The organism is Citreicoccus inhibens (assembly GCF_019039035.1).
Taxonomy (GTDB): Bacteria; Myxococcota; Myxococcia; order Myxococcales; family Myxococcaceae; genus Citreicoccus; species Citreicoccus inhibens.
The window spans coordinates 1-56,487 of sequence record NZ_JAHNZT010000017.1; the positions used below are offsets into that span (position 1 = coordinate 1).

At 70.2% G+C, this 56,487-nt stretch carries 47 protein-coding genes and 1 pseudogene (1 of these 48 only partly in view); 18 read left to right on the plus strand and 30 right to left on the minus strand.

All coding sequences use genetic code 11. The annotated features are described in order from the left end of the window. From KRR26_RS20090 to KRR26_RS20100, 3 genes are all read left to right on the plus strand, one after another. A partial coding sequence (locus KRR26_RS20090) for a TonB-dependent receptor domain-containing protein (RefSeq protein WP_217080582.1) occupies positions 1 to 2,517 on the plus strand: 2,517 nt, incomplete at its 5' end. A 420-nt stretch (positions 2,518 to 2,937) separates the two neighbouring features. After that, a complete protein-coding gene (locus KRR26_RS20095; RefSeq protein WP_199723775.1) occupies positions 2,938 to 4,833 on the plus strand; it encodes a sensor histidine kinase in 1,896 nt (631 codons plus the stop codon). A 205-nt stretch (positions 4,834 to 5,038) separates the two neighbouring features. Continuing rightward, positions 5,039 to 6,031 carry a hypothetical protein gene (locus KRR26_RS20100; protein WP_120206187.1) on the plus strand — a complete coding sequence of 331 codons (993 nt, stop codon included), beginning with the start codon at positions 5,039 to 5,041 and terminating at the stop codon, positions 6,029 to 6,031. 106 nt (positions 6,032 to 6,137) lie between these two features. Here the strand turns inward: KRR26_RS20100 and KRR26_RS20105 are convergent, their stop codons facing one another. Continuing rightward, entirely contained in the window at positions 6,138 to 7,100 is a 963-nt protein-coding gene (locus KRR26_RS20105; RefSeq protein ID WP_120206186.1) for an AraC family transcriptional regulator, read from the minus strand. A 120-nt stretch (positions 7,101 to 7,220) separates the two neighbouring features. Between KRR26_RS20105 and KRR26_RS20110 the strand changes: the two genes are divergently transcribed. Next, positions 7,221 to 8,213 carry a quinone oxidoreductase family protein gene (locus KRR26_RS20110; RefSeq protein ID WP_120206185.1) on the plus strand — a complete coding sequence of 331 codons (993 nt, stop codon included), beginning with the start codon at positions 7,221 to 7,223 and terminating at the stop codon, positions 8,211 to 8,213. A 168-nt stretch (positions 8,214 to 8,381) separates the two neighbouring features. Here KRR26_RS20110 and KRR26_RS20115 read toward each other — a convergent pair whose 3' ends face one another. The 4 genes from KRR26_RS20115 to KRR26_RS20130 are packed head-to-tail and all read right to left on the minus strand — an operon-like array spanning position 8,382 to position 11,918. Further along, positions 8,382 to 8,939 (minus strand): response regulator transcription factor, encoded by a 558-nt coding sequence (locus tag KRR26_RS20115; protein WP_120206184.1) that lies wholly within the window; start codon positions 8,937 to 8,939, stop codon positions 8,382 to 8,384. Next, positions 8,936 to 10,282 carry an ATP-binding protein gene (locus KRR26_RS20120; RefSeq protein ID WP_217080583.1) on the minus strand — a complete coding sequence of 449 codons (1,347 nt, stop codon included), beginning with the start codon at positions 10,280 to 10,282 and terminating at the stop codon, positions 8,936 to 8,938. Before KRR26_RS20120 ends, KRR26_RS20115 begins: the two co-directional genes overlap by 4 nt. After that, the gene (locus tag KRR26_RS20125) at positions 10,279 to 11,010 is read right to left on the minus strand and encodes a hypothetical protein (protein WP_120206182.1); all 732 of its coding nucleotides are present in this window, start codon (positions 11,008 to 11,010) and stop codon (positions 10,279 to 10,281) included. Before KRR26_RS20125 ends, KRR26_RS20120 begins: the two co-directional genes overlap by 4 nt. A gap of 11 nt (positions 11,011 to 11,021) precedes the next feature. Next, positions 11,022 to 11,918: a transporter gene (locus KRR26_RS20130; RefSeq protein ID WP_321202767.1), complete on the minus strand. Its 897-nt coding sequence runs from the start codon at positions 11,916 to 11,918 to the stop codon at positions 11,022 to 11,024. A gap of 221 nt (positions 11,919 to 12,139) precedes the next feature. On the opposite strand from KRR26_RS20130, the gene KRR26_RS20135 reads away from it, so the two are divergent. Then, positions 12,140 to 12,574, plus strand: coding sequence for a DoxX family protein (locus tag KRR26_RS20135; protein WP_120206181.1), 435 nt, complete (start codon positions 12,140 to 12,142; stop codon positions 12,572 to 12,574). A 9-nt stretch (positions 12,575 to 12,583) separates the two neighbouring features. On the opposite strand, the gene KRR26_RS20140 is transcribed toward KRR26_RS20135, so the two are convergent. The 4 genes from KRR26_RS20140 to KRR26_RS20155 form a co-directional block, all read right to left on the minus strand. Further along, entirely contained in the window at positions 12,584 to 13,495 is a 912-nt protein-coding gene (locus KRR26_RS20140; protein WP_120206180.1) for a metallophosphoesterase, read from the minus strand. Between the two features lie 233 nt (positions 13,496 to 13,728). Then, positions 13,729 to 15,186 (minus strand): hypothetical protein, encoded by a 1,458-nt coding sequence (locus KRR26_RS20145; protein ID WP_120206179.1) that lies wholly within the window; start codon positions 15,184 to 15,186, stop codon positions 13,729 to 13,731. Between the two features lie 153 nt (positions 15,187 to 15,339). Continuing rightward, complete coding sequence (locus KRR26_RS20150) at positions 15,340 to 15,813, minus strand: hypothetical protein (RefSeq protein WP_120206178.1); 474 nt, start codon at positions 15,811 to 15,813, stop codon at positions 15,340 to 15,342. Positions 15,814 to 15,944: 131 nt separating this feature from the next. Continuing rightward, the gene (locus KRR26_RS20155) at positions 15,945 to 16,394 is read right to left on the minus strand and encodes a Fur family transcriptional regulator (protein WP_120206177.1); all 450 of its coding nucleotides are present in this window, start codon (positions 16,392 to 16,394) and stop codon (positions 15,945 to 15,947) included. A 411-nt stretch (positions 16,395 to 16,805) separates the two neighbouring features. Between KRR26_RS20155 and KRR26_RS20160 the strand changes: the two genes are divergently transcribed. Beyond that, positions 16,806 to 17,969 (plus strand): PilZ domain-containing protein, encoded by a 1,164-nt coding sequence (locus KRR26_RS20160; protein ID WP_120206176.1) that lies wholly within the window; start codon positions 16,806 to 16,808, stop codon positions 17,967 to 17,969. A 17-nt stretch (positions 17,970 to 17,986) separates the two neighbouring features. Continuing rightward, positions 17,987 to 18,358, plus strand: a complete 372-nt coding sequence (locus KRR26_RS20165) for a response regulator (RefSeq protein ID WP_199723774.1) — start codon at positions 17,987 to 17,989, stop codon at positions 18,356 to 18,358. 24 nt (positions 18,359 to 18,382) lie between these two features. On the opposite strand, the gene KRR26_RS20170 is transcribed toward KRR26_RS20165, so the two are convergent. The 5 genes from KRR26_RS20170 to KRR26_RS20190 form a co-directional block, all read right to left on the minus strand. Beyond that, the gene (locus tag KRR26_RS20170; protein ID WP_217080584.1) at positions 18,383 to 19,879 is read right to left on the minus strand and encodes a sensor histidine kinase; all 1,497 of its coding nucleotides are present in this window, start codon (positions 19,877 to 19,879) and stop codon (positions 18,383 to 18,385) included. Positions 19,880 to 20,144: 265 nt separating this feature from the next. Continuing rightward, a complete protein-coding gene (locus KRR26_RS20175) occupies positions 20,145 to 20,600 on the minus strand; it encodes a response regulator (protein ID WP_120206173.1) in 456 nt (151 codons plus the stop codon). 57 nt (positions 20,601 to 20,657) lie between these two features. Next, positions 20,658 to 22,049: a sigma-54-dependent transcriptional regulator gene (locus KRR26_RS20180; protein ID WP_217080585.1), complete on the minus strand. Its 1,392-nt coding sequence runs from the start codon at positions 22,047 to 22,049 to the stop codon at positions 20,658 to 20,660. Then, entirely contained in the window at positions 22,031 to 23,509 is a 1,479-nt protein-coding gene (locus KRR26_RS20185) for a sensor histidine kinase (RefSeq protein WP_217080586.1), read from the minus strand. Before KRR26_RS20185 ends, KRR26_RS20180 begins: the two co-directional genes overlap by 19 nt. A 99-nt stretch (positions 23,510 to 23,608) precedes the next feature. Next, a complete protein-coding gene (locus tag KRR26_RS20190; RefSeq protein WP_120206170.1) occupies positions 23,609 to 23,818 on the minus strand; it encodes a hypothetical protein in 210 nt (69 codons plus the stop codon). Positions 23,819 to 24,076: 258 nt separating this feature from the next. Between KRR26_RS20190 and KRR26_RS20195 the strand changes: the two genes are divergently transcribed. Next, positions 24,077 to 24,490, plus strand: coding sequence for a response regulator (locus KRR26_RS20195; protein WP_120206169.1), 414 nt, complete (start codon positions 24,077 to 24,079; stop codon positions 24,488 to 24,490). Between the two features lie 5 nt (positions 24,491 to 24,495). Here KRR26_RS20195 and KRR26_RS20200 read toward each other — a convergent pair whose 3' ends face one another. The 9 genes from KRR26_RS20200 to KRR26_RS20240 all read right to left on the minus strand — a co-directional run bounded on the left by KRR26_RS20200 (position 24,496) and on the right by KRR26_RS20240 (position 37,425). Further along, positions 24,496 to 26,280 carry a monovalent cation:proton antiporter-2 (CPA2) family protein gene (locus tag KRR26_RS20200; protein ID WP_120206168.1) on the minus strand — a complete coding sequence of 595 codons (1,785 nt, stop codon included), beginning with the start codon at positions 26,278 to 26,280 and terminating at the stop codon, positions 24,496 to 24,498. Between the two features lie 86 nt (positions 26,281 to 26,366). Continuing rightward, positions 26,367 to 28,073, minus strand: coding sequence for an ATP-binding protein (locus KRR26_RS20205; RefSeq protein WP_199723786.1), 1,707 nt, complete (start codon positions 28,071 to 28,073; stop codon positions 26,367 to 26,369). Between the two features lie 119 nt (positions 28,074 to 28,192). After that, positions 28,193 to 29,227, minus strand: a complete 1,035-nt coding sequence (gene cheB, locus KRR26_RS20210) for a chemotaxis-specific protein-glutamate methyltransferase CheB (protein ID WP_120206166.1) — start codon at positions 29,225 to 29,227, stop codon at positions 28,193 to 28,195. Continuing rightward, the gene (locus tag KRR26_RS20215) at positions 29,224 to 31,416 is read right to left on the minus strand and encodes a hybrid sensor histidine kinase/response regulator (protein ID WP_217080587.1); all 2,193 of its coding nucleotides are present in this window, start codon (positions 31,414 to 31,416) and stop codon (positions 29,224 to 29,226) included. The genes cheB and KRR26_RS20215 overlap by 4 nt, the downstream gene beginning before the upstream one ends. 2 nt (positions 31,417 to 31,418) lie before the next feature. Next, the gene (locus KRR26_RS20220; protein ID WP_120206164.1) at positions 31,419 to 33,062 is read right to left on the minus strand and encodes a methyl-accepting chemotaxis protein; all 1,644 of its coding nucleotides are present in this window, start codon (positions 33,060 to 33,062) and stop codon (positions 31,419 to 31,421) included. After that, a complete protein-coding gene (locus KRR26_RS20225; protein ID WP_217080588.1) occupies positions 33,059 to 33,670 on the minus strand; it encodes a chemotaxis protein CheW in 612 nt (203 codons plus the stop codon). Before KRR26_RS20225 ends, KRR26_RS20220 begins: the two co-directional genes overlap by 4 nt. After that, positions 33,667 to 35,142: a CheR family methyltransferase gene (locus KRR26_RS20230; RefSeq protein WP_217080589.1), complete on the minus strand. Its 1,476-nt coding sequence runs from the start codon at positions 35,140 to 35,142 to the stop codon at positions 33,667 to 33,669. Before KRR26_RS20230 ends, KRR26_RS20225 begins: the two co-directional genes overlap by 4 nt. After that, the gene (locus tag KRR26_RS20235) at positions 35,139 to 35,624 is read right to left on the minus strand and encodes a chemotaxis protein CheW (protein ID WP_217080590.1); all 486 of its coding nucleotides are present in this window, start codon (positions 35,622 to 35,624) and stop codon (positions 35,139 to 35,141) included. The genes KRR26_RS20230 and KRR26_RS20235 overlap by 4 nt, the downstream gene beginning before the upstream one ends. Positions 35,625 to 35,700: 76 nt before the next feature. After that, positions 35,701 to 37,425, minus strand: coding sequence for a CHASE domain-containing sensor histidine kinase (locus KRR26_RS20240; protein WP_328707176.1), 1,725 nt, complete (start codon positions 37,423 to 37,425; stop codon positions 35,701 to 35,703). A 137-nt stretch (positions 37,426 to 37,562) separates the two neighbouring features. Here KRR26_RS20240 and KRR26_RS20245 point away from each other — a divergent pair, with 137 nt between their 5' ends. From KRR26_RS20245 to KRR26_RS20265, 5 genes and pseudogenes are all read left to right on the plus strand, one after another. After that, positions 37,563 to 39,170, plus strand: coding sequence for a phytoene desaturase family protein (locus KRR26_RS20245; protein WP_217080591.1), 1,608 nt, complete (start codon positions 37,563 to 37,565; stop codon positions 39,168 to 39,170). A 760-nt stretch (positions 39,171 to 39,930) separates the two neighbouring features. Further along, positions 39,931 to 41,125, plus strand: a protein-coding gene (locus KRR26_RS20250) for an IS3 family transposase (protein ID WP_217080592.1) whose coding sequence is annotated in 2 segments (ribosomal slippage) — positions 39,931 to 40,223 and positions 40,222 to 41,125 — 1,197 coding nt in all. Because the reading frame shifts where the segments join, the coding sequence is not laid out codon by codon here. A 166-nt stretch (positions 41,126 to 41,291) separates the two neighbouring features. Next, positions 41,292 to 41,438: pseudogene (locus tag KRR26_RS20255) on the plus strand (IS5/IS1182 family transposase); the annotation flags it as partial. A gap of 144 nt (positions 41,439 to 41,582) precedes the next feature. Continuing rightward, entirely contained in the window at positions 41,583 to 41,813 is a 231-nt protein-coding gene (locus KRR26_RS20260; RefSeq protein WP_147423095.1) for a hypothetical protein, read from the plus strand. 14 nt (positions 41,814 to 41,827) lie between these two features. Continuing rightward, a complete protein-coding gene (locus KRR26_RS20265; RefSeq protein ID WP_120210576.1) occupies positions 41,828 to 42,028 on the plus strand; it encodes a hypothetical protein in 201 nt (66 codons plus the stop codon). A 2,070-nt stretch (positions 42,029 to 44,098) separates the two neighbouring features. Here KRR26_RS20265 and KRR26_RS20270 read toward each other — a convergent pair. Then, entirely contained in the window at positions 44,099 to 45,331 is a 1,233-nt protein-coding gene (locus KRR26_RS20270) for an IS701 family transposase (protein ID WP_217080593.1), read from the minus strand. Between the two features lie 166 nt (positions 45,332 to 45,497). Beyond that, positions 45,498 to 47,282 (minus strand): methyl-accepting chemotaxis protein, encoded by a 1,785-nt coding sequence (locus tag KRR26_RS20275; protein ID WP_120210575.1) that lies wholly within the window; start codon positions 47,280 to 47,282, stop codon positions 45,498 to 45,500. Between the two features lie 202 nt (positions 47,283 to 47,484). Here KRR26_RS20275 and KRR26_RS20280 point away from each other — a divergent pair, with 202 nt between their 5' ends. Next, complete coding sequence (locus KRR26_RS20280) at positions 47,485 to 47,676, plus strand: CsbD family protein (RefSeq protein ID WP_217080594.1); 192 nt, start codon at positions 47,485 to 47,487, stop codon at positions 47,674 to 47,676. 60 nt (positions 47,677 to 47,736) lie between these two features. Here KRR26_RS20280 and KRR26_RS20285 read toward each other — a convergent pair whose 3' ends face one another. Beyond that, complete coding sequence (locus tag KRR26_RS20285; protein WP_199723962.1) at positions 47,737 to 47,898, minus strand: hypothetical protein; 162 nt, start codon at positions 47,896 to 47,898, stop codon at positions 47,737 to 47,739. Between the two features lie 385 nt (positions 47,899 to 48,283). On the opposite strand from KRR26_RS20285, the gene KRR26_RS20290 reads away from it, so the two are divergent. Together KRR26_RS20290 and KRR26_RS20295 are read left to right on the plus strand one after the other, a co-directional pair. Continuing rightward, positions 48,284 to 49,267: a universal stress protein gene (locus KRR26_RS20290; RefSeq protein WP_120210573.1), complete on the plus strand. Its 984-nt coding sequence runs from the start codon at positions 48,284 to 48,286 to the stop codon at positions 49,265 to 49,267. 95 nt (positions 49,268 to 49,362) lie between these two features. Beyond that, a complete protein-coding gene (locus tag KRR26_RS20295; RefSeq protein ID WP_217080634.1) occupies positions 49,363 to 51,168 on the plus strand; it encodes an ABC transporter ATP-binding protein in 1,806 nt (601 codons plus the stop codon). On the opposite strand, the gene KRR26_RS20300 is transcribed toward KRR26_RS20295, so the two are convergent. Then, positions 51,156 to 51,524, minus strand: coding sequence for a thioredoxin family protein (locus KRR26_RS20300; protein ID WP_217080595.1), 369 nt, complete (start codon positions 51,522 to 51,524; stop codon positions 51,156 to 51,158). The genes KRR26_RS20295 and KRR26_RS20300 overlap by 13 nt on opposite strands. A gap of 265 nt (positions 51,525 to 51,789) precedes the next feature. Between KRR26_RS20300 and KRR26_RS20305 the strand changes: the two genes are divergently transcribed. Both KRR26_RS20305 and KRR26_RS20310 read left to right on the plus strand, forming a co-directional pair. Beyond that, complete coding sequence (locus tag KRR26_RS20305) at positions 51,790 to 53,625, plus strand: SMI1/KNR4 family protein (RefSeq protein WP_217080596.1); 1,836 nt, start codon at positions 51,790 to 51,792, stop codon at positions 53,623 to 53,625. Positions 53,626 to 53,873: 248 nt separating this feature from the next. Continuing rightward, complete coding sequence (locus KRR26_RS20310) at positions 53,874 to 54,392, plus strand: DUF6484 domain-containing protein (RefSeq protein ID WP_120210570.1); 519 nt, start codon at positions 53,874 to 53,876, stop codon at positions 54,390 to 54,392. A 42-nt stretch (positions 54,393 to 54,434) separates the two neighbouring features. Here the strand turns inward: KRR26_RS20310 and KRR26_RS20315 are convergent, their stop codons facing one another. The 3 genes in view from KRR26_RS20315 to KRR26_RS20325 are tightly spaced (at most 20 nt apart) and all read right to left on the minus strand, a layout consistent with a single transcriptional unit that may run on beyond the window. Continuing rightward, a complete protein-coding gene (locus KRR26_RS20315; RefSeq protein WP_120210569.1) occupies positions 54,435 to 55,217 on the minus strand; it encodes an immunity 49 family protein in 783 nt (260 codons plus the stop codon). Beyond that, the gene (locus KRR26_RS20320) at positions 55,214 to 55,807 is read right to left on the minus strand and encodes an imm11 family protein (protein WP_120210568.1); all 594 of its coding nucleotides are present in this window, start codon (positions 55,805 to 55,807) and stop codon (positions 55,214 to 55,216) included. Before KRR26_RS20320 ends, KRR26_RS20315 begins: the two co-directional genes overlap by 4 nt. Positions 55,808 to 55,827: 20 nt before the next feature. After that, positions 55,828 to 56,487 carry the 3' portion of an AHH domain-containing protein gene (locus tag KRR26_RS20325; RefSeq protein ID WP_120210567.1) on the minus strand. The gene runs 183 nt beyond the window's last position, so 660 of the gene's 843 nt are visible here — the last part of the coding sequence; its start codon lies off the right edge, out of view; it ends in the stop codon at positions 55,828 to 55,830.

Consider the following 56,487-nt stretch of genomic DNA (forward strand, 5'->3'; position numbering starts at 1 on the left):
AATGATGTGGGTGAGGTGGATTTGGTGATGTTTGTTATTGGGGTGCATCCGCTGTTGGACGAGGCCGCGCTGCACGCCGCGCCGCGCCTGCGCTTCGCTCCCGCCACGATGGATGGCCAACCCGTGGCCGTGCGTCTGTTCTTCGAGTACCGCTTCGAGGCCCCGGTGGTCGCCGTGGCGGATGCGGGGGAGGGCGAGGGACCCATCACCCTCCGGGGCTGGGTGCGCGCCAAAGGCAACCGCCGTCCACTCGTGGGCGCGACGCTGCTGTCCGATGCCGCGCCGGACCATCCGGTGCAGACGGACGCGGCGGGTCACTTCGAGGCGCGCTTTCCCCCAGGAGGGCAGGCCCTGCGGGTGACGGCGCCCGGCTACAAGCCCGGCGTCTTCCGCGAGGCGCTGCGCGCCGCCGAGTCGGTGGAGGTGGTGTATGGCTTGGAGCCGCTCGTCATCAATCCCTATGAGACGGTGGTGCGCGGGGACCGCGAGCGCACCGAGGTGAGCCGCGTGACGCTGCACGACGCGGAGCTGCGCGAGGTGCCCGGGACGATGGGTGACCCGTTCCGTGTCGTCATGCTGCTGCCCGGCGTGGGCAGCATGCTCTCCGGCGTGGCCTACCCGGTGGTGCGCGGCAGTCAGCCGGCGTCCACGGGCTACTTCTTGGATGGGATTCGCGTCCCCATCCTCTTTCACCTGTTCCTCGGGCCGGCGGTCATCCACCCGGACTTCATCGACGCCATCGACTTCTATGCGGGCTCGCCGCCGCCGCAATACGGCCGGCTGATGGGGGGCGCCATCGACGGGCGCCTCAGTCGTCCCCATGACGACCGCGTGCATGGCAGCGCCTACGCGGACCTCATCAACGCGGGCTTCTTCCTGGAGACGCCGCTCCCCTCCTCGCGCACCAATGTCAGCCTCGCGGGCCGGTATTCCTACACACCGTGGCTCATCGCGCTGGCGGCCAATCAGTTCCAGACGCCGCCCGCGCCGGGGCGGCAGAACCCCAAGGTGGTGCTCGACTTCTGGGACTATCAGGCGCGCGTGGAGCAGGAGGTGGGACGGGGCAAGCTGCGCCTGTTTGCCTTTGGCTCCTCGGACACCTTTGGGACGAAGGCGATGGACTCCTTCGGGGAGACCGCGCTCCAGTCCATTGTCTTCCACCGCGTGGACTTGAGGGACCGCACCCCCCTGGGGGCGGGCGAGCTGGAGGTGGGAGGCACCTGGGGCGTGGACCGCTTCTCCGTCATCGCCCAGCAGCCGGACAGCAGCGGCGAGGTGCACATCCAGCAGACGAACTGGGCGGCCCGCGCGGGCTACCACGTGCGGCTGGCGCCCGAGGTGGACCTGCGCGTGGGGTCCGACGTGGAGAACAAGCGCGCCGTGGTGGAGGTGCTGGGCGCGAACGCGCGGTCCGAGGACCCGGAGGCGCCGCAAGGCGAGCGCGTCAGCGAGCCCGTGGCGCTGGCCACCTTCGCGGGGGCCTTCGCGGAGGTCGTCTGGACCCCTTCTCCCTCCTGGACGGTGGTGCCCGGGCTGAGGTTGGACCACTACCACCTGTCTCCCGGCTTCGATAACACCGCGCTGGAGCCGCGCCTCACCGTGCGCCACGCCCTGACGGACACGCTGACCCTCAAGGGCGCCGCGGGCGTGTTCCATCAGCCGCCCACCACCCTCATCAGCCTGCCCGTGGTGGACGTGGGCAGCCTCATCTTGGGATTGCAGCAGGGCGTGCAGCTCTCCCTGGGCGCGGAGTGGGCGCTCTGGAACCACCTGGAGCTGGGATTGGATGTCTATTTCAACCCGCTGCTGCGCACGGTGGAGCTGACGCCCTTCTCGGACGAGGAGCTGGGCAGCGTCAACTCCCTCTCTCGCCGCGCCTCCCAGTTGGGAGATGACGTGGACCTCGATCGCAACCACCTGGACATCCCGGACTTCGAGAGTCACGGCCGGGCGTATGGCCTGGAGTTGCTCGTGCGATATCCGCTGGGCAACAACTGGTTCGGGTGGCTGTCGTACAGCCTCCAGCGCTCCACGCGCTCCACGCGCTTCTACCGCCATGATGATGCGGGCAACGTGGTGGGCGATGCGCGGCAGCAGCTCCCGTTCGCCTTCGACCAGACGCACGTGCTCAACCTGGTGGTGAGCCACAAGTTCGCCAACAACGTCACGCTGGGCGGGGTGGTGCACTTCAACACGGGCCGCCCGGAGTACGGCACGTTGAGCACGCAGACCCACCGCGAGGGCCAGGATGGCAGCGGCCGGCCCACGTGGGTTCAGGTGGACCGCGATCGCGTGGACCGGCTGCCCCCCTTCCTGCGCTTCGACGTGCGGCTGTCCAAGGCGTGGGCCTATGACACGTTCAGCCTGGAGGCCTACCTGGACATGCTCAACGTCACGATCAGCCAGGAGACGGTGGCCTTCGAGTACTCCGGAGGCGGTATGGCGGGTCCTCTGCGCAAGACCGCGGTGGGGCTGCCCATCGTGCTGCCCATCCTGGGGATGAAGGGGCGCTACTGAAGGACAGACACCCACGCCGCGCGGCGGAGGAGGGGCGCGCGGCGGGGCTCGCAATCCGACACACCGGAGCGCCCCACCCGTGCCGTCTCATGCTCCAGGGCTTGTGCATGGCTCGGGGCTCGGACGTGCGCGGCTTCGAGCCGGACATCCCACCTGTCCGGTCGGGAAGGGGCAGGTCCTTGGGAGGGCAGTGCTCACGGGTGAGCAGTCCGCGGACGTGCGGCCCTGAGGGGTAGGGCTCCACGGCCCCAGACGTGGCAAGGTGGCCTGACGCGTGTCCCCGCCTCCGCGTTGACGCTCCGGTGGCCAAGGGGGAGGGACGAGGCCCGCGCCGGGGGGAAGTCCATGATGGGTTTGTCGTGGGTCCCAGGGCTCGGTCCAGTGGGCGTAATTCCCACGGGGAGCGAGCCACCATGCATCGTGCTCGAACCTGTCCTGGGGGAGGAGGGGCAGGTGCTCGACCTCCGATGGACGTCGTTGAGTCCCTCGGCGGAGGTCCTGGTCGAGGCCTTGGACCTCGGCCGGGATGTCTCGGGCTGGGTGCGAGAGGGCATCCCCCTGGTCGACGTGGCGGCCTGCGCGCGGGTGGTGCTGACGGGCGTGCCCCACGTCGCGCCGTGGCGCGGCCCGCTCCGGGCGACGGACAGCGAGTGTCTGGTGGTGGTGGTGCGCCATGAGCAGGGCCTCGCGCTGTGGCTCGTCTCTCCGGACGCGCCTCGTCAGGGCGCGCCCGCGCCGCGTGAGTCGCTGGAGGTGGCGCTCGCCGCACGGCGCGAGGCGGACGAAGCGCTGGCGCTGGCGCACTCGCTCCAGGCCCGGGAGGAGCTGTTGCGGCTGGCCCTGGAGACCGCGCGCATGGTCGCGTGGGAGTGGACCGAGGCGCGGCGCAGCGTGACCTGGTCCGCGGACGCGGAGGCCTTCTTCGGGCAGTCGCCGGGGACCCTCTCCACCACGCTGGCGGGCTTCCTGCCCTGCATCCTTCCGGATGACCGTCCCCGCGTGTCGCGCGCGATTGAGCAGGGATTGGTCGCGGACGGCCCCTATACCTTCAAGTTCCGCTGCCGGTGGCCGGACGGCTCGCTGCATTGCTACGAGGCGGTGGGGCAGACCTTCCATGGGAACGAGCGGACCCACCGCATGCTGGGGGTGGTGGTGGATTGCACCGAGCGGGAGCAGGCCACCGCGGCGCTGCGCGAGGCGGAGGAGCGCTACCGCCTGGCCGTGCGCGCGACGCACGACGTGCTCTGGGATTGGCACTTCTCCACCACCGGGCGCGTGAAGTGGGACCCGGGGACGGGAGATGCCTTTGGCTATGGCGACCTCTTGGAGTGGCACGACCTGGACTGGTGGGGCGAGCGGGTCCACCCGGAGGACCGGGGCCCGGTGGTGCAACGGCTGAAGCACTTCGTCGACTCGGATGAGGACGCGTGGCAGGCGGAGTACCGCTTCCTGCGCGGTGACGGGAGCTGGGCGCACGTGCTGGACCGCGGCGTGCTGGCGCGCGACGACCAGGGGCGCCCGGTGCGGATGATTGGTTCAATGATGGACATCACCGAGCGCAAGCGCGCGCTGGAGCGGATGGCGGAGGAGGCGGAGTTCCGCGAGCGCTTCATTGGCATCCTGGGCCATGACCTGCGCAATCCCTTGAACGCCATCTCCCTGTCCGCGAGGGCGCTGCGCCGCCGCGCCTCGCTCAGCCCCGCGCAGCAGCAGCTCGCGCAGCGCATCGAGTCGAGCGCGGGCCGGATGGGGAACATGATCTCCGACATCCTCGACCTCACCCGCGCGCGGCTGTCGGGTGGCATCCCGCTCAACCTGGGGCCCGTGGACCTGGGGTCCGTCTGCCGCCAGGTGGTGGAGGAGCTGTGCGCGGCGCACCCCGAGCGGCTCATCGCGCTGGACGTGGACGGTCGCGCCGAGGGGGTCTGGGACGCCGAGCGGCTGGCGCAGGTGTTGAGCAACCTGGTGGGCAACGCGCTGGAGCACGGCGCGTCAGATTCGCCCGTGCTGCTCCACTGCTCCTCGCGCGGGGACGAGCAGGTGCTCGAGGTGCACAACCCCGGCACGCCCATTCCCTCGCATCTCCTGGACAGCATCTTCGACCCGTTCCGTCAGGCGAGCCTGGGCCGGGGGCGCCGCCGCGCCGGCCTGGGGCTGGGGCTCTTCATCGTGAAGGAGATTGTCCTGGCTCACGGCGGCACGGTCTGCGTCAGCTCCTCGGACCACGCGGGCACCACCTTCACCGTGACGCTCCCGCGTGACGCCCGTCCGGCGGCCCGGGTCGCAGGGACCCAAGGCGAAGCCCGCTCCGCGTGACCGCCCCCCTGTACCGCTGCCAGGGTGAACGTCATCCGTCTGTCTTTCGTGAGGGTGAGCGTCGTGCGCCTCACGGACTCCCTGTTTTCCGAAAGACCGATTCGCATGGAAAACATGAAGGGTCACTGTACGCGATGACCCGGCGTCACTACCCGTTGTCTTGGCCAGACACCCACCTGGCCACCCCCAACGTGGAGGCAGCGCCATGAATTCTCATGTCACGGGAGTCTTGTCTCATTCGTCGGCCGTGTTCGCCGCGAGCAACTGGCGGGCACGCTCGCGCGCGGGGGTGGCGTCGTGGGTGCTGGGATTGACCCTGGTGGGGTGCGGCGGGGGAGTCGGCGACGACAGGGATGAGTCACTCGGCTCCCGTGCGGATGAGATGGTTTCGAGCAATGGGCTGTCGACGAATGGCTTGTCGACGAATGGCCTGAGCACGAATGGCTTGTCGACGAATGGCCTGAGCACGAATGGCTTGTCGACGAATGGCCTGAGCACGAATGGGTTCAACACGTGGTTCAGCTCGAACCCGGTGCTCTCGGACATGGTGATGCAGTACGTGGCGAAGTGCGCCATGGCGGAAGGCCAGACGCTCACTTACACGTCTCCGACCACGGGGCAGACATACACGTGGCCGGGGTTGCTGGGGCTCGCGCCATCGTGGTCCAGCGCGACCTCTCCGATGCCGCCGACGGAGGCGGAGCAGCACGTGGTGAGCGCGTGTCTGGCGGCGCACGCGAACAAGTATGGGGTGCACGTGAGCATCTCGGTGCAGGGCAAGAACGCCCAAGGCACGGCGCTGCCGCTGGCCACGGATGAGCTGACGACCTACACGGAGCCCGAGGCGTGCTTCTTCGGGAACCTCTTCAACAGCGAGGGCGTCTTCGCCGCCAACGACGGCGAGTACCTCACGTATGACCAGAGCACGGTGCGCACCTGCGGGCTGTCCACGTGGAGCGACAACTCGTGCCTGCCCATCACCCATGTGGGGGCCTGCCGCACGTACTGCACGCTCGACACGACGCGGACGTACTACACGCGCTGCACGTACAACGGGAAGCAGTACCGCCCCATCACCACGCGCATCCGCTCGTCGGACATCTACCGCTGCGGTGACGGCACGTGCCAGCTCACGGAGCACTGCGGCACGGGCACCACGCCGGACAGCTGCGCGGCGGACTGCGGCGCCTGTCATTGACGTCCGGGGCGGGCGGGCGGAGGAGTGTGGCGCGCCGCGCGGGTTGAAGCAGGCGCGCCCCGGGAGGTGAGGTCGTCTCGGTTCAGCGGGAGGCGGCTCGCGTGCGTCAGCCCCGGAGTTCGTCTTGGGGCTTCGTCTCAGCGGCGCGCTCACGCAGGCGGCGGCGGAGCGTGCCCGGCGTCTCGCCCACGTGGCGGCGGAAGGCCTTCACGAAGGCGCTGTCCGTCTCGTAGCCCACCTGCCGCGCGACCTCGGAGGTCGAATGGTGCGGGGCCAGCGCCATGATTTGCGCGGCCCGGTGGATTCGCCACCGCGTCAGATAGGTGAGTGGCGCGTCGCCCACGAGCGCCTTGAAGCGGGCGGCGAAGACCGAGCGCGACATGTTGGCCACGCGCGCGAGGCCCTCGACGGTCCAGGGGGCCTCCGGCTTCTCGTGCAGGTGCTGGAGGGCCGTGCCCACCTGGGGGTCCGTGAGCGCGCCCAACCAGCCGCCGCGCTTCGCGGGCTGCGAGGCGACGTGCGTGCGCAGGGCCTGCACGAAGAGCATGTCCGCCAGACGGCTGGCCACGGCCTCGTAGCCGGGCTGCTCGGCCTCCAGCTCCTGGGCCATGAGCTGCATGGCCGAGTCGATCCACCGCGAGGAGATGTCTCCCTCGGCCTTCACGTGCAGCAAGCGGGGGAGGCTGGCGAGCAGCGGGCTGGGGGAGGCGCCTTCGAACTCGAACGTGCCGCAGATGACGGTGGTGAGCGGGCCGGAGCCTCCTGCGCGAACGGTGCCGCCGCAGCGCCCGCCCAGGTAGGCGTAGACGGCCTCGGCGGGGAGCGGACGCGTCTTGACGCTGTCCTTCAGTACGTACGAGACGCCGCCCAGGATGAAGACGAAGTCCCCGGGGGAGAGCATCCGCCGCGTGCCCTCGGCCTCCAGGACGCAGTTGCCGCGGGTGATGACATAGAAGGTCGGCACGTCGCGCGCGAGCACGCGGATGCCCCACGGCGCGAAGCCTTCGAGGCGACCGTTGAGCTTGCTGCGCAAGCGGATGTGGCGCAGCGCATCGGCGAGGACATCCATCCACGAGGCTCCAGGTTCAGGACGATTGAACCATGAATCCGGATGATGTGGCGGTGTTCGTCCTGAACCCGACGATTACCTTCCGCCCGCGTCAGGACATTTCACGCGGGAGGCAGTGCCATGAAGGCAGTTCAGTTGCGCCGTCTGGGAGGACCCGAGGAGCTTCGCGTCGAAGAGGTCACCACGCCGGTGCCGGGAGACGGGGAAGTGCTGGTGGAGGTGCGCGCGGCGGGCCTCAACTACGCGGAGCTGCTCTTGCGCGCGGGGCAGTTGCCGGGGCCGGCGCTGCCCTACGTGCCGGGCTTCGAGGCGGCGGGCGTCGTGAGCGCGGTGGGGCCGGGCGTGGCGCAGGTGTCGAAGGGCGCGCGCGTGGCGGCGATGCTGCCCGCGCAAGGCGCGCTCGCGGAGTACGCGCGCGTGCCCGTGGCGAACCTCGTGCCCATCCCCGAGTCGCTGTCCTTCGCTCAGGCCACGGCGCTGCTGAGCCAGGCGCCCACCGCGCTCATGGCGCTGCGGGACGCGGCGCGACTGCAAAAGGGCGAGTCGGTGTTCATCCCCTCGGCGGCCGGCGGGGTCGGGTCGTTCCTCGTGCAGTTCGCCCGGCGGTTGGGGGCGGGCCGCGTCATCGCGGGCGCGAGCACGGCGGACAAGCGGGAGGTGGCGCGGCGGCTTGGCGCGGACGTGACGGTGGACACCTCCACCCCGGAGTGGCCCGAGCACGTCCGCGAGGCGACGGAGGGGCGGGGCGCGGACATTGTCTTCGAGCGGGGCGGCGGCGAGGTCTTCGCGCTCAGCCTGCGGGCCCTGGCGCCTCGGGGGCGGCTCGTCACGTTCGGGGTGGACAGCATGCGGGGCGCACGCATGACGGAGGCCCAGCTGTCTGGGTTCATCTTCCAGAATCAATCGCTGGTGGGCTTTGCCACCGTGGGGCTGACGCCGGAGGTGCAGGCGGCCGCGCTCCGGGATGCCATGGATTGGGTCTCCTCGGGGCGGTTGGAGATCCTCCTGGGGCGGACGTTTGCTTTGGAGGAGGCCGCCGAGGCGCATCGCGCGATGGCGGAGCGGCGGACCTCTGGCAAGGTGGTCATCGTCCCCCGCGCCGCGGCTGTCTGAAGGAATCCCAGTCGTCTGGGATTCAGCGGGGAGGCGTTCGCCGCGGCCCTCTTCGCGGTGGCTGCTCGTCCTCGTCGGGCCGGTCCCCCATCCCGCGTGTACTCGGCCGGCGACGCCTGCTGAGCCGTCCAGGTCGGGGCAGGGCCGGCCGCCCTGGCGTTCATGGCTTCAGCGCGACGGCGGGTACTTCTGGAGCTTGCGCTGAAGCGAGCGGCGGTGGATGCCGAGCTTGCGCGCCGCCTCGGAGATGTTGCCCGCGGAGTCCGCCAGCACGCGGTGGATGTGCTCCCACTCCGCGCGGGCCAGGGACGGGGCCTGGAGTGTCTCGGGCGCGGCCACCGCGGGCTCGTGCGTGGCGCGCGCGAAGGCGGCGAGGATGTCGTCCACGTCCGCGGGCTTGGGCAGGTAGTTCACCGCGCCCAGCCGGATGGCATCCACCGTGGTGGCGATGCTCCCGTAGCCCGTCAGCACGACGATGCGCGTGGCGGCGTCCACCGCGAGCAGGTCCCTCACCAGCTCCAGCCCGCTGTGCCCTGGCATGCGCAGGTCCACCACCGCGTACTCGGGGGACTCGCGGCGCGCGGCCACGAGCGCGGCTTCGTAGTCGGCCGCGGTGGTGACCTCCCAGCCTCGCTCGCGGAAGGCCCGGCCCAGGCGCTCGCGCAGGGTGGCGTCATCGTCCACCAGGAGCACGCTCGGGTGTTGCTCGGAGGCCGTCGTGCTCATGCCGCGGCCTCCGTGCCTGGCGCCGCCGAGGGGGCGGGCGTGAGCAGGGGCAGGTTGAGGCGCGCCACCGTGCCCTCGCCCGGCGTGGAGCGCAGCTCCAGCGAGCCCCCCAGTTGCTCCGCCAGCGAGCGCGTCAGGAAGAGGCCCAGGCCCATGCCCTCACCGGGCGCCTTGGTCGTGAAGAACGGCTCGCCCGCGCGCGCCAACACCTCGGCGGGCATGCCCGCGCCCGTGTCGCGCACCTCCACCCGCGCTCCGCTCGCTTCGGCGCGCACGCACAGCGCCACGGAGGCGTCATGCGGCGAGGCCTGGAGCGCGTTCTTCACCAGTCCGCGCAGCACGCGGGACAGCGCGCGCGGTGGGCCATGCACGCGCGCCTCGGTCAGCTCCAGAGGCAGGTCCACGCGGACGCGCTCCGGGGTGGGCAGCTCCGCCAGCGTGCGCTCCACCAGCGCGCCGAGCGGCATGTCGTGGAAGGCCTCGCCCAGGGTCTGGCCCGCGTCCGCGGACATCTGCACCAGCACGTCCCGGCACCGGTCCACCTGCTGACGGATGAGGCGCAGGTCGTCGCGCACCGAGTCCGACGCGCCCGCCGTGGACAGCGCGCGCTCCACTTCCTTGGCCACCACCGCGATGGTGGACAACGGGGTGGACAGCTCATGCGCCGCGCCCGCCGCCAGCGTGGCCAGCGACGCGACCTTCTCTCGCCGCGAGTGCTGCGCGCGCGCCAAGGCCAGCTCCTGCTCGCGCTCGCCCAGGGCGCGGGTGACGCGCTGGACGAAGTAGACGATGAAGCCCGCGGCCACCGCGAAGGCCACCCACATGCCGTTGAGGTGCAGCCGCATCAGCTCCGCGTGGTCCGGCCGCACCAGCCCCGGAATCAGGTCCACGTCCTGGAGCACGAACAGCGAGCCGAAGGCGCCCAACGTGAAGGCGAGCAGTCCCCACGTCCAGCGCGCCGGCAGCAGCACCGTGCCCAGCGCCACGTTCACCAGGTACAGCGTGGTGAAGGGGTTGTGCGTGCCGCCGCTCAGCGCGAGCAGTCCGGTGAGCACCAGCGTGTCCCAGAGCATCAGCCCGGCGATGACGCTCTCGGCCACGCGGGGCGCGCGCGTGAGCCAGGCGCGCACCGCGGCGTTCGTCACCGTCTCGGCGAGCAGGAGCACCGCGAGCGCCGACACGGGCAGCGCCAGCTCCAGGCCATACGCCGCCACGGCGATGACGAGCGCCTGCCCCATCAGCACGCCCCACCTGAGGCGCAGCAGCCACTTGAGGTTCAGGCGCGCGCGGGCGCTGGGGTCGCCTGTCTCGGGGGCTCGCGTGGGAGGGGCGGACGTCGTCATGGCACCGGAGGGGACATGGCCACGGAGCGGGCCACGCTGTCCAGGGCCTCCGTCGCCGCGCTCGCCGCGCTCAGGTCCACGCCGTCCAGCCACGTGTCATAGGCCAGGGTGAGGACCCGCTCGGCCCGAGGGCTCTCGGCCGACAGCGTCAGCCCGTCCAGGACGACCTCCACCGTGGCCACGTTGGACGACGTGAGGAGGAAGGGCCGGCGCTCGCCTCCGCCGGCCGGGCTCACCGTGCCCTCGAGCCACAGGCTGTTCCCCGCCATGTCCACGTCCACCGAGGCCGCGGGCAGCCCCTCCGCGTCCTCGTCCGCGGGCTCGAAGCCCACGCGCACGCGGCAGTAGCGCCCCGGCGGCGGACGCAGCGTTCCCAGCTCGAGCACCTGCCCATCCGGTCGCGCGAGGTCGATGACATGCGGGGCGCCCAGGCGCTTCGGGCTCGCGGTGCTGTGCGCCTCCGCGGTGCCGATGGGCGACAGCGCGCGCAAGAGGCGCCACGCCGCGCCCTCCGCGCAGGGCTTCAGCTCCACGCTGCCCACGGTGACGAGTCCGCGCGTGAGCACCACGCGCTCTCCATTGGCGCGCACGAACTCGCGCGCGGTGCCCGGCTCCTCCGCGCGCGTCTGTCGCGGCGCGAGCGCCAGGCCCAGGGTGAGCTGCAGTCCGTCCTCACGCTCACCACAACTGGCGAGGCACAGGAGCGCGAGGGCGGCCAGGGGCTTCACGGGACAAGACCTCACAAGTCGTAGGCGAGGGAGACCTGCGCGATGGGCGTGGGCGCCACCCGGCCGCGCAGTTGGTTGAGGAAGGGGACGCGCACGCCGGCCTGAAGGGTGACGTCCATCGTCGGGCTGAAGAGGAGATCCGGCGACGCGTAGGCGATGAAGCCCCCGCCGTTCTCCTCGCGCACGCCATGCGTGTCATTGGCGGCCTCCAGGCGACTGTCCACGCCCAGGCGCACGGCCCAGCGCGTGCCGGGCTGATACTGCGCGGCCAGCGCGGTGCGCAGCGAGGCGCCCGCGCGGAAGCCCTCGCGCCCGCGCGTGGGGAGGAAGCCCAGGGCGCTGGCGGCGAAGGACCAGGTGCCGCGGAAGCCCTGCCACGACAGGCCCGCCATGGGGTCCACCGAGCCGCTGCCCGGCTGCGCATCCAGGCCCAGCACCGAGCCGTCGCGCGCGTGCAGCACGGGCGCGGTGGGCAGCTTCACGCCCGCCACCACGCTGACGAGCTGGTCCGGCGAGAACTCCTTGTCCTTCCACACGAAGGCCTTGGCGCTGACGTCCACCTCGCCCACGCCCCAGCCCCGCTCGCGGGTGAGGCTCACGTCGCGCGTCTCTCGCAGTTGCAGGGGGAGGTTGGCGGCCAACACCAACCAGGAGCGGGGCGCGTAGGCCACGGCCACGTCCATGCGCAGCTCGCGCAGGCGCAGCGCGTCCTCGCCGTCCCGGCCCAGGGTGTGGCCCCACGCGCGCAGCGTGGTGGACAGACGCAGGCGGCCCTCGAAGGGCTGCTCGTCCCCCATGGAGGTGAGCGTAGGGTCGCCGCACGCGCACGTGGCGCAGGCCCACGCGGAGGACGCGGGCGCGAGCACCAGCGCGCCGGTCAGCATTGCGATGAAGGAGGAGGCTTTCACGACGGGCGGCAGGATAGCGACGGCCCGGTGGGGTCCGCTGTGGCGTGTTGTCGCAGGGCACGCGGGGGTCCACCGGGAAACGCGGAGGACGCGGGAGTGTCCGGAGGGTGACCGGCCGCTCGGGCGGTGCCTGCCGCATCGCGCCCCGGGGGCCACCTTGAGCAAGAGGTCCGCCCGTGCGCGCGAGGAGGGCGGGCGGCGGGAGTCGCACGGAGGACGTCATGGGCCTGCTCGCACCGATTGGCCGGTTGCTCTTCTCGGCCATCTTCATCACCAGCGGCCTGAGCCACTTCATCCAGTTGGATGCGATGACTGCCTATGCGCAGAGCTCAGGCATCCCAGACCCACGCAACGCGGTGCTGGTCTCGGGCGCGGCGCTGGTGCTGGGTGGCTTGTGCGTGTTGCTGGGCTTCTTCGCGAGGCTGGGCGCGGCGGTGCTGGCCGTGTTCCTCATCGCCTCGGCCTTCATGGTCCACAAGTTCTGGCTCATGACCGATGCGGCGCAGGCCCAGAACAACCTCATCCACTTCATGAAGAACCTGTCCATGGCGGGCGGGGCGCTGCTCATCGTCTACTTCGGCCCCGGGCCGTACAGTCTGTCGCGTCGTCGGCGCGAGGACGGACTGGGCGGCCCGCGCATGGGCTTGCGGCACTGAGTCGCGCGCTCACCCGGTCGCGGCCATCGCGGCGGCGTGCAGGGTGAAGAAGGCGACCTCGGGCGTGCTGCCCCGGCGCAGGTACGGGCCGCCGAAGCCGAAGCCCAGGCCCTGGTTCACGTAGAGGTGATTGCCATTCACGCTGTAGTGGCCGCGGATGTACGGCTGGCCCGCGCGGCGGAACAGCGCCTCGGTGAGGCCGCGCACGATGAACTGTCCGCCGTGCGTGTGTCCGGAGAACTGCACCAGGCCCTCGCCCGCGGGGAGCTTCTCCACGGTGGGCGGCGTGTGGGCCAGCACCAGCCGCGTGCCCGACGAGGGCGCGCCGCGGAAGGTGCCCTGCACGTCGTCGTTGCCGGTGAGGCCGTCATCCACGCCCAGCACGGTGACGGGCGCGCCGCGCACGTCCACCACGCGGTGCTCGTTCTGGAGCACCGTGTAGCCCATCTGCTCGAAGCCCTCGCGCAGGTACGGCGCGTTGACCCAGTGGTCGTGGTTGCCCATCACGACGAAGACCGGGCCCGCGAGCCCCGCGAGCAGCTCGCGCACGCGCGGCAGCGGCTTGGGGCTGTGGGTGACGTAGTCGCCCGTGAGGAAGACGAGGTCCGGCGCCTCGGCGTTGACGGCGGCCACGGCGCGGCGGATCCGCAGCTCGGAGGTGGCCTGCCCCACGTGCACGTCCGAGAGCTGGGCGATGCGCAGCCCGTGATGCGCGGGGTGGATTCCCCGGAGGTGGAGCACGTGCTCGGTGAGGGCGAAGTGGTCGCGCCAGCGCAGCCGGTCCGGGCGCAGCGGATCCACCCCGTTGCGCGCCACGACCTCGTTGCGGGCTCGCGAGCCTGCGGTCGCGTCGTCGGACGCGTCCTTCCGGGAGAGGAGGGACGAGGCAGGGGAGCGGCGGCGGGTGAGTCTCAGGCGCATGCGGTGTCGTGTCCTCCGGCGCACGAGGTGAACAGGGGCCGAGTCTAGAGAGCCGACCGGGGTGGGTTGAAGTCGGGAAAGCGAGGCACGATCGCTGTCCGGACAGCCGGCACGGGAGGCTCGGGACAACCCGGCCGCGCGCGCGAACATTTCCCTGCCCTCGGGGGCGCGGACGTGGCGCGGCGGGCACCCGGGCGAGCGTCCGCCGCGGGGCCCGGAGCGTCAGGGGCGGCTCAGTAGCCGCGCAGCACGTACACCTTGCTGTTCACGCGGACGAAGAGCATCGAGGGCGTGACGGTGGGGTCGTAGAGGAGCTGTTGGATTCCGCCGCCCTTCACGCCGCTGACCTTCTCCAGCGTGCGGTCCGGCTTGATGCGCCACAGGCCATCGCCGTCGGTGCCCACGAAGAGCGAGCCGTCATCCGTGGCCGCCAGCGCGTTGATGCTCCGGCTGCCCAGGTCTTCCACGCGCGTCGTCGCCTGTACCTTCAGCGTGTACGCGCCGTTGCTCTGCTGGCGACGCTGCGTGTCCAGCCGGAACAGGCCCTCGGTGTGGCTGCCCACGTAGTAGGCGCCGTCCTTCGTCTGCTCGAAGGCGCGCCAGAAGGCGAAGGGCACCTCGCCGCTGCGGTAGGTGTCATCGCCTCCGTTCACGGGCTCGACGAAGGTGTTGAGCGTGTAGAACGCGCCCTTGTCCTCGAAGTGCCACAGGGCCATGTCCGGGTTGGGGACGATGATGCCAATCTTCCAATCGTTACCGATGAGCACGGCGCCGTCCTGCCCGATGCCCAGGCCATACGTCAGGCCCGTGCGCTGCGACCAGCTTCCATCGTCCTTCTTCACCCAGAACACCGGGTGGCGGTGGCTGCTGTACGTCAGCCCCCGGATGCGCGTCACGCCGTGGTTCGTGCCGATGTAGACCTCGCCAGCGTAGGGCCCGCGCATCACCCGCGCGCACGAGTAGATGCTGCGGTCTTCGTCGTAGTGGTAGTCGTTGCTGTTGTGGATGCCCAGCGGCGCGTTCCCCGTGGGGCGGCTGCTGCCCATGGACTGGTACAGGTGCTCCTGGAGCGTCACCGCGCCTTGGAGCGCGTCCCACTGGACCACGTCCATGTCGCCCTGCTGGTAGTAGTTCCAGTTCGCGGGGTCGTAGCCGGGCTCGCCCTCGCTCGCGATGCGGTTGCCACCCGGGATGTCATCGCCCGCGCGGTAGCCCACGTACGCCTGCCCCGCCGCGCCGCCGCAGATGACGGTGGACGTGTAGCCCTTGCCCGCCTGGCCCACGTTCTGGGTCCAGACGACCTTCTTCGTGTCCGCGCTGAGCATGCCGATGCGACTGCCCGCGAGCAGCCAGATGTTGTGCGCGGCATCGACCGTGAGCGACTGGACATGGTCCAGGCCGTAGCGGTCCGTGTAGTTGAGCACGGGGTCCTGAGGCCACGGGCCGGCGGGATCCACCGGGGGCGGGCCCGCGTCCGGAGGCTCGCCCGCATCGGGGAGGGGGCCCGCGTCCGGAGGCTCGCCGGCGTCGGGGAGGCCCGCGTCCGGGGGCTCGCCCGCGTCTGGATCCGTCGTCGGCTCCTCCACGGGAGGGTCCTCTCCATGAGGCCGGGTGGGGGTCTCCGAACTCCCACACGCCCACGCGCCCGCGACCACCAACCCGATACACGCGCCCAGCACTCGTCGAATCACCGTGACCTCCCCTCGAGGCCGCAGAGCAAGCGGTGTACCGGGGGCGAGGCGGGCGGGGAGGCCGCGCGGCATGGGAACGCGCCTGCCCACGTCGAGGCACCGCGTGGGCATGCGTTGAGCACTTCCGCGCCCAAGGACGCTCCCGAACGTGCCTCAGTCGACGAGGTGCATCGGCGCGTTGGGGCCCGAGTTGGAGCCGCTGGGGCCCGAGGGCGTGCTGGCGATGACCTCCACCGCCACGGGCGAGGCGCCGTTGAGCTGGAAGCGCGCGCGCACGGGCAGGCCCTCGGGGATGGCATCCGCCTTCACCCGCTTCCCGTCGAGCCAGACCTGGGTCGGGTCCTTCACCGCGAGCTGCGCGGGCGGCAACCCGGAGCGCTCCACGGTGATGTGGCCGCGCTTGGCTTCCTTCACGGTGCCGTGCAGGTCGAACGCGGAGGCGGCCTGGAACGTCTCCGCCTCGCGCTGTTTGGAGGCCGCGTCCTGGCCCACGACCTTCTTGGCCGTGTCTTGGATGGCCGGTCCCACCTGGGTGGCGTCCACGCCCGTGCTGTGACTCGAGCTGCTCGACTGCGCCAGCGCCGTCGTGGCCAGACACACGCCCAGCAGGCAGAGGTGCTTCTTCATGTGCTCGCTCCCGTCCGTCTCGAAGTGTCGAGAATGACGGTGGGCAGGCGTCACGGCCGCGCCAAGCGACGGATGGGGCGGCGCGATGCGCCGCGCCGGCACGGCGGCGAGAGAGCGAGCGCTCGGGCGGCCTACGCGCAGCGATCGCAGAGGCCGCGCAGCTGCACCTCGACGTGACGCTGGGCCACCGCGCGCGGCACGCCCCGCGCGGAGGCGATGCGCACGGACTCGTCGGGGAGGCACGCGACGGTGCCGCAGTCCGTGCAGGTGAAGTGGGGGTGCGTGCCCGCATGCTCGGCGCCCGCGCGCTTGAGCTCGAAGCGCCACACGTGGTCGCCCAGGTCGGCGCGGTTGACGAGCCCCGCCTCGGTGAGGTCCGTCAGGTTGCGGTAGAGGGTGACGCGGTCGTAGCCGTCATCGCCCAGGGACTCCACCAGGTCCGCGTGGCTCATGGGCGCGGTGGCCCCCTCCAGCTGTCGCAGCACGGCCACCCGAGGCGCGGTGCTGCGCAGGCCCGCGGCGCGGATGCGTTCCTGGAGGTCAGCGAGCTTCATTGGCGCGGCGTTCTTCTTGGCACCCATGGGGCGTCCGCATAGCGCACCTGCCGCGCGGATTCACGCGGCTTGAAATGAGACGGCGCGCTTGGAGCCCGGCTGGCTCCGGAGGCGCGGTGCACTTGCAGCTCGGTTGCTGCTGCGGTCCGTGTTGCTAGTGCGCGCGCGGGGCATCGTGGGAGGCGGTGGTGCCCTCCGGTTCAGGCGTGGGTCCGTGGTCGCGGGACGGCGCGGACCCGGGTGGGGTGATGACGCGCACGGACACTCCGGGCGCTCGGCCTCGTGGGGCGGTGTCAGGTAGTGCCCATCGGACGGTGCCTGGGACCGGAGTCTGTATGCCTTTTCGGCGCATTTCCCGTATCCACCCACGAAGGTCCAGCCGGGTCATGAATGCCTGAGGGACGAGGCTGGCGGGGCAGTGTGCCGAGGGAGGTCCCGATGATGCCGGCAGCACACCAGGTTCCCGAGCCGTCGGCCGTGGAGCAGCCCTCGCGGCGGCGGCTGGTGTGGGTGGGGAACATGGGGGACGCGTGGTTGTCGCTCTCCCGGGTGGCGAGGTTGCTCGACTGCGAGCCGGTGGCCACGGGCTCGCTGGCCATGGCGCGCCGCGAGGTGCAGAACTCCCGCCCGCGCATGGTGCTGGTGCACTGGAAGCTGGTGACGCCGGGGGGGCCTGGGCCGCGCACGCAGCTGGGGCTCTCGGGGGTGCCGTTGGCGCTGGTGGTGGACCGCGACGCGCCCGCCGAGGTGCTGGAGGCCGCCGAGCGCGACGGCGTGGAGGACTGCCTCGTGGCGCCCGTGCGCGCCTACGAGGTGGCCGCCCGGCTCGCCGCGCTGGCCGGGGAGCGCTCCGCCCCCGAGGCCCGCGTGGTGGAGCGGCACAGCCCTCGGCTCCTGCTCGTGCTGGGGCCCGGTGGAATCCGCGGCGGGGGCGGCTTGGGTTCGCTCCTGGAGTCGTGTGGCCACCTGCTGCTCTATGCGTCCACGCTGGAGGGGGGCGTGGCGCGGGTGGCGGAGGGCGGCGTGACGCCGCACCTGGTGCTCTTGTGCGAGGACGACGTGCCGCCCGGCGCGTTGGCGCGGCTGCGCGCGGGCCTGCGCGCGCAGCCGGGGCTGGCCCGCGTGCCGGTGGTCCTGCTCACGTCCAACACCGTGGGGTGCGAGGAGGGCTCGGACGGCGTGGTGCGGCTGAGCCTGCGCGCGCTGCGCCCGGCCGCGCTGCTGGCGCACCTGCACGCGATGCTGGGCCGCGAGCTGGCGCACCTGCGGATGGAGGAGCGGGTGTCGTTCTGCTGCCCGCTGGAGTTCCGCGCGAGCGGGCCGCGCGCCGGAGAGTGGGTCTCCGGCTTCTCCGCCGGGGTGAGCCCCGGCTCGCTCCTGGTGCGCACGTGGGTGCCCGCGAAGGCCGGCGCGGCGGTGGCGCTGCGCATCCACCTGCCCACCACCCGGGACGTGCTGGAGGCCGAGGGCGTGGTGGCCTGGGCCCACCCGTACGCGCCCCGAGGCCCGCTCTCCTATCCCCGGGGCATGGGCGTGCAGTTCCTCGGCATGGGGTCGCAGCGGCTGATGCACCTGCGGCAGCTCTGCCGAGCCACGGAGTGACCCTCGCTGGAGGACCCATGCGACGCAAGAAGGTGCTCCTCGTCGATGATTCGTCCACCGTGTTGCTGTTGCATCGCCTGATGCTGATGGAGCGCGGTTACGACACCATCACCGCGCGCGACGGCATGGAGGCGCTGGAGCTGGCGGCGGTGGAGCGCCCGGACCTCGTCTTCCTGGACGTGGTGATGCCGCACCTGGATGGGCTGGAGACGTGCCGGATGCTGCGCGACCGGGACCCCACGCGGCTGACGCCCATCGTGCTGTGCTCCTCGCGCGCGGAGCCCAACAGCGTGCGCGCCGGCTTCGACAGCGGCTGCTCGGACTACCTGGCCATGCCCTTCATCGGGGACGAGCTGACCGCGGTGCTGCACCGATACCTGGACGGTTAGCGGCGCCCCGCCGCGGGCGCGCCGTCACAGCAGCCGCGGTTGCTGCGGCGCGGGCAGGGGCGGCATGGAGCGGCGCGGCAGCGTCACGGTGAAGCGCGTGCCGTCGGCCTCCGAGGAGGAGACCTCGATGGTGCCGCCGTGCGCCTGGACAATCTCCCGGACGATGTAGAGCCCCAGCCCGTAGCTCATCTTCAGCGTGCGCGCCGTCTGCGGGCCGCGCCGGAAGGGCTCGAAGAGGTGCGGGAGCTGCGACTCGGGGATGGGGCGCCCCTCGTTGTGCACCTCCACCACCACCTTGGTGCGCAGCCCTATCGCCTTCAAGCGCACGGGCTCTCCGGCGGGGCCGTACTTGAGCGCGTTCTCCACCAGGTTGGACACCACCTGGGCCAGCCGGTCCGGATCCCACTGGCCGCGCGTGTTGCCCTTGTGCTCCACGCTGATGTCGCGCTGGGGATAGGCGATGCGGAACTCGTGGGCCACCTTGTCGAGCAGCTCCTTCAGCTCCGCGGTCCGGGGCTCGATGACGACGCTGCCCACCAGCCGCGCGCGCGTGAAGTCCAGCAACAGCCGCGTCAGCCGCTCGATGCGCACCGCCGCGGTGGAGATGCGCTGGCTGGTGCGCGCCGCGTCCTCGGGCGAGCCCCCCGTGGCCAGCACGCGCGACCAGTTCATGATGGCGCCGAGCGGGCTGCGGATGTCGTGGCTGATGATGCCCATCAAGTGCTCCTGGAACTCGGAGTGCCGGCGCGTCTCCTCCTCGGACCACTTGCGCGTGGTGATGTCGCGGCTGAGGCCGAACAGGCCGTACACGCGGCCCGACTCGTCGCGCAGCACGCCCTTGGTGGACAGCCACACGCGCTTGCCGCTGGACGTGTGCTCCACGTTCTCGAACGAGAGCGTCTTCTCTGACGCGAACACCGCCCGGTCGTTCGCGGTGAAGGCCTGGCCCATCTCATCCGAGAACAGCTCCAGGTCCGTGCGGCCCAGCACGCCATCCGGCCGGCGTCCCAGCGCGCGCGCGCCCGCGGCGTTGATGAGCTGGTAGCGGCCCTCCAGGTCCTTGGTGAAGACCGCGTCCGGGGCCTCCTCGATGAGGGACGCGAGGAGCGCGTCGGTGCGGCGGGCCTGCTCACGCGCGTGGCGCTCGGAGGTGATGTCGCGCCCGTGCACCAGCAGGCCGCCCGCGAGCGGACGCGTGCGGACCTCGAACCACGTGTCGGACTCCGGCCACGCGTACTCGTAGCTGACGCAGTCCTGCGTGCTCGCGGCCTGCTCGAACCGCACGTGCTGCCGCAGCCCCAGGAGATCCGGATACGTGTGGCGCAGGTCCTGCCCCAGCGGCGCCTGCTCCGCGAGCAGCTCCGCCATGCGCGGGTTCACGTAGACGACACGCCACTCCGCGTCGACGGCGAGGAACGCGTCCGGCAGTCCATCCAGGATGGCGTACGGGCCCAGTCCACTCGTGTCCGGCATGGCGGGCGCGGCGGCGGGCTGGCGCTTGTTGGCGGGTGCGTGGGCCATCGACGGGCGGAAGGGGCGAGCCCCTTCTCAGGGAGAGCGCGCGGGCGCGGCGGAAGCGAGGTGAGAGGTGGCTGGGCAGGACGTGAAGCGCATCCAGTCGCCACCATACCCCGCTCCTCGCGCGACGGTAGCCACGCACCCCGCGGGACGAGGCACACGCACTGGGCGTCACATCTCCGCTCGAAAATGTGCGTGGCCCGCGACGGAGGTGTTCGCTGGTGGTGAATGAATGTGGCGGTGATGGACAGTCACGCCGTCGACTGCCTCACGACTGGCCGGTGAGGGTCCGGACCGCATCGCAGAGGGCATCCAAGTCGAAGGGCTTGTCGAAGGTGAAGGCCGCGCCCAGGCGGCGGGCCTCCAGGTGGGTGGCCTCGTCGCCAAAGGCGGTGATGAGGATGACGGGCGTGGCCCAGTCCACGCGGCGCAGGCGGGAGAGGACCTCCAGGCCGGTGCACCCGGGCATGCGCACGTCGGTGATGATGAGGTCGGGCACCACCTGCTCCACGCCGGCGCGTCCGCGCACGAGCATCTCGATGAGCTCGCGCCCGTCGCGGGCCTCGAGGATGTCGCAGCCGTGGCGGCCCAGGGCCTCCGCCATGAGGCGCCGCATCTGCGTGTCGTCCTCGGCGATGAGCACGCGAGGGTCCGCGGGGGGCGCCTCGCTGCCCGGGACCCAGGGCAGCTCCTCTCCATTGTCGGCACCGTCATGCCAGGCCATGCGTTCCTCCCAAGGGATTCGAGGTGTCCCCGGGGAAGAGCATCCCGTGTGCCAGCGTCAGGCTTTGCGCAACGGCTCCTTGCTGTCCTTGTCGCCCGGCTCGCCGCGCTCCAGCTTGCGGTAGAGCGTCTTGCGGTCCACGCCGAGGATGCGCGCGGCGAGGGTGCGACTGCCGCCCACCGCCTCCAACACGCGGTGGATGTAGCGGCGCTCCAGCTCCTCCAGCGTCACCAGCTCGGAGGCGTCCGTGTTCTCGGGGACGACGCGGGGGCTGCTGTAGTTGCGGACGCGCTCGGGCAGGTCGTCCACGGTGAGCTGCTCGAAGGAGGTGAGGGCCACCGCGCGCTCGATGCAGTTCTGCAGTTCGCGCACGTTGCCCGGCCAGCCATAGGCGAGCAGTCGCTGCGCGGCGGCCGGGGACAGGCCCACCACGCGCTTGCCCGTGCGGGTGGCGAACTGCTCGATGAAGCGCTGGGACAACAGGAGGACGTCGTTGCCGCGCGCGCGCAGCGGGGGCAGCTCGATGCCAATGACGTTGAGGCGGTAGTAGAGGTCCTCGCGGAAGCGGTCCTCCTCCACCGCCAGCTCCAGGTCGCGGTTGGTGGCCGCGACGATGCGCGCGTCGAAGGGCACCTCGGTGTCGCCGCCCACCGGCCGCACCACCCGCTCCTGGAGCGCGCGCAACAGCTTGGGCTGGAGGGTGAGGGGCAGCTCTCCCACCTCGTCCAGGAAGAGGGTGCCGCCATGGGCCTTCACGAAGAGGCCGGCGCGCGGGGCCTTGGCGTCGGTGAAGGCGCCCTTGGCGTGGCCGAACAGCTCGCTCTCCAGGAGGGGCTCGGGCATGGCCGCGCAGTTGATGGCCACGAAGGGCCCGTCCTTGCGGCGGCCTCGGGCGTGCAACGCGCGGGCGGCCACCTCCTTGCCGGTGCCGCTCTCGCCGGTAATCAGCACGGTGGCGTCCACGTCCGCCACGCGGTCGATGAGGGCGTAGGCCTGCTTGAGGGCGGGGCTCTCGCCCACCACCCCGCTGTCATCCTGCTGACGGCCCAGCGCCTCGCGCAGCCGGCGCACCTCCTGGCGCAGCGCGCGATGCCCCACCGCGCGCTCCAGCACCAGCACCAGCGCGTCCACGTCGATGGGCTTGGTGATGAAGTCGTAGGCCCCGGCGCGGATGGCGGCCACCGCCGTCTCCATGCTGCCGAAGGCGGTCACCACCACCACGGGGATGTCCGGGCGGTTGAGGACGATGCGCTCGCACAGCCCCAGCCCGTCCATGCCGGGCATGCGCAGGTCGGTGAGCACCGCGTCGAAGTCCTCGGACTCCAGGTGGCGGAGGGCCTCGTCGGCGGCGCCGAACGCGTGCGGCTCGAAGCCCCGGCGGGCGAGGCCCTTCTCCAGCAGCGCGCGCATCTCGCGCTCGTCCTCCACAATCAGGATGCGGCCTGGCATGAGTCGGCTCCCGGGGGCAGGTAGATGGAGAAACAACTGCCATGCCCTGGCTGGCTGCGCACGGCAATCCAGCCGCCATGGTCGCGCACCAGGCCATAGGAGACGGACAGCCCCAGGCCCGTGCCCTCGCCCACGTCCTTGGTCGTGAAGAAGGGCTCGAAGATGTGGGGCAGCACTTCCGGGGCAATGCCCTCGCCCTCGTCCTCCACGTCCAGGCGCACCCACTCCGCCTCGGGGCCGCCCACGTCCGCGGGGGGCGCGGCGCGCGTGTGCTGGGCGCTGACGCGCAGGGTGCCCGAGCGGCGCATCGCCTGGATGCCGTTCATCACCAGGTTGGTGAGCACCTGCTGGAGTTGCCCACCGTCCACGTCCAGCGACAAGCCCGAGGGCACCTCCTGCGCCAGCGTGACGCCGTGCTTGGTGGCCATGGGCTTGAGCAGGCCCAGCGTGCGGCTGACGAGCTGCGCCACGTCCTCCGGTGCGCGGTGGGGCGTGCGGCGGCGGGCGAAGTCGAGGAGCTGCCGGATGATGGCCGTCATGTGCTGGGCCTGCTGGGAGATGATGCGGGCGCACTCGCCCACCTCGTCGCCCTCGGCCTCGCCGGAGGCAATCATCTTGGCGCGGCCCATCACCACGTTGAGGGGCGTGCCCAATTCGTGCGCCACGCCCGAGGCCAGCTTGCCCACCGTGGTGAGGCGGTCCGCGTGGCGCAGGTGCTCCAGCGTGGACAGCCGCCCCGCGGTCTCCGTGGCCAGTCGCGAGCGCGTCTCCTCCAACTGCTCTCCCATGCGGTTCATGGCCGCGGCCAGCGTGGTCAGTTCGTCGCCGCGGCCGCCGCGCAGGGGCACGCGCGCGGTGAGGTCGCCCTCGCCAATGCGGTGGGCGAACGTCATGAGCTGCTCCACCGGGCGGCCCACCAGCCGGCGGCCCAGGGCCATGGCGGCCAGGAGGAAGAAGATGGCGATGGTGGCCGTGGCGATGGCCGTGCCCACGACGGTGGTGCGCACGTGGAGCTGCTGCTCGGTCAGGGCCTCGGTGATTTCGATGGCGCCCAGGCGCCGGCCCAGCAGCACGGGCGTGTACGAGCGCAGCACATCCGGGTCATCGCTGGCGTCCACCACCGAGCCGTCGTGTCCGGCGCGCAGCGAGGCCAGCAAGGCGGGCGGCAGGAGGGGCGCGAAGCCCGAGCCCGGTCCGCCATCAATCCACACCCAGCGCAGGCGGACCTGCTCCTGGAAGCGGTTGGCCTGGTTGAGCAGCGTGAGGGCTTCCGACTCACCGGCCAGCTGCCATGCCTTGCCAATGGACCCGGCGAGCGTGTGACCGAGCAGCCGGTGGTCGTGCTGCATGTCGATGGCGGAGCGCGCCAGCTCGCGCTCCACCTGGAACGTCTGCAGCCCGGCCATGACGGCCACGGCGAGCAAGACGAGGGCGAGCGTGATTTTTCGGGCGAGCTTCACGGGAAAAGGCAACCCCCGGTCCGTGGGCGAGGGGGAAGAGCGCACGGACCGGGGATGGTACGCAAGAGGTACCGCGGGTACTGCACCAGCGAAAGGCGATCAGTTCGCGCTGCCAGCGCCCTCGCTCGGGGTCGCGGCGGCCTTCGGGGCAGGGTGCGCCTTCGTCCCCTTCTTGCCCTTCGCGGCCGGCTTCGCGGGGGCCGTGGCCGCCGCGTCCGTGCCCTTGGCCGCCTTGGGGGCGGCGGCGAACGCGCTCATCGACGCGAGAGCGAAGGTCAGACCAACGACGAGGGACGTGGTGCGCTTCATGGTTTGCTCCGGGTTGTTCCCGCGATGGTGCGGGGATGTCCCGGGCTAGAGCAGCCGGCGTGCCAACACCGCTTCTCCTCGGAGCGCCTCTGGGCGCGGGGCGGAAGTCCCCGGCGCGGGTGGGGCAGATTGCCCCGACAGGGGCAGGATGCCCCGGGGTGGGCCGGACCCGAAGGCAGGGGACTCGGACGGAGCGGCTGGCATGTGCCGTGCTGGCCCGGAGGGTGAATGCCCTGCCCTCCCAGGTGGACCTCCGCGATGACCGCTCCTCCCGCCGCTCCCCGTGCGCTGCGCATCCTGCTGGCGGAGGACGATGACGCCATGCGTGCCCTCCTGGTGCGCGCGCTGTCACGCGCCGGCCACACGGTGGTGGAGGTGGAGGACGGCTTCGAGCTGTCCGACTACGTGGAGATGATGGCCGGGCAGGGGGGCTCGCTGGAGCCGCCCGACGTCATCGTCAGCGACGTGCGCATGCCGGGGTGCTCGGGGCTGGAGGTGCTGGCGCGGCTGCGGCGGCGCGGGCTCACGTGCCCGGTGTTGCTCCTGAGCGCCTTCGCGGACGCGGAGACGCATGCGGAGGCCCAGCGGCTGGGCGCCCACGCGCTGCTGGACAAGCCGGTGGACCTGGACGTGCTGCGCGCCGCCGTCGTGGACGCCGGCGGCGCGGCCTGAGGGCTTCAGGCGGACTTCTTCTCCTCGGCGGCGTCCTGCTCGAAGATGCGCTCCAGCTCCTCGCGCGCGCGGGCCGCCATCTGCATCAGGGCCTTGTCGTCCCCGAGGTACTGGGCTGACTCGCGCACCATGGCGTCGTCGTACTCGCGGAAGCGCTCCACCACGCGCCGCGTCTCCGAGTAGGTGAGGCCCAGGGCCTGGAGCACGTCCTCCGCCAGCACCAGGCTGGAGTCGAACGTCTCGCGCATGAAGTGGGTGATGCCCAGTTCGATGAGCTTGTAGGCGTGCAGGCGGTTGCGGGCGCGCGCGTAGATGGCCAGGTGCGGGAAGTGCTCCTTCACCGTGCGCGCGGTGCGCAGCGAGGCCTCGATGTCGTCGATGGCGAGCACGAACACCCTCGCCTTGTCCGCGCGGGCCGAGCGCAGCAGGTCCAACCGGGACGCGTCGCCGTAGAACACCTTGTTCCCGAAGCGCCGGATGAAGTCGATGTGCTCGGCGCTGGCGTCGATGGCGGTGAAGCCGATGCGCTTGGCGCGCAGCAGGCGGCCCACCACCTGACCCACGCGTCCCATGCCCGCGATGATGACCGGGTGGTCCGCGTCCGGGGACACGTCGTACTCGCGCGCCGGGCCCGCCTTGGCCAGACGCGGGCGCACCCACCGCTCATAGGCGGCGGACAGGAAGGGCGTCACGGCCATGGACAGGCCCACCACGCCCACCAAGAGGTCCGCCAGGGCGCGGTCCATCACCTGGAAGGACACGGCCAGGGAGAAGAGGACGAAGGCGAACTCGCCGCCCTGGGAGATGACCACCGCCAGGCTCCAGGAGGGCTCGTTGCGGCGGAACGCGAAGCGGCCCAGGCCGTAGAGCACCAGCGCCTTGAGCGCGGTGAGGCCCAGCACCAGCCCGGTGACGAGCCACGGCCGCGTGGCGATGAGCGACAGGTTCACCGACATGCCCACCGCGATGAAGAACAGGCCGAGCAGCAGGCCCTTGAAGGGCTCGATGTCCGCCTCCAGCTCGTGGCGGTACTCGGACTCGGCCAGGAGCACGCCGGCGAGGAAGGCGCCCAGCGCCATGGACAGGCCCACCGTGCTCACCAGCGCGGCGGTGCCCACCACCACGAGCAGCGCGGTGGCGGTGAACAGCTCCTGGCTGTGGAACGACGCCACCACGCGGAACACCGGGCGCAGCACGTAGCGCCCCGCCACCACCACCAGCGCCAGCGCGGCCACGGCCTTCAGCCCGACGAGCCAGCCCGGCCCGGCGGAGGGCTCGGTGGAGTGGCCCAGCAGCGGCAACAGCGCCAGCAGCGGAATGACGGCCAGGTCCTGGAACAGGAGGATGCCGAACGCGAGCCGCCCGTGCTCGGTGGTGAGCTGGTTGCGCTCGGCGAGGAGCTGGAGCGCGAACGCGGTGGACGAGAGCGACAGGCCGAAGCCGCTCACCAGGGCGGCGCCCGGCGGCAGGCCGAGCGCCCACGCCACGCCCGTGAGCAAGAGGCCGGTGGCCATCACCTGCGCGCCACCCATGCCGAACACGGAGCGCCGCAGCTGCCACAAGCGCGCGGGCTGCAACTCCAGGCCGATGAGGAACAGCAGCAGCACGACGCCCAGCTCGGCCACGTGGAGGATGCTGTCCACGTCCGAGATGAGCCGCGCGCCGTACGGCCCGATGACGGCTCCCGCCGCCAGGTAGCCCAACACCGACCCGAGGCCGAGCCGCTTGAACAGGGGCACGGCCACCACCGCGGCGGCCAGGAAGACGAGGGCGTGATGCAAGAAGGACATGCGCCCCTCCTTCGCACGCCCACCACGGATGCGGCAACGAGGAGTGACGGGCGCACGCCCTGCCGTTTCCGCGGACCACAGGGGGCTCAGAGGTTCGGCGGCGCGAGCCCGGGAGGCGGCGCGCCCGTGGGGCCGGGGCCCTGCACGGGCAGGGTGAAGGTGAAGGTGCTTCCCACCCCTGGGACGCTCTGTGCGCGGATGGTGCCGCCGTGGGCCTCCACGAGCCCCTTGGCGATGGCGAGGCCCAGGCCCGTGCCTCGGCTGGCCGCGTCGCGCGCCTGCCAGTAGCGGTCGAAGATGTGGGGCAGGGCCTCGGGGGCGATGCCCGTGCCGGTGTCGCGCACGGAGAAGTCCACCTCGCCTCTCCGCGCGGTGACGGTGACGGCGAGCGTGCCGCCCAGCGGGGTGAACTTGAGCGCGTTGCCCAGCAGGTTGCCGAGCACCTGGAGCACGCGACCCCGGTCGCACCGCACGCGCAGGGACTCGGGCGGCAGGTCTGCTTGGAGCAGCAGGCCCTTGGCCTCGGCGAGCGGGCGGATGGATTCCAGGGCCTCGGTGGCGAGCGCGGCGGCGGAGTGCTCGCTCGCGTCGAGCGGCAGCCGCCCCGCCTCCAGCCGACCCCAGTCCAGCAGGTCCGAGATGAGCCGCGACATGCGCTCGGCGGCGTCGTGGATGCGCGCGGCCTGCTTCGCCACGGCCTCGCTCCCGGGCTTGCCCGCCGCGCCTCGCGTCAGCAGCGCCGCGCCGAGCTGCACCACGCCCAACGGGTTCTTCAGGTCGTGCGACACCACGGCGAGCAAGTCCTCGCGCGCCCTCGCGGCCCGGCGCGACTCGCCCACCAGCCGCGCGTTGTCGATGGCGAGGCTCGCGCGCAGGCACAGGTCCTCCGCCAGCGCCAGGTCGTCCGGGCCGTAGCGACGCCCGGAGTCCGAGGAAACGAAGGTGACGGCGCCCAGCGTGTGTCCGCGCGCGCGCAGGGGGACAATCATGTACGAGCGCGCCTGGAGCAGCCGGAGCAGCGCGGGGTGCGCGGGCTCGGCCGCCGCCGCGCGCAGCAGCGAGTCCGTCACCGCGGGCACCAGCTCGGGTTCTCCCGTGCGCAGCACCCGCAGCAGGCCCACGGGGGCGTCTTCGTGCATCTCCGTGCGCGGAGGCAGGGCGTGCGCTCGCTCCTGCTGCGTGGGGTCCAGGCTGGCCACGGCCACGCGCGCCACCCACGGGCCCTGCTCCAGCGCGTCCACCAGGCACCAGTCCGCCAGGTCCGGCACCGCCAGGTGGGCCAGCAGCGTGTACATGCCCTGCGGATCCGGCGGGTGGGTGAACAGCGTCGTCATCGCTTGATAGAGGAACGAGCGGCGGCGCTCGGCCGTCTCCATCTCCGCGCGCGCGGCCTGCTCCACCTCCAGCGCGCGGGCGTACATGGCCTCGGCCTCGGTCAGCGGGCGCGCGGTGAGGAGCACGCGGCTGGGGGCGGCGCCATCGCTGGGCAGGGGCGTGAGCAGCACGGCGTGCGGCGCGGCCCCCTGCATCGTGGGCCACGGCAGCTCCACCGCGACCGGACCGCGCGAGGCGAGCACCTGGGCGCGGGTGGACTCCAGCGAGGCGACTGCCTGGGGCTGCAGGCCCAGCTCCGCGCAGTGCCGCCCCGCTACTTGCTCCACCGTGAGCCCGAGCGAGCGGGCACCCGCGAGGCTGCACGCCAGCACCCGCCCGGTGTCATCGAGCAGGAAGGCTGCGTCGGGGAGCGCGGCGAACGCGGCCTCGTAGGGAGGCGAAAGCGCGGAGGCGGACATCGGGTGGATCGTCGTGAGCACCTGATATGGACACCCCACGAGGGCAGAGGCCATCCCGACCCGTGGCGATTCCTCCCCAGCCCTCGGCCCAGTCGACACTGGGCCAGGGCCGCTGTTCGTCAGGCGAAGGCGCGCAGGAGTCGGTCGGAGAGCTGCTCGAGGGGAATCACCTCGTGCGCGAGATGCGCGCCCACGACCATGCCGGGCATTCCGTAGACGACGGAGGACGCCTCGTCCTGCGCGAGCACGCGGCCTCCCGCCTGATGCAGCTCGCGGATGCCATCCAGCCCGTCCTGGCCCATGCCCGTCAGCATGACGGCGAGCGAGGCCGCGCCATGGGTGCGCGCCACGGCGCGGAAGAGCCAGTTGGCGGACGGGCGGAAGCCGTGCACGGGCGCGGCGTTGGAGACCTCCGCGCGCCCATCGGCCGTCAGCCCCAGGTGCCGGTCATCCGGCGCGAGGTAGACGCAGCCGGGGGTCAGCGGCTCGCCCGCCTCGGCCACCTTCACGCGCAGGGGCGTGGCCGTGCCGAGCCACCGCGCGAGCCCCTCGCCGAAGCCCAGCGCGATGTGCTGCACCACCAACACCGGCACGGGGAAGCTGGCGGGGAGCCCGGAGAGAATCTGGTACAGCGCGGCGGGCCCGCCGGTGGACGCGGCCATCGCGACCACGGAGGGGCGCGTGGCGAGCGGAGGCGCCACGGGGGCGGTGGCGGGGATGGCGCGGTCTGGCCAGCGGCGCACCACCTTCACCTCGGCCATGGCCCGGAGCGTGTCGCGCAGGCGGCGGCTCTCGGCGTCGAAGGCGGGGGACTCGGGGCCCACGGGCTTCTGGAGCACGGCGAGCGCGCCGGCGCGCAGCGCGGCCATGGAGGTCTGGATGTCTCGCTCCACCAGCGTGGACACCACGACGACGGGCGTGGGCACGTCCGTCATGATGCGCCGGGTGGCGTCCAGCCCGTCCATGCGCGGCATCTGGATGTCCATGGTCACCAGGTCGGGGCGCAGCCGCTCGGTGAGGGCCACGGCCTCCACCCCGTCGCGGGCTTCGCCCACCACCTCCAGGCCGCTGTCCGCGCGGAGGATCTCCACCAGCAGGCGGCGCGCGGTGGGAGAGTCCTCGGCCACCACGATGCGCAAGGGGCTCGTTCTCATAGCAGTCGCCTCAGGGTCTCCAGCAGGCTCGTTGGGTCGAAGGCGCTCTTGACCAGATATGCGCTCGCGCCGGCGCGCAGCCCTCGCGCGCGGTCCTCGGCTCGGTCCCTCGCGGTGACGAGCACCACGGGCAGGCGCGCGAAGCGCGGGGAGCCGCGCACGGCCTCCGTCAGCGCGAAGCCATCCATCCGAGGCATCTCCACGTCGAGCACCAGCGCATCGGCCCCTCCCGCCTGGAGTCGCTCCCAGGCCTCGGCGCCGTCCACGCACGGCACCACCTCGTAGCCCGCACTCTCCAGGATGCTCAGCTCCAGCGCGCGCGTGGTGGGTGAGTCGTCCGCCAGCACCACGCGGCGGCGTGCCTGCCGGGCCTGCGGGGAGGGGAAGAAGCGGTCGGGGGAGGCGCGTCCGCCCGCCGCGCGCACCAGCGAGGCGGGGTTGAGCAGCAGCGCCAGGTGGCCGTCTGGCAGCACCGCCGCGGCGGACACGTGACGCGCGCGGCGCACGCGAGGGCCCAGCGGGCGCACCAACACCTCTTGCTCGGCCGTCACCCCGTCCACCACCACCGCGGCGCGCGCGGTGCCCGAGTCCAGCACCACCGCCTTGAGGCGCGTTTGCGGTGGGCTGGCGGGCAGGCCCAACAGTTCGGACAGCGGGGCGAGCGGGACGAGCGCGCTCCCGGTCGCCCACATGGCGTGGCCCTCCACCTCGCGGACGGATTCAGGAGCCAGCCGCACCAGCCGCTCCACGGCCTCACTGGCCAGGGCAAGCGTCTGTCCCCCGGCGGAGACGAGCAGCACCCGCACGGTGCTCAGCGTGAGGGGAACATCGAGGAGGAAGCGCGTGCCCACGCCGGGTTGGAACGTCACCGCCACGCCGCCGCGCAGCGCCTCCACCTGCGCGCGCACGACGTCGAGCCCCACACCTCGGCCGGAGACCGCCGTCACCTGCGCGGCGGTGGACAGGCCGGGGAGGAAGACGAGCCGCGCGGCCTCATCGTCGTCCTCGGGGACGGGGAGCCCCCGGGCGCGGGCCCGGTCGCGCAGCGCGCGCAGGTCGAGTCCACGGCCATCGTCCTCCACCTCCACGACCACGCGATTGCCACGCAGCTGCGCGCCGAGGACGATTCGTCCCTCCTCGGGTTTGCCCTCGCGCCGCCGCTCCTCGGGGCTCTCCAGTCCGTGCGCCACCGCGTTGCGCACGAGGTGCAGCAGGGGTTCGCGCAGCGACTGGAGCAGCGAACGGTCCAACTCCAGCGAGCCGCCTTGTACTTCCAACCGCACGCGCAGCCCTCGGTCATGTGCCACGTCGCGCGCGGCGCGCTCCAGGCCGGTGCACCCTTCTTCGAAGGGGAGGGTGCGTGCGCGGCGGACTTCATCATCGAGACCGGCGGCGGCCTGTCCCAAGAGTCGTTGGTCCGCGGCGAGGGTCCGGGCCACGCGCGTCAGCTCTGACTCCGCGCGCCGCAGCACGGGCTCGGCGGGAGTGCCGCGCACGGCATCGCGCAGCCCGGTCAGTTCCTCTCGGAGCGTGTCGAGCGGCTCGGCGCGTCCGTCCAGGCGCAGGGTGGCGACCCGCAGCTCTCCGCTGCGCGCGAGCAGCGCATCCAGCTTCTGCGCGGACACGCGCACCGGCAGCGTCTCAGTGACCGGCGCCTGGGTCGGAGACGGATGCTCCGCGCTCGCGCGAGCCGATGCAGGTGGCGACACTGCTTCGGGTGCTTGCGCTGGCTCAGACGCAGGCATCGCGCCGGGTGCTGGGGCCGACTTGGGAGGCGTGACCGCGAAGGGCTCATGCGTGGCCGCTTCCAACCGAGGCACGAGCGCTTCCAACTCCGTGCCCCCCAGCTCCTCGCGGGCGGCGAGCTTGCGGCCCGCGTCATCCAGCGCGTCCACCGTGGCGAAGCACAGTTCGAAAACCTCCGGCGTGGGAGCTCGCCCGCGCTGGAGCGTGCCCAGCAGCTCCTCCATGCGATGACAGGCGGTCTCCACCAGCGGGGCGCTCGCGGCCCGCGCGGCGCCCTTCACGCTGTGCAGCGTGCGCATCAGTCCGGAGACGAGCGCCTGGGCCTCGGGCGCGGCGGGGGCTTGCTCCAGCGCGAGCAGGTCGCGATTGAGCGCCACGACATGCCCCTCCAACTCCTCGAGGAAGGAGTTGAGCAGTGCTTGGGCCAGCCGGTCGCGATCCATCCTCAGCGCCCGTATTCGCCCATGAGCCCCTTGAGCTTCTGGCCCATGGCGTTGATGTCCTGGAGCGCGCGCTCCGTCTGCCGCGCGGACGTGAGGCCCTGTTGCGTGGCCTGATTCACGTCGTGCATCGCCTGGCGGATCTGCCCGATGCCCGTGGCCTGCTGGTTGGCGGACGCGGCGATCTGCGCGGCCGTCAGCGATGCCTGCGTGAGCAGGTCCGACAGCGCCTGGATGGTGGCGCCCGCCTCGGTGACGACGCGGGTGGCCGAGGCCACGCTCTTGGTCCCCTCCTCGGTGGTCATCACCGCGCCGTGCGTGGCCTTCTGGATCTGTCCGAGAATCTGCCGCACCTGCGCGGTGGCCTTCTTGGACTGGTCCGCCAACGCCTTCACCTCGGACGCGACCACCGCGAAGCCGCGTCCGTGCTCACCGGCTCGACTGGCCTCGATGGACGCGTTGAGCGCCAGCATGTGCGTCTGCTCGGAGATGTCCGTGACGGTGGAGATGATGTCGCTGATGGCCTGCGCCTGCTCGGCCAGGGCGAGGATGCGCGAGGCGATGGACTCCACCTGCTCGCGCACGCTGCCCATGGAGGACACGGCCTCCTCCACCGCGCGCCGACCCGTGCGGCCCACCTCGTCCGAGTGCCGCGCCGTGTCGCTCACCGCGCGCGCGCGCCCGGCGGCCTCCTCGGACGTCTTGGTGATCTCCTCGATGGTGCTCACCGTCTCCGTCACCGCGCTGCTCTGTTCTTGAGCACCTGCCACCTGCGCGGTGGTGCTGGCGAGAATCTGGGCGCTGGTGCTGGCGAGTTGGTTGACGAACTCGGCCACCGTCTTGAGCGTGTGCTCGCGCTCCTCGGACTGTCGCGCGAGCTGGACCTCGGCCTGCTGACGGCGATCCGCCATGGAGTTGAAGGCGCTCGCCAGGTCCGCCATCTCGTCGCGGCGTTTGATGTCGATGCGGTGCGAGAGCTGCCCCCGGCCGAGTTGCTCCGCGCCCACGATGAGCTGGCGCAGCGGATGCGTGATGCTCCGGGTGATGATGAGACTTCCCGCGATGACCAGCCCGAGCCCCAGCACGATGCACACGGCGAGCACCGCGAGCGTCTGCTGCGCGGTGTCGCTGGCCGCCTCCGCGTGCGAGTCCCAGCGCGCCTGCTCCGTCTCCTGAAGCTCCGCGATGACCTGGCGAATCTCCTCCATGAGGGCCCGGCCTCGCCCCTCGCGGACCGCGTCGCTGGCGGCCTGCTCGCCCTTGTCCCGGCGCAGACGGATGGACTCCTCCAACTCGCCCAGCTTGCTGGCCACCAGCGGCTCCAGGCGCACCATGCGCGCGCGCTGCTCGGGGTAGCTGGACAGCGCCGTGCGCAGGCGGTCCATGTCCTGGCGCAGCTCGGACAGGGCCTGCTGATACGGCTGGAGATAGGAGTTGTCTCCGGTGAGGAGGAACCCGCGCTGGCCCGTCTCCGCGTCGATGAGCAGCGCGCGCAGCTCGCGCAGGTTGCGGAAGTTGTCGTGGGCTTCGAGCAGGCCTTCGGTGGTGCGCGTGAGCTGCCGGGCGCCCAGGAAGGCGGTCGTGCACACCACCAGGAGGACCAGCAGGCTCAGGCCGAAGCCGAACGCGATGCGATTGCCGATGGTCATGGGGCTCCTTCGTCGGACAACTCGAAGACGAGGCGGTCGTCCGCGAGCAGGGCATCTCCCTCGAGCATGAGCGTGCCGTCCGCGAGGGTGCCGGCCACCAGCGGCCCGACCTCCTCGACGAGTCGAGCGGGCGGCGGCAGGAGGTCTCCAGAGGCAACGCGCGACACGGTCTCGATGTCCTCGGTGCGAAGCACCAGCTCGGCTCGCGCGGTGCCCAGCACCAGCAGCGGGCCCCTGGGCGTGGTCGGCGGTCGGCCGAACAGCGGGGCCAACTCCACCACGGGCAGCACCTCGCCACGCAGCAGCGTGAGGCCGCGCAGGAGGGGTGGGGCGCCCGGAAGAGGAACCAGCTCGGGCTCGCGCACCACTTCCAACACGAAGCGCGAGGCCAGGAGATAGGCCTGCCCGGCGGTCTGGAAGCGCACCACCTCCAGCAACGAGCCCGGAGCTGGAGGCTGCGAGGCGGGCCGCGCCAACGCTCGGGCCCGCGCGTCCAGCCGCGCCCGCGCCTCGTCCTCGGTGAGCGCATCGGGGGCCTCGGCGCAGCGGACGAGTCGCTCGACGTGCGCCCGCGCCGCTTCCCAATCGATGCCGGACGCGCGGGTCATCCGGTGCCTCCATCGCTGTCAGGCGTCAGTCGCCGTCGCTCGGCGCGAGCCACGTCCGCCAGCCGGCCCGCGCGCTCGCCCTCACCCAGCGGCACGGGGCTGTCGGGAGGCAACCTGCGACAGAGCGCCTCGGCTTCGCCGTAGGCCCGCGCGGCGGCGGCCGTGTCTCCCTCTTGCCGGAGCACGTGCCCGAGCAGGAGCTGCGCCACGGCGAGTCCCGGCTCCAGGTACAGCGCCTGTCGCGCGGAGCGCTCCGCGTCGGCGAGTCGCCCTTCGCCCAGCAGCAGCAGGGCCTCCTGATAGCGGAGCCCCGAAGTGAGCGGGTGGCGCCGGATGGCCTCGCCGCAGGCATAGAGCGCGGACTGGGGATTGAGGTTGGCCAGCGTGCGCACCGCGAGCATCGCGCGCGTGGGGTCCTCGTCGAGCGCACCCGTCCTGCGCGCCGCCTCGCGCCAGTCGCCGCGTTCCAGGGCGCGCCGAGCGCTCGCGAGCGCATCCGCGTCCAGGCGCGGGGGACTCGGCTCCTCGGGGGGGGGAGGTACGGGTGGCAGTGACGGCGCCAGCACGGGCGCGCGGGGCGGGACGTAGGCGGGAATCTCCGGTGGAGGCGTGGGGGCCTCGGGGGCGGTGCGCGGGAGCGCCGCACGCGCGAGGGGGCGGCGGTACAGCACGCCCCAGTCCGTCAGCACGGGCTCCAGCGGCACGATGTTCGACAGCGGCGGATCCGACGGACCGGTGAAGAGATAGCCGCCTTCCGCCAGCGAGTCGTGGAGCCGGCGCGCCACCGCCTCGACGGTGGGGCGATTGAAGTAGATGAAGACGTTGCGGCAGAAGATGACGTCCAGTCGCCAGACGTCGCTGCCGGGCGAGGGCCACGTGTCCACCGCGAGGTTGAGATAGGCGAGGCGCACGTGGCGGCGCACGTCGGCGGACAGGGTGAAGGCGCGCGCCTCGTGGCTGAGATAGGGCCGCATGCGCTCCGCGGCGGGGCCCCGCAGGGACCACTCGCCGTAGCGCGCCAGCCGTGCGCGGGCCAGCGCGACGCGCGAGATGTCCGTGGCGTAGACGGACATGTGCTCGGCCCAACCCTCCGTCATGAGGAGGACGGCCATCGAGTACGCCTCCTCACCCGAGGCGCAGGCGGCGCTCCAGAATCGCGCGGTGTGCTCCGGGCCCCAGCGCTCGCGCAGGTCGGGCAGCACCACCCGGCGCAGGTACTCGTAGTGCTCGGGCGTGCGGAAGAAGTACGTCTCGCCGACGGTCAGCTCGCCGAGCAGGTCATCCAGCGCGGCGGGGTCCTCTTCCAAGCGTTGGCGATACACCACCAGGTCCGTCAGCCCCGTGCGTGCGAGCGCGCGCTGGATGCCCTCCTCGGCGGCGGCGGGGCAGCTGGGCGGCGCGAGCCCCGCGCGCTCCTCCACCAGGTCGAGCACGGCGGCGTAGTCCGGATGGAGGGGCGGGCCCACGCTCATGCGGACTCCGGCGGGGCCGCGAGCGCCGTGTCGAGCTGGAGCGCCTCGGCCTCGGTGAGGAACGCGCGCGGGTCGTGCACCAGCACCATCCCGTCCGGCAGCTTCGCGACGCCAGCCACGTAGCCCACGCCCGGGAGTGATTGCGGCGAGACATCCCACTCCCCCGGCGCGAGCGCGTGGAAGCCCTCGGCGCGATCCACCCGCATCACGAAGCGGCGAGGCCCCGTGCACACGACGATGAAGTGGTCCTGGGGCGACAGCGCCCGCGCGGGGCGGCGGAAGCGGCGGCGCAGGTCGAGCACGGGCAGCACCTCGCCGCGCAAGTCGAGCAGTCCCTCCACCACGTCCGGCGCACGCGGCAAGGCCGTGAGGCTCGCGGCGCGGACAATCTCGCGCACGTCCTCGGTGGGCACTCCGCAGCGCTGGCCATCCAGGATGAACACCAGCACCTCGCGCGGACCCGCCTCCGGAAACGGATTCATGGGTGGGTATCGCAAGCGGGTGGGGGAAGTGCCGCTCGTGACGCGAGGGGTGTCATCCAGTGAGCGAAGGCCCGGGTCATGACAGGGGCGCGTCCGGTGGAACGTGGACGTCCGGCCCGCGCGGCGGTCCCGCCAGGGGCAGCGTGACGGTGAAGGTCGAGCCTCGGCCGGGCGTGCTCGCCACCGAGATGTGTCCGCCCAGCGCCTCCACGAGCTGGCGGGTGATGAACAATCCCAGCCCCAGGCCCCCGTAGTGTCGGCTGGAGACGGCGCGCTCGAAGCGCTCGAAGATGCGCGGCGCGTCCTCGGGCGCGATGCCGATGCCTCGGTCCTCCACCTCCAGCCACGCGTGGGCGCCGTCGCTGTCCACGCGCACGTCCACGGGCGCGCCGTGGCCGTACTTCAGCGCGTTGGACAGCAGGTTCGTCACCACCTGCTCCAACCGCAGGCGGTCCCAGTGGCCGCGCACGCCCGGGCTCGCGCGCACGGTGAGGCGCACGTCGGTGCCCTGGGCCTCGGCCTCGAAGCGCCGAGTCAGCTCGCGCACCACCTCGCCCAGGTCCAGCGATTCGAGCTGCAGCTCCATGCGCCCGCGGGTGATGCGCGACAGGTCCAGGAGGCTGTCCATGAGCTGGGACAGGCGCGCCGTCTGTCGCGCGCACGAGGCCACGCCGCGCGCCACGCGCTCGGTGTCCAGGGAGGCGCCGGGGCCGAGCTGTCGCTGGAGGAGTTGGAGCTGGAGCTGGAGGGACGTGAGCGGCGTGCGCAGCTCGTGCGCCGCGATGCCGAGGAACTCGTCGCGCAGGTGGACCGCGCTCTCCGCGGCCTGCGCCAGCCGGCGCTGCTCGGCGGTGGCTGCTTCCGCGCGCGCCTGGGCTCGGGCCTGCGCGCGCGTGACGAGGCACAACAGCAAGGTGAGCAAGAGACCGCTGCCCAGCACCACCCACTGCTGCGAGCGGGCGCCCAGTCCTGAGTAGCTCGACGGCGCGGTGAAGCGCAGCGTCCAGGGGCGTCCGGAGATGTCCACCGTCACCACGCGCTCCATGCGGGAGGTGTGAGGTGGTGGGGGCCGAGGCGAGGACTGGAATATCAGCGGGCCCGCGTTCGCGGCGGTGCCGTCATGGATGTCCATCGCGGGGGAGCCCGCGGTGGGCACCGGGAAGCGCAGGGCCTGGACGAGCTCGCGGGCGTGGAAGGGCGCGTAGATGAAGCCGCGCAGGGTGTTCCGCCGCGCCTCGAGGGTGGTGGGAGAGGGCGGCACGTAGAAGGGGACGACGAGGTCGAAGTGCGCATCTCCTGAGTCGTCATCGCCGAGGAAGGGAGGCATCGGCCCGCTGGCGGTGGGCTCGCCGGTGTCGCGCGCGCGCTCCAGGGCCTCGCGGCGCGTGGGCTCGGACATCAGGTCCGTGCCGAGCGGCAAGGGGGCCGCTGCTCCGAGTGGCTCCATGTAGAGCAGTGGGGCGCGGCCCTCGGTCCACGGCGCGTAGCCGATGCCCTGGAGGCCGGGGTTGCGCTCTGCCAGCTCCAGGCTGTGGACGTACTGGTGGAACTCGCCGGGCTCCACCTGGTGACTGCTGGCGAACAGGGCGCGCACGCCGAGCAGCGCGGCCTGATGCGTGTCCATGCGCTGCTGGATGCGCGCGGTGCCTTCGGTGACCGCATCCTCGAAGCGACGTTGCCGGCGCTCCATGATGGCGCGATGCACGTAGGCCGTGGCCACGGTGGTGACCAGCAGCCCCACCAGCAGGGCGCAGAAGGTGGCCGCGTTGTGGCGCAGGGGCATGGGCAGCCGGGAGGACACAGGAGGGCCTCTCCAGCATGAACAGCTGTCCTGGGTCCGCCGAGTCCCGGTGCGGCAATTCCCGAGCGGCCTGTCCTCCACTGGAAAAGAGGGGGACGGGTTGCATCGCGGAGGCCATCCGAGCATCGATGCGGCCCATGGTTCGGCACGTCATCGTCGTCGGAGCGGGGCCGGGCGGGCTGTCGGCTGCCCTCAACCTGGCGGGTCAGGGGCTGCGCGTCACCGTGGTGGAGAAGGACGCGGTCCCTGGCGGGCGCATGCAGGGCCTGCGCTTGGGCGCGCAGGGCGAATACGCGCTCGACACGGGGCCGTCCATCCTCCAGCTCCCGGGCGTGCTGGAGCAGATGTTCCGGCGCGCGGGCAAGCGGCTGGAGGACTACGCGCGGCTGGTGCCGGTGGACCCCAACACGCGCGTGCACTTCTGGGATGGCACCTTCCTGGACACGTCCCGCGACCTGTCGCGCATGGAGGCGGCGCTGTCGCGCTTCGGTGCGGGGCAGCCCCAGGCGCTGCGGCGGTGGCTGGCGGAGGGCCGAGCGAAGTACGCCGTGGCCTACGAGAAGTTCATCTGCACGCACGCGGAGGACCTGGGCTACTACGCGCCCTGGAGGCTGGCGCCCACGCTGCGCTTCAAGCCCTGGCAGACGCTGTACCGGCACCTGGATGGCTACTTCCACGATGACCGGCTGACGTATGCGCTGTCATATCCGTCGAAGTACCTGGGGCTGCACCCCACCACGTGCTCCTCGGTGTTCAGCGTGATTCCCTTCATCGAGCTGGCCTTCGGCGTGTGGCACGTGGAGGGCGGCTTCCGCGAACTGGCGCGCGGGATGATGCGCTGTGCGCAGGACCTGGGCGCCACGTTCCGACTGGGCACGGCGGTGGAGCGCGTGCGCGTGGAGGCAGGGCGCGCGGTGGGTGTGACGCTGGCGGACGGCACGCGGCTGGACGCGGACGCGGTGGTGATGAACGCGGACCTCGCCTACGCGGCGAAGTCGCTCGTGCCCGCCGAAGCGCGCGAGGGCGGTCGCCTGTCCGACGCCGCGCTGGAGAAGGCGAAGTACTCGTGCAGCACCTTCATGGCGTACTACGGGTTGGACCGCGTGTATGACGGGCTGCCGCATCACCTCATCTATCTGTCGGAGCGCGCGCGCCGCACGGACCGAGACACACTGGAAGACAGACACGTCGATGTGGAGGATCCGTCCTTCTACGTGTGCAACCCTGGCGTGACGGACGCTTCGGGCGCGCCAGCGGGGCACTCCACGCTGTACGTGCTGGTGCCCACGCCCAACACGTCGCGTCCCGTGGACTGGAAGAAGACAGAGGCCGCGCTGCGCGAACGCATTCCGGACCTGCTCGCCAAGGTGGGGCTGAAGGATGTGCGCCGGCACGTGCGAGCGGAGCGCTACTTCACCGCCGAGACCTGGCGCGACGACTTCCATGTGTTCCGCGGCGCGGTGTTCAACCTGTCCCATACGTGGGGCCAACTCGGGCCGCTGCGCCCGCACGTGAAGGACGCGAGCGTGGAGTCGCTGTATTGGGTGGGTGGAGGCACGCACCCGGGCAGCGGGCTGCTCACCATCATGGAGAGCGCGAACATCGCCGCGGACTACCTCACGCGCGCCGCGGGACAGGGCTCGCTGCCGGGCTGGCCCTATGTCCCGCCGCTGGAGGATGCGCCCGCCTCAGGTGGGTTGGAGCAGCGCGTGGTGGGCCGTCCGCACAAGCGCATGGATGGGTGAGGCGGGCTGCTTCGGCCTACTTCGGGGCAGGGGGCGTTGCTGATTGAGCAATACATTCGAATGACAAGCATGTTCGAGTGATGAATGAATGGGCCTGGAAAGCATGTTCTCCGTCCGGCGCTATTGCCGCCCGGCGGTTTCGTTGCCGCCGCGGTCTGATGCATTGTCATCGAGGCCTGGGGTATCCACGCATGTCGACCATCCAGCTTTTCCCCTCCGCGGCGCCACTGGGGTGCGTCGCGGTCAACGACAGTATCGGCTCACCACCGTCCTTCTCACGAGTGGTGCCTGGGGGCAGTCGCAACTCGTCCGCCGAGGACTGGTGTGACTTTGGACGTGCCGGTCCAGCGACTGCGCTGCCAGCTCCCGTCGCGATGTTCGCCGCCCATGGGCAGGTGCGCTTCACTTCATTGGTATGGGGTGCAGCTACACCGATGTGGACCTAAATAGAGGGTCGTGATTCGCGATCAGGTCGAGGGGCAGGCAGGCGCGAGACGAGCGGGAAGAAAGAGCAGGGGCACCTCTCGTTCGGCTCTGTGGGCGCAGAAGACCTGAGAGCGAGAAGGCCCTGCCCAGGGCAAAGGTAGGCAGTGGTTGAGGAGAAAGCGGCGGCAAGCGCTGCTACGGTGGGCAGCCCGGAGCGGCTGCCCACTCACCTACCGCAGATGCCTGGCGGTGGCGGCCGTGGGACGAGGGGCCTCGTGCCTGGAGTTGCCCAGGTTTCGTGGAGTCCCACCCGCTGTGCGAAAAGGGCCCCACGATGCCGAAATCACGCCCCCCGTACCCACCGGAGTTCCGTGAGAGGGTCGTCGAACTGATGAAGGCCGGCCGGTCCGGCAAGAGTCTCGCGAGAGAGTTCGGATGCACCGAGCAGAGCATCCGCAACTGGAGAAAGCAGTTGGAGGGGAGCGGCAGCGGCGCCCCCAGCAGCAACGGCGAAAGCAGGCCCGCGACCAGGGCGAGCAGTGCCGCCTCTGATGAGCGCGCTGAACTTGAGCGGCTGCGTCGCGAGGTACGGGTGCTGCGCGAGGAGCGCGACATCCTTAAAAAGCTGCGGCCTGGTTCGCGCAGGAGTCCGTGGCGACGCCCAGGCGGCGTACCGACTCGTGAAGGCGAACCAGGCCGTCCATGGCATCACGACGCTCTGCCGTGTCCTTGAGGTTTCCGAAAGCGGCTACCACACGTGGCGAACGCGTCTGCCCTCAAAACGGGCGGTGGCGGACGCAGGCCTCAGCGAGCGCATTCGCGCCATCCACGCGATGAGCGACGGCACCTACGGCGTGCCGCGCATCCACGCTGAGCTCGCGGCAGAGGGTGTGCACATCGGCCGCAAGCGCGTCGCCTGTCTCATGCGGGCAGCACGTCTCGAGGGCGTCAGTCGCCGCAAGTGGTGTGTCACCACGACGCGCGACGAGCGCGCACGCCCAGCGCCCGACCTGGTCGACCGCAAATTCGTGGCCCCTGGACCCGACCAGCTCTGGGTTGCCGACATCACGTACATTCCGACGCACTCAGGCTTCCTCTACCTCGCCATCGTGCTCGACGCATGGAGTCGCAAAGTCGTCGGCTGGGCCATGGCTGGCCACCTCAAGACGGAGCTCGTCGTGCGGGCACTCGACATGGCAGTGGTGCAGCGTCAGCCTCAGAACGTCGTGCACCACAGCGACCAAGGGACGCAGTACACCTCGATTGGCTTCGGGCTTCGGTGCAAGGAAGCTGGCGTGCGCCCCTCCATGGGCAGCGTTGGCGACGCGTATGACAACGCGATGTGTGAGAGCTTCTTCGCCACGCTCGAGTGCGAATTGCTCGCACGCTGCCGTTTCACGTCTCACGCCGAGGCACGGATGGCCGTCTTCCGCTTCATCGAGGGCTGGTACAACCCACTCCGTCGTCACTCCGCGCTGGACTACGAGTCGCCCTCTGGCTACGAGAAGAAGCACCGCGCTGCCGCTTGAGGGCGAAAGCGCGGAATGCTCTGTGGAACCGGGGCAACTCCACGACTTGGGGTATGCCTTCAGGCCCGTGCGCGAGCTGGCCCAAGAGTATGGCTTTACGCTCCGGGCCCCCAAACGACGCTCCCAGGTGAGGCTTCGGTGCGCACAGCGTTGACGCCCTTCGCCGCGATGGGGCGTCGAGCGAACCCACTACTGGCTCAACCGTTTCCGCCGTCTGCTGGTGCGCTGGGAGAAGCGAGAGGACACCTACGTCGCGATGCTCCACTTCGCGCTGGGCATCATCACTTGGTTCCACTCGCTCCTACCGAAATAGGCTCTGAGGGGCGCGGGCAGTCTGGCGGATCTCGGCGCGCTGGAGCTGCACTACATCAATCTGTCCAACCGGCTCATTGCTTCCACGGCGGAGTTCCGGACGGCCCTTTCCGCGGCGCATGGGGCCAGCGGTCTGGTGTTGGACATGCGCGGCTACCCGGCCTTCAACACCTACGAGGTGACCCGTCGCCTCATCCAGACCGAGTTCCTCACGCCCAACTTTCGGACCCCGCTCTGGAGCGGTCCCGAGGAATTCGGGTGGCAGGAAGAAGTGTATCCGGTTGCTCCACTGACGGGCCCTTCCTATGCAGGCCCCATCGTTCTCCTGGTGAGCCCCAAGACGGTGTCCGCAGCGGAGGATTTTCCATCAGGCTGACCGGAGCCCATCGAGTGAAGGTCGTGGGCCACCGCAGCACGGGGACGAATGGGGACGTCACCCTGTTGCTCCTGCCTGAACGCGTGAACACGTGGTCCACGGGCATGGAGATTCTCTTCCCGGACTTCGAGGCCGCGCCCACGGTCGTGGACCTCGCCACCGGGAGGGACGCGGAGTTGCTGCGCGTCATCGAGGTCCTGCGCACCGGTAACTGAGCGCGTCGGGTGCGCCCTTCTTGGGCCAAGAGGTGTGATGGCTCGCTGGCTCTGCTCCGACGGACTGCGGCTCCAGGTGAACATGTCTTGGCGTGCAACTGCTGGCGCCACCGCTATCAAATTTTCGTCATCGTCTGCCATTGCCGGACGTACACCGTTCGCCCCAGGATGCGACTGGAGGGGAGGAACAATCCATGGCTGGGTGTCCATTTTGATGTGGTTTAATTTTTCCGTTTTTGCCCAACATCGCAAAGACGCTCTCATGGTGAGATTCGCCATTGTGCTTATTGCAGTGCGACCTTCCCTGTCTGACGGTGCTTTGTGTCTGTCCACCGCTATGTCCTCAATTTTCTTGGGAGGGCCGGGCCATCTTCTGTCAGCTCAGCGCAGGTCTCGTGGCGTCAGATCCCAAAATCTATAGTTGAGCGAGGTGTTTGAGGACTCGCTACGCCTTCAGGCGCACCTTCATCGCATTCAAGGCTTGACCTTTAACTGGCCGGTACAGCAGAGTTCAATCAGTCACTCAGGGTCTGTGAGTGTTTCTTGATAGGCCCTATTGTCAGTCGAATGTTTTCGGGGTGTCTCGTAGAGTGACGTTCAAGGCGTGCAGGGCAACAAGGAGAAGGCGAGTGCGAGGATTCATTGCGACGTTGCTGGTAGCGGGGCTGGCGACTGCTTGTGGAGGGCTGGAAGGCGAGACGAAGGTGGTGGACGAGGCTCTTGGTGCCAGCGCGCAGGAGGTTGTTTGCCCGAGCTGTAACTTCCAGCACACAAAGTGCCTGAATCAGGCTCAGGGAAATCCGGATTTGGTTGCCGAGTGCGAGCGAGTTTGGGTTGATTGTCTGTATACTTGTCAAAACTAGTAAAATATGTGAATCCGGACATGCTTGGTTGGCGTGTCTGGGAGTGCCTCGGTGTTCGGAATGGGCAGATGTGGTGTAGATCTCCGCAAGATTCAGGGACTTCGGAAGCGGTGAGGCTTGCGCGCTCAGTTGAATGGACTCAGCGAAGCTAGGTCGATCTTTGCTCCCGTCAAGCGCAAATCCATCTGATGTAGGGACTGATGAATGCTTGGTCAGTCCCATGCATTGCAATCGCTGTGCCTGATGGGTGCGTGCAAGGCTGATGCATTCCGTTGTCAGGTGAGAAATCTCAAAGCGTCTCGTAGGGTGTCGTTTAACGAATGCAGCACAACATGGAGGATGCGAATGCGAGGATTGATTGCGACGCTAGTGGTGGCGGGGCTGATGTCCGCTTGCGGAGGGGTGGAGGGTGAGGCGAAGGTGGCGGACGAGTCGATTGGCACTAGCACCCAGGGGATCGCTTGCTCGAGTTGCAACTTTCAGCACAACTCCTGCCTGAACCAAGCGCATGGCGACCCGGCCTTGGTTGCTGAGTGTGATCGGGTTTGGGTTGACTGTCTGTCTGTCTGCAACTGATAGCTTAGGTTTTGAGCTTGGGCGACCTCAGGCGATATGCCTGGGGTCGTCGTCTTGATGCTGAGAGGGGCGTGGTGCGAGTTTTATTGCCGCCCATGTATCTCTGCTGTGCGCTCTCTATTGGTAAGGATGGCGTGGTTGAATCAAGCGTGACGGCATCTGCGGTTGTGGACCACTCATTGTACTCGACGAGAGTGAGCTTTACTTCCGCCTGCATCTGGGTGTTGGGGGGGATGATTTTCGCCGTCAGACTGCTGAAGAATCTCGCTGCAATGGAGTTGTCCCATCCGTGCCGTTGTAGTTCATAGGGGCGGTGGTGCAGTGGTCGCCCCCAATGTTTGGCAATCCTCAAGGGTTGCCTCGGTTTGAGCTTTTCAATGTGGGTCCCTGTGTTCTGTGAGCGTCATGTCGAACTCTGCGAGGAGGTGGCGACAGAGTGGGTGCGCTTAGTCCTACAGTCGTAGATTGAGACGAGCGCCGTGCGCCCGGTAATGGCAGACGATGGCGACGGCTTGATGGTGGCGGCGCCAGCGACTCCACGCCAAGACGTGCTCAATGGGAGCCACAGCGCGTCGGAGCAGGGCTACCAGCAGCCCGCGCACCTCTTGGACGGAGAATCGGACAAGGAGAGTCAATGCAGGCCGCGCCGACCGAGAAACGCCCGCATGGGGTTTCTTCGCGTCGGCAGGCCGAGGGCTTTTGGGGGCAAGCCCTCCTCTGGTCCGAGGTTGGCCAGTGCCCGTGCCGCGGCGAGGAAGACGTGAGCCACCAGACACAACGTCATGTGTCGGTGCCACGCCGTCCACGTTCGCACCTCGTAGTCAGCCAGGCCGACTTCGCCCTTGGAGGACTCGAAATCCTCCTCAATTACCCACCGACTGCCGGCGACCCTCACCAGCGAAGCCAACGAGGCATTGCGTCGGGCATGGGCCACGTAGAAGGCCACTTTTCCATCCGAGAGGCTGCGCCGGAAGAGAAGCCAGCGAGACAGCCCCAGGTGGCGATTGAGGCGGAGACGGGCCCACTCGTAGAGCCGAGGGCCCTTGGTACCCGCGCTCGCGGACATGCGCACCCATGCCTCCGGCGGGACTTCTCGTAGCGCGTCTGCCGGCTTCACCTGGACGAAGCCGCGCCACACATGCGTGTTGGACGCCACCGTCAGCACGTAGGGCTGGCGCAAGTCTTCCAGGAAGCGGCGCAGGGTGGAGTCGCGTCCATAGACTTCATCACCCACCACCCACGCGGGCTTCAGTCCCGAGGCCAGCGCACGTTGCAGCAGGCCCTGCGCCAGGGCGGGCTTGGACTCGAAGCTCACCTCGTCTGGCACGCCCCCCGCCCTGCGGCGCTCCGCGTCCTGCGCCCACGCCTCGGGCAGGTACAGCTCCCGGTCCACCAGGGCATGGCCTCGAGGCGTCGCGTAGGAGAGGAAGACGCCTACCTGGGCATTCTCCACCTTGCCCGCGGTGCCGGTGTACTGGCGTGCCACGCCCACCGACTTCTCCCCCTTCTTCAGGAAGCCCATCTCATCCACCGCGAGGATGCCTCCTTCTCCGAGCGTCCTGCGTGCGTACTCCAGCAAGCCGTCGCGCACCTCTTCCGAATCCCACTTCGCGCGCTCCAGCAAGTGCTGAATGGCATACGGCGCGCGATGCCCCACGTCCTCCGAGAGGCCCCAGGTATTCTTGCGTTGCGCCTGCCCCAGCAGGGCTTTGACGTACTCGTGGGCCGCGGCATGCGCTTCGCGACGGCGGAAGTAGGGCTCCAACCAGGCGCCCACTCCCTCCAACTCCATGGCGAGTTGGCTCACCAGTCGCACCTCTGGGGCCTGCTGCTTCGGGTCTGCCGAGGACTGGATTGGAAGCATCGCTCCTCCCCCTTCTGTTCCTTCGACAGAAGGGATGCTCACGCTTCTTCCGAACTACAACTGTAGGACTAGCGAATGAGGAGCGCGACGTGTGTTTCCGAAACACGTTGGCCCCATGCGCCCTTCTTGGCATGGCGGGAGGGCCGTCGCTTGGCAGCCACCGCGACTACACGTACCGCTCGGCCAACCGAGACACGTGCCCGGTGGCTTGGGTCACGGCGGTGGCGGCCTCCTGCGTGGTGCCGAGCTGGCGCAGGGTCTCCGCCATCAGGTCATCCAGCTCACGCACGGCGATGAAGAGCTGATCGACGCCCGCGTGCTGCTGTCCCACGGCCTCGGCGATCTGCCGCACGGCGCCCGCTGCGTCCAACGCCAACGCGATGAGCTCTCGCAAGCGCTCACCGCTGAGACGCAGGGGCCCGAGCGCGGCCTCGACGCCCTGGGCGCTGCGGTCCGCCTGACTGACGGCCGCGCCGGTGGCGTCCACCATGCCCTCCAGCAACCCGCGCACCTGCCCCGTCGCGCGAATGGACTGGTCCGCCAGCTCGCGCATCTGCCGCGCTACGACTCCGAAGCCCCGGCCCTGCTCGCCCGCGCGGCTCGCCTCGATGGCCGCGTTGATGGCCAGCATGTGCGACTGGTCCGCCAGCGACTTCACCAGCTCCGACACGCGGCCCACCTCGCGCGCCCGGTTCCCCAGGTCGCTCACCTGCTGGTGCAGCCCCGCGGTGATGTCTCGGATGTCGGCGAGGCCCTTCTCGGTGCCCGCCAGCGCCTCCTCGCCCATCTTCCCCAGCGATGCCGCGCGCTCGGCCACCTGGAGCGTGTTGCGCGCTCGCGCCGAGGCCACGTTCGACATCTGCTGAATCTCCTGGGCGGTGGCGCGCGCCTGATGCAGCGCCGCGGCCTGCCGCGACAGCGTGCGGTTCTGCTGCTCGCTCGCCTCCGTCAGCCGCGAGCCAGCCCGAGCCAGATGCCCCGCCGAGGAACTCAGCGACCGGGGCAGCTCCTGCAATCGCTCGTAGAGCATCCACGTGCGAGCGGACAGGTCGCCCAACTCATCCGAGGACACCCACTGCGGCGGCGTGGCGCGGCCTTCCACCAGCGCCTCCAGCGATGCGCCCACCGCGCGCGCGCCCGTGGCCAGTCGTCGCGCCGCCCACGCGGCGGTGAAGATGGAGCCCAGCGCCGCGAACCCACCCAGCATCGCCACGGGCGTCGCGAGGTCCGCCTGGAGCGGCTGGATGCTCGCGCGCACCCGCGCCGCGCCATGCCCATCCCGCGACAGCTCCAGGTCCCGCGCCAGCGCGTCCAGGCTGCGCTCCAAGCGCAGCTCCATGGTCACGATGCTGGTGATGCACGTCACGAGCAGCGCGGAGACGACCAGCGCCGGCAGGAACCAGCTCTGCCGAGGCAGCAGCAGGCCCTGGCTCGTGGGGCGCTCGTGCGGCGCGCGCCGGAACGCCTCCAGCGTCACGGGCGCCAGCGTGCGCTCGTAGAGCATGTAGAGGATGGGCGCGCTGAAGAGGCCCGCGCTCATCGCCACCGCCACACCCACCAGCACCACCATGGGGGGCCGGTCCAACGCCACGCCAATGGCCCCGTTGAAGAAGATGCCGCCCACGAACCAGCCGGCCTGTGCTTCTCCGAAGGCCAGCACGGCGGGCAGGCGCATCAGCCGCCCCAGCCGCGCCCCTTCCTGCCCCGGCGCCTCATGAAGCGCGCGCCGAAGCAACACGCCCACCGCGCCAATGGGAACCACCAACGCCAGACCGCCAATCACAATGGGGGTGACGACGCCCAGCACGAAGCCCAGCATGCTGCTGTCGATGTCCAACAGCTGGGTGTCAACGTAGATGGCGGGAGCGACCGCCACCGTGACGACAAGGGTGCGCAAGAGCAGCAGCCGGAGGAGCAGCGCGCCGGAGGAGTCGTTCGAGGAGGTCGTCATCTTGTAGGTCGGGCGGAACGCTCCCAAGCCTGAGCGGGAAGCGAGAGTCCGTCAACGAGCCAGGTCGGGTCGAGGTGCGGGAAGTCCCTACTCTCCGGGGCTATCTGGGAGGAGGACGACCAGCCAGGGGGCGCGGGTGTGTCACGAGCGGTGAGGGTGCCCAGGGTGACGAGGGGAACCCATCCCCGAAAGGAGGCCCGCCATGGGCGAGCTGTTCGACAAGGCGAAGGGGAAGTTGAAGGAGGCCGCTGGAGCCCTCACCGGCGATCGCAAGCTGGAGGCCGAGGGAAAAGCCGACAAGGCCAAGGGCGACATCAAGGGCAAGTTCGAGGACGCCAAGCGCGCCGTGAAGGACACGGTGGACTCGAGCACGCCGCGGAGGGACGAGCCGTAGCGTCCCGACTCCCGCGCGAGCCCGCGTCCCTCCTGGGCGCATCGGGCTCGCGCTGGGGCCTCACCGCTTCGACGTCCCCGGGGGGCATGCCACCTCGAGGAAGGTGGTGGACTTGCCGCTGACCATCACCCACAGGCAGCGCAGCACACACGCGACGCCGAACTCCCGGTAGATGAGCCCCAGGTGGGTGACCACCTCTCGTCCGGTGATGACACCGCGCATGGCACCGCCCCCTTGCTTCCCTGCTGCCGACCGGACACCCGCCGAACCGTCGTGTGTCGCGCCGCCCCCTTTGCAAGCAGCTGGCCGGGCCTCGGCGGCTCGGCGGGCGCCCGGTGTCCTCGGCGCGACAGCCCAACACCGCCATCCGTCGTCATGGCGTGCGCGTGCGTCTGGGCGCAGGTGCGTGGGGGCGCGTGGAAGGCGGGAAAACTTACAGGTGTCCCGTCCATCCGGTGACGCACGGGGCAGGCGCCCGTTCGGCGTGGAGGCCTGTCCGCTCGGATGCGGAGAGCCCGCGCGAGCCCTGGCCTCCCCGCTCGGGGCGTTGGATGTGCGACCCAGGGCGCCAACGGGCACTACTACTTGAAGGAGAGGAGGTTTCCACATGCGGCCACACGAGACACTCAGGGGAGGCAAGCCATTGCTGCTGGCGGGTCCCGCGCGTGGCCAGCGGGGCTTGTCCCGCGTGGTGGTGGGGATGGACTTCTCGCTCGGCTCCGAGTTCGCCCTGGCGCGGGCATTGCGCCTGCCGCTGGGTCACGGCGCCACCTTCAGCGTGCTGCACGCCAGCCCGCCGCTGGATGGGCGAGACGGTCCGGATGGCACGCTGCCCGCGGACCGCTGCCTGCGGCGCGCGGTGGCCTCGGCGTGCCGGCGGCTGCGCGGTCGGGTGGACGTGGAGGTGTGCGAGGCCGCGCGCCAGGGGGAGGCCGCCGAGGTGGTGGCGGCGCTGGCGGACGAGCTGGGCGCGGAGCTGGTGGTGGTGGGCCGGCCGCACGTGACGTATCCGGTGCGCGAGCTGGCGATGGACTCGCTGGTGCGCCGGCTCGTGCGGCGGGCGGGCACGTCGGTGTTGGTGGTGGTGCCGCACCCGGCGCGCGCGTATCAGCGGCCGTTGGTGGCGGTGAACTTCTCGCGCGAGTCCCGCCGCGCGCTGGAGCTGACGCTGCGGCTGTGCCCCTCCTCGGCGGTGGTGGATGTGTTGCACGTGGTGGACGCGCGGGAGGAGGAGAAGGCGCTGGGCGAGAACGGCGCGCGGGGCGAGCGGCGCCTGCTGCTGCGCCAGGAGCGCGAGTCCGCGGCGCGCGCGGCGCTCGTTCGCTTCCTGGCCCCGTACCGGGAGATTGGGCGCACGCTCCAGCTGCGCGTGCGGTGGGGGGAGCCCTCCGAAGGCATCCTCGCCGAGTCCCTGGACCAGGGCTCGGATCTGCTCGCCGTGGGCATGTCCTCGGCCGAGGCGCGCACGCCGATGACGGAGCGGGTGCTGGCGCGCGCGCCCTGCGATGTCCTCGTGTCGCGGCACCTGCGCACCCTCGTTCATCCGGGCGAGGGGGGCCTGGAGGACCTCACCGGAGCGCCGCACGCGTGATGCCGGCGCGCGGCGCGTGACACCCCGCCGCGTTATGAGAGGGGACCTTGTCTCCTCCATCCGCACCCCGCCCGCCGCCTCCCATCTGGGCCCGCATGAAGAACGCGGGCAGCCTCTTCAAACAGCTCCCAGGGACGTTCCACCTCTTCTGGCAGGCGAGTCCGCGCCTGGCGGTGGGCCTGGGCGCGCTGACGCTGGTGGCGGCGCTGTTGCCCGCGAGCATCGCGTGGGTGGGCAAGCTCATCGTGGACACGGTGGTGGCGGCCTCGCGCGGAGACGCCGCGGCGCACGGGCGCGTGTGGGGACTGGTGGCGCTGGAGTTCGCGCTGATGGTGGGCTCGGCCGTGATGGACCGGGCGCTGAACCTCACGCGTGAGCTGCTGCGGGCCAACCTGGGCAACCTGCTCAGCGAGCGCATCCTCCAGAAGGCGCTGGAGCTGGAGCTGCGGCACTTCGAGGACTCGGACACCTACGACAAGATGCAGAACGCGCGGCGCGAGGCGAACAGCCGGCCGCTGTCGCTGGTGATGCAGGCGTTCTCCATCGTCCGCAACCTCATCACCCTGTCCACGTACGCGGTGCTGCTCGTCTCCCTGTCGCCGTGGAGCGTGGGGGTGCTGGTGGCCGCGTCCATCCCCGCCTTCATCGCGGAGGCGCGCCTGGCCGCGGAGGGCTTCCGGCTCTATTCGTGGCGCGCGCCCGAGGGCCGCAAGCTCAACTATCTGGAATGGATCCTCACGCGCGACAGCCACGTGAAGGAAGTGAAGCTGTTTGGTTTGGGGCCGCTGGTGCTGGGGCGCTACCGGACGCTGTTCCAGAAGTTCTTCGATGAAGACCGGGCGCTGTCGGTGAAGCGCATGGCCTGGGGGCTGGGATTGGGCCTCTTGTCCCTGGGCGCCTTCTACGGCTGCTATCTCTTCGTGGCGGGGCGGGCGGCGGCGGGCGGCATCACCGTGGGCGACATGGTGCTGTACTTGTCTGTCTTCAGACAGGGACAGGCCTCGTTCCAAGGCATCCTGACGAGCGTGGGCTCCATGTATGAGGACGCGCTCTTCATGACCAACCTGTTCGCGTTCCTGGACATCCCCACGGGAGGCGAGGCGCCTCGGGTGCTGCCGCCCGTGTCGCCCCCGCGCGCGCGGCGCAACGCCATCGAGCTGAAGGATGTGTCGTTCCGCTATCCCGGGAAGGACGCGTGGGCGCTGCGCGACGTGTCGCTGAAGCTGGAGCCCGGGCAGAAGCTGGCCCTGGTGGGCGAGAACGGCGCGGGCAAGAGCACGCTCGTGAAGCTGCTCTTGCGCCTGTACGAGCCCACGCAGGGCGACATCGTCTATGGCGGGGTGAACCTGAAGGACATGGACGTGGAGGACCTGCGCACGCGCTTCGGGGCCGTGTTCCAGGACTTCGTGCGCTACCAGTTCAACGTGGCGGAGAACATCGGGCTGGGGCACGTGCCGGCGCTGGAGGATCGCAACCGCATCGTGCGCGCGGCGGAGCAGGGTGGGGCGAACACGGTCATCGCCGGGTTGCCCGGCCAGTACGAGACCATGCTGGGCGGCTGGTTCGAGAAGGGACAGGAGCTGTCCGCGGGGCAGTGGCAGAAGCTCGCGGTGGCGCGGGCCTTCATGCGCGAGGACGCCGAGGTGCTCATCCTGGACGAGCCCACCGCGAGCATCGACGCGGAGGCCGAACACGCGCTCTTCGAGCGGTTCCAGGCGCTGGCGGCGGACCGCATCGCCATCGTGATTTCACACCGCTTCTCCACGGTGCGGATGGCGGATCAAATCGCCGTGCTGCACAACGGCCGGGTGGACGAGCTGGGCAGCCACGATGAGCTGATGGCGCGCAACGGGCGCTACGCGCACCTGTTCCACCTCCAGGCGCGGGGCTACCGGGACTGAGGGGACGGGGCCTCGGGCTTGGGCAGGTGGTCGCGGATGACGCCGAGCCAATAGGCCTTGCCGTAGTACTGGCTCATCTTCCCCAGGAGGGTGCCGTCCTTGAATAGGAGGAACGTGGGGATGCCGAAGAGGCCGAAGCGGCGGGCCAGCTCCTCTTCCTGATAGGCGTTGACCTGGACGACGCGCATCCGGGCGCCGTCCAGCTCGGCGAGCAGCTCGGGCTCGGCCTCGGCGTAGATGTCGCAGTTGGGGCAGCCGTCGCCCCAGAAGTCCACCACGACCAGCTCGTCGCGGGGTTCCAGGACCAGTCGGTCGAAGGTCTCGGTGGTGGCGTCGAAGCGCGCGGGAAGGGCCATGGCGGGTGCCTAACGGGAGGGCGGGCGCGCTTCAACCCTCGGGCTTGGGGCGTCGGCCGGGGTTGGGGCGGGCGGCCGGGCGCTGGGAGGTGCGCCGCGCCGGGGCCGAGGGAGCTGGGATGGAGGGGCCCGCCGAGTCAGGTTGACCAGGTATGTCTGGGTGGGGGCGGGAGAAATCGCAACCCGAGGGCCGCGAGACGCGCTGCGCGAAAGGGCGTGGGCGCCATAAGGTGTATCGCGCAGTGGCTGATGTCGTGGAGGGGTCATGCACGAGTGGTTGGAGGCACTTCGGAAGTCGGCGAAGACAGCGTCATCTGGCGTCCTCGCGGAGGAGATCCGCCGCGCCGAGACAGAGTGTGGCGTCCCGTTCCCCGAGGAGCTGGCGGACCTGTACCTGTCCATCAACGGCGGTGAGTTCCTGGGCGAGGTGAACCTCTTCGCGCTGCACGGCGACGAGGGTGCGCCGAGCGTGCTGGAGAAGACGCGCCTCAAGCTCGTGGGGCTGCCGGCGGCGGGGGTGTGGCGTATCGGCGTGAAGGGGCAGCACCGGCATCTGTTCGGCGCGCGCAAGTCGGCGATGGTGGAGCAGGGGGACGGAGGCGGCCCGCTGCCGGGCTGGATGGACGCGCTGGAGGCGGACGACTGGGTCTACGGCACGTGGGACGCTGAGAAGAAGGAGATGCGGCTGTACCGCTCGTTGAAGGGCATGTTGGAGGTGCTGATTCCGCCCGCCGAGGTGGAGAGCTTCGGTGAGCGCACCTTCGCGCGAGCGATGAACGCGGTGTTGCAGGGTGCGCTGTCGGGGCTGGAGGTGGCGGAGGAGGAGTCGCAGCTTCGAGAGGAGCCGCGCGTCGTCTACGACGAGGACGAGCAGGCGTCGCGAGAGGCGGCGGAAGCTGGAGACATGGCGGCCGAAGGGATGCGGGTGAAGCGAGTCGCGGAGCCCAAGCGCCTCCTGCCGCCCCCGTCCAAGCCCCGAGCGCCAAAGGCCCGCAAGCCCGAGTCCACCCCTGAGCCAGTCAGCGCCCCGGAGCCCAAGGTCACTGAGGCACCGGCGCCCGTCGCCGTGACGGAGGCCGTGCCCGAGAAGAAGGCCCCCGTGGCGAAGAAGGCCGCCAAGAAGGCCCCGGAGCCGAAGGAGGCCCCGGTCCAGGTCGACGCGTTCGAGACGTCCGTGTTCGAGAAGAGCACGGTCTCCGCGAAGGCCGAGGGAGCCAAGGCGACCGCGCAGCCAGCCGGTGACAAGGCCAAGGCCACTACGTCCACGCAGGCGGTGATGATCACCGTGTTTGAGACGCCGTCGCCCGCGCCCGCCAAGGCGGCAGGAAGCAAGGCCACGGTGTCTGGGAAGCCGTCGGCTGCGCCCGCCAAGACAGCAGGAATCAAGGCCACGGTGTCTGAGAAGCCGTCGGCCGCGCCCGCCAAGGCGGCAGGAGTCAAGGCCACGGTGTCTGAGAAGCCGTCGGCCGCGCCCGCCAAGGCGGCAGGAAGCACGGTGTCTGAGAAGCCGTCGGCCGCGCCCGCCAAGGCAGCAGGAAGCAAGGCGTCGACGAAGCCGGTCGTTGCGGTGGTGGGAGGCAATGCCGCCAAGAAGTCCGTCGCTGCGCCAGCGAAGCCTTCGGTCGTGTCCACGAAGTCAGCGGGAAGCACGTCGTCGGCAACGCCCGCCGCGCCAGCGAAGCGAGGTGCGACCAAGACTGCGACGGCGAAGGCTGGGGCATCGGTCAATGCCGCCGCGAAGAAGGCTGGTGGCAAGGCCGCGACGAAGGCGCCTGGGGTGAAGGCGCCCGCGGCGAAGAAGTCCGCAGGCAAGGCGGCGGCGAAGAAGCCTGCGAGCAAGGTCGTGGCGAAGCAGTCCACGGGTAAGGCCATGGCAAAGAAGCCCACAGGCAAGCCCATCGCGAAGAAGTCCGCGAGCAAGGTCGTGGCGAAGCAGTCCACGGGTAAGGCCACGGCGAAGAAGCCCACAGGCAAGCCCGTCGCGAAGAAGCCCGCGAGCACGAAGTCGCCCGCGACGAAATCCACGGACAAGACCGCCGCGAAGAAGCCCGCGAGCACGAAGTCGCCCGCGAAGAAGACTGGCGCGAGTCGGCGTCGTTAAGCTCCGTGCAGCGGAAGCTCAAGGCCACGGCATGCACGATGCCGTGGCCTTTCTTCTGTCCGGACCCCGGGCCCGAAGGGCTTCAGGAGGGTTGATTCCGAGCCCCCTTCTCACGAGGAAACGCCCCAGGTCGGGCCAGGGGCTCGCGGAGGCGAGCGGTTCGCATCGAGAACCGTGGACGCGCTAGTGTCGGGGACCTTGGGGGAACGCATGCGCATTCCGTCACCGCAGGCCGCGAGAGGGTTGTCATGAGCACACCTTCCGACAGCGCGAAGCCGCTCCCGGAGAGTTCGCTGCACGAGCCCATCCTGGGCAGTCGCGCGGGGCAGCTCACGGGGCTGGATGTCACGGGCGCACCGCTGGTCGATTATCCCGGCAACGCCTCGGGCCCGATGGTGGCGAGGTTGGCCGTGGTGCTGGATGCGAAGGGCTTGCAGGAGGCGGTCGCCCGTCACCAGAAGGTGGTGCTCCTCTTCGAGAACGGAGACCCTCGGCTGCCGTTCATCATGGGGCTCATCCAGGAGCCCAGTGCGACGCCCCTGGTGGACGCGCTGCTGAACACGCCGGCTCCGGTCCGGCCTCCCACGGAGGCCCACGTTGACGGCAAGCGAGTGGTCATCGAGGGCCAGGACGAAATCGTCCTCAAATGTGGCGAGGCAAGCATCACGTTGCGCCGCAACGGCAAGGTCATCGTGAAGGGAACGACCTTGGAGTCGCGGGCGACCGGAACCCACCGCATCAAAGGCGGCTCCGTGGAGATCAACTGAGTTCTGGATATCGGCCCGGTATCCACTTCGTTCTTGATGAGTCTATGGGCGAAGCCAGGCATCCTCTTGCATCGGCCGGCAGGATGCCTCTCGGGCCAGCCTCGGAATCAAGTCCAACCGCTCGGGCGCGGCGAGCTTGCGGGACTGCGCGAGTCGCACGAGGGCGAGTCCATTGAGATAGACCTTCCCCTCTGTCGCGTCGATCTCCTGGTCGAAGTCGAGCTGCTTCCGATACTGCTGGATGTTTGCCTTTCTTGTTTCAAGCACCGCGTCGAGACCCGCGCAGAACGCATCTTCGTTCATGTCGAGCAGGGCTTCGCAGACAGCGAGATAGGCAGTGGGCTCGCCCTTCACCAAGCGGGTCCAGCGGTCGAGGATGTCCTGGAGTGCGGTCTTGTCCCCGGGAGTACTCAGCAGTCGTTGCTGGAAGTGGAAGAAGAGGAAGTCCTCCTCGTACTCAACGCCTTGCGCGAACGTCTTGGGTGAATGCGAGGCGATGAGGTGCGCGGTGTCGAGGTCTCCCGCCGCCAGCGCGGCGACAAAGCCCGTATCCTTGCTGATGGCCAGCAAGGGCCCGGGAGCCGGGACCTCCGCGGCGGCCCGCCTCAGGAGATTCAGCCGGGCCAGTCCTGACTTGCACAAGAGGGTGGCGAACTGCTCCCCGTTCAGGTCCTGCAACAGGGCACAGATTCCCAGGATGCGGTAGGAGAAGGTGATGGTGGCGAAGTCCTGGTCGATGCCGTCGCCTTCCTCCACCAACTGAAGGGCCCGCTGAAGCTGGTAGCCGTAGTTCTCCTGCGCCAGTTCCAGGGGATCGAGTCTCATTGGATGTCGACCTTCGTGCCCAGGGGGTAGAAGACCGTTCCCTGCATCCCTTGCGCTTCCATCAGGGCCTTGAGGTCCTCTCGCACCAGGATGACTCGAGGCATCATGGAGAGCCGGAAGAGATTGACCTTCGAGTCCAGCTCCGCATCCTTCAAGTAGAGGCGCCGCAGGCGGTCGAACTGGGGTTCTCCGCTCGGACTGGTGACTCTCGCGCCCATGCTCCGGTCCATGTCCCCCCAGGGGCGCGTGCCAACGACATTGGCGATGTAGCAGTCGTCACTGGCGGGACGTCCCTTGTGGGTGAGCAGCGAGAAGCGCAGGAACTCGATGGGCTCGGTTGCATGCGAGGCCAGCAGTTCCTTCATTCGCGCGGACACCAACAGATAGCCGAGGGTGTTGGGAATGGCGTCCGGGATCTTGCTTCCCGGGACCTCGGGAGCCATCTGGAGGCTGAGACCTTGCGGATACTCCGTGCCCAAGGGCTTGCCCACAGTGGGCTTGTAGAAGTTGGACAATGCGCTCGGGTACTTCCAGACCTGGCAGTACTCGGGTTTCGCGGAGTCGGCGCTGAGTATGAAGTAGCTGGTCACTGTCGTTCGAGTGTGAGGGTTTACAATGTCAGGGTCGCAGGCAGCTTGTTGATGTGGGCCTTCCGGCTCGCTTGAGCTTCAGCCCGCCCCCACTTCACCAGCAGCCAGTACAGTTCCTGTTGCATCCGTTCAAGCTGTCGCTTGGTGTCGCCGGAGATTTTACCTTTGGTGTCCGGGCAGTCCTCATCCTTGATTTGATTGAACTTTGCCCGGAACTTGTTGAGTTCTGTGACGCAGCGGACGGCGTAGGCCGTCTCCTTTCCATGACGCCCCGCGTGCCTGGGGAGCCCTAGCACGTGAGCTACGTCCCAGGTGCAAGGCAGGATGATCATGTTGAGGCGTGAGTTGATGTTGTATTTGACCTGCGTCTGGAGAATCTCCCGCTCTTCGGGTTTCTCAAGAACCTCGAAGACGGTTTCTTCCGGCAGGATGTGATGGTGTTCGTGCTTGAAGGGCCGAAGTTCGTTCTCGTAGTTCTGCCCTTTGCCAAACTTCCAGGCATCCTTGTCGTCCATGGGATTGACGGGCTTGTGGGAGTCCTTCGTCCCGCTCGCGGGTGTCGGGCCGCGGGCGGTCTTCATGACAAAGGTCTTGCCCATCAACCGCTGCGCTGCGGTCAGCCGCTCCTTGGCGCCGGTGCGCCAGGAACCCTTGAGGCCCTCCGTGGGGTCCAGTTCATA

What these genes read in the sequence shown, in the direction of transcription:
- KRR26_RS20100 (WP_120206187.1), top strand. Translation starts at nt 5,039, where the DNA reads ATGAATTCTCATGTCACGGGAGTCTTGTCTCATTCGTCGGCCGTGTTC.
- KRR26_RS20105 (WP_120206186.1), bottom strand. Translation starts at nt 7,100, where the DNA reads ATGGATGTCCTCGCCGATGCGCTGCGCCACATCCGCTTGCGCAGCAAG.
- KRR26_RS20110 (WP_120206185.1), top strand. Translation starts at nt 7,221, where the DNA reads ATGAAGGCAGTTCAGTTGCGCCGTCTGGGAGGACCCGAGGAGCTTCGC.
- KRR26_RS20115 (WP_120206184.1), bottom strand. Translation starts at nt 8,939, where the DNA reads ATGAGCACGACGGCCTCCGAGCAACACCCGAGCGTGCTCCTGGTGGAC.
- KRR26_RS20120 (WP_217080583.1), bottom strand. Translation starts at nt 10,282, where the DNA reads ATGACGACGTCCGCCCCTCCCACGCGAGCCCCCGAGACAGGCGACCCC.
- KRR26_RS20135 (WP_120206181.1), top strand. Translation starts at nt 12,140, where the DNA reads ATGGGCCTGCTCGCACCGATTGGCCGGTTGCTCTTCTCGGCCATCTTC.
- KRR26_RS20140 (WP_120206180.1), bottom strand. Translation starts at nt 13,495, where the DNA reads ATGCGCCTGAGACTCACCCGCCGCCGCTCCCCTGCCTCGTCCCTCCTC.
- KRR26_RS20150 (WP_120206178.1), bottom strand. Translation starts at nt 15,813, where the DNA reads ATGAAGAAGCACCTCTGCCTGCTGGGCGTGTGTCTGGCCACGACGGCG.
- KRR26_RS20155 (WP_120206177.1), bottom strand. Translation starts at nt 16,394, where the DNA reads ATGGGTGCCAAGAAGAACGCCGCGCCAATGAAGCTCGCTGACCTCCAG.
- KRR26_RS20160 (WP_120206176.1), top strand. Translation starts at nt 16,806, where the DNA reads ATGATGCCGGCAGCACACCAGGTTCCCGAGCCGTCGGCCGTGGAGCAG.
- KRR26_RS20165 (WP_199723774.1), top strand. Translation starts at nt 17,987, where the DNA reads ATGCGACGCAAGAAGGTGCTCCTCGTCGATGATTCGTCCACCGTGTTG.
- KRR26_RS20170 (WP_217080584.1), bottom strand. Translation starts at nt 19,879, where the DNA reads ATGGCCCACGCACCCGCCAACAAGCGCCAGCCCGCCGCCGCGCCCGCC.
- KRR26_RS20175 (WP_120206173.1), bottom strand. Translation starts at nt 20,600, where the DNA reads ATGGCCTGGCATGACGGTGCCGACAATGGAGAGGAGCTGCCCTGGGTC.
- KRR26_RS20180 (WP_217080585.1), bottom strand. Translation starts at nt 22,049, where the DNA reads ATGCCAGGCCGCATCCTGATTGTGGAGGACGAGCGCGAGATGCGCGCG.
- KRR26_RS20190 (WP_120206170.1), bottom strand. Translation starts at nt 23,818, where the DNA reads ATGAAGCGCACCACGTCCCTCGTCGTTGGTCTGACCTTCGCTCTCGCG.
- KRR26_RS20195 (WP_120206169.1), top strand. Translation starts at nt 24,077, where the DNA reads ATGACCGCTCCTCCCGCCGCTCCCCGTGCGCTGCGCATCCTGCTGGCG.
- KRR26_RS20200 (WP_120206168.1), bottom strand. Translation starts at nt 26,280, where the DNA reads ATGTCCTTCTTGCATCACGCCCTCGTCTTCCTGGCCGCCGCGGTGGTG.
- KRR26_RS20205 (WP_199723786.1), bottom strand. Translation starts at nt 28,073, where the DNA reads ATGTCCGCCTCCGCGCTTTCGCCTCCCTACGAGGCCGCGTTCGCCGCG.
- cheB (WP_120206166.1), bottom strand. Translation starts at nt 29,227, where the DNA reads ATGAGAACGAGCCCCTTGCGCATCGTGGTGGCCGAGGACTCTCCCACC.
- KRR26_RS20215 (WP_217080587.1), bottom strand. Translation starts at nt 31,416, where the DNA reads ATGGATCGCGACCGGCTGGCCCAAGCACTGCTCAACTCCTTCCTCGAG.
- KRR26_RS20220 (WP_120206164.1), bottom strand. Translation starts at nt 33,062, where the DNA reads ATGACCATCGGCAATCGCATCGCGTTCGGCTTCGGCCTGAGCCTGCTG.
- KRR26_RS20225 (WP_217080588.1), bottom strand. Translation starts at nt 33,670, where the DNA reads ATGACCCGCGCGTCCGGCATCGATTGGGAAGCGGCGCGGGCGCACGTC.
- KRR26_RS20230 (WP_217080589.1), bottom strand. Translation starts at nt 35,142, where the DNA reads ATGAGCGTGGGCCCGCCCCTCCATCCGGACTACGCCGCCGTGCTCGAC.
- KRR26_RS20235 (WP_217080590.1), bottom strand. Translation starts at nt 35,624, where the DNA reads ATGAATCCGTTTCCGGAGGCGGGTCCGCGCGAGGTGCTGGTGTTCATC.
- KRR26_RS20245 (WP_217080591.1), top strand. Translation starts at nt 37,563, where the DNA reads ATGGTTCGGCACGTCATCGTCGTCGGAGCGGGGCCGGGCGGGCTGTCG.
- KRR26_RS20260 (WP_147423095.1), top strand. Translation starts at nt 41,583, where the DNA reads ATGCGCGGCTACCCGGCCTTCAACACCTACGAGGTGACCCGTCGCCTC.
- KRR26_RS20270 (WP_217080593.1), bottom strand. Translation starts at nt 45,331, where the DNA reads ATGCTTCCAATCCAGTCCTCGGCAGACCCGAAGCAGCAGGCCCCAGAG.
- KRR26_RS20275 (WP_120210575.1), bottom strand. Translation starts at nt 47,282, where the DNA reads ATGACGACCTCCTCGAACGACTCCTCCGGCGCGCTGCTCCTCCGGCTG.
- KRR26_RS20280 (WP_217080594.1), top strand. Translation starts at nt 47,485, where the DNA reads ATGGGCGAGCTGTTCGACAAGGCGAAGGGGAAGTTGAAGGAGGCCGCT.
- KRR26_RS20285 (WP_199723962.1), bottom strand. Translation starts at nt 47,898, where the DNA reads ATGCGCGGTGTCATCACCGGACGAGAGGTGGTCACCCACCTGGGGCTC.
- KRR26_RS20290 (WP_120210573.1), top strand. Translation starts at nt 48,284, where the DNA reads ATGCGGCCACACGAGACACTCAGGGGAGGCAAGCCATTGCTGCTGGCG.
- KRR26_RS20295 (WP_217080634.1), top strand. Translation starts at nt 49,363, where the DNA reads ATGAAGAACGCGGGCAGCCTCTTCAAACAGCTCCCAGGGACGTTCCAC.
- KRR26_RS20300 (WP_217080595.1), bottom strand. Translation starts at nt 51,524, where the DNA reads ATGGCCCTTCCCGCGCGCTTCGACGCCACCACCGAGACCTTCGACCGA.
- KRR26_RS20305 (WP_217080596.1), top strand. Translation starts at nt 51,790, where the DNA reads ATGCACGAGTGGTTGGAGGCACTTCGGAAGTCGGCGAAGACAGCGTCA.
- KRR26_RS20310 (WP_120210570.1), top strand. Translation starts at nt 53,874, where the DNA reads ATGAGCACACCTTCCGACAGCGCGAAGCCGCTCCCGGAGAGTTCGCTG.
- KRR26_RS20315 (WP_120210569.1), bottom strand. Translation starts at nt 55,217, where the DNA reads ATGAGACTCGATCCCCTGGAACTGGCGCAGGAGAACTACGGCTACCAG.